This is a genomic window from Paenibacillus sp. FSL R7-0179, assembly GCF_038002265.1.
Lineage (GTDB): Bacteria > Bacillota > Bacilli > Paenibacillales > Paenibacillaceae > Paenibacillus_AQ.
The window spans coordinates 2,901,072-2,958,742 of sequence record NZ_JBBOCC010000002.1; the positions used below are offsets into that span (position 1 = coordinate 2,901,072).

55 protein-coding genes, 2 pseudogenes and 1 other annotated feature (1 of these 58 only partly in view) are annotated in these 57,671 nt (G+C 47.8%); of the genes and pseudogenes, 48 read left to right on the top strand and 9 right to left on the bottom strand.

The window, feature by feature from the left end:
* Nucleotides 1–24 precede the first annotated feature (24 nt).
* From MKX63_RS28825 to MKX63_RS28845, 5 genes are all read left to right on the top strand, one after another.
* Nucleotides 25–1,620, top strand: coding sequence for a hypothetical protein (locus tag MKX63_RS28825; RefSeq protein ID WP_341022029.1), 1,596 nt, complete (start codon nucleotides 25–27; stop codon nucleotides 1,618–1,620).
* Nucleotides 1,621–1,751: 131 nt separating this feature from the next.
* Nucleotides 1,752–3,629 (top strand): beta-L-arabinofuranosidase domain-containing protein, encoded by a 1,878-nt coding sequence (locus tag MKX63_RS28830; RefSeq protein WP_341022030.1) that lies wholly within the window; start codon nucleotides 1,752–1,754, stop codon nucleotides 3,627–3,629.
* Nucleotides 3,630–3,634: 5 nt separating this feature from the next.
* Nucleotides 3,635–4,441: a TetR/AcrR family transcriptional regulator gene (locus tag MKX63_RS28835; RefSeq protein WP_341022031.1), complete on the top strand. Its 807-nt coding sequence runs from the start codon at nucleotides 3,635–3,637 to the stop codon at nucleotides 4,439–4,441.
* 23 nt (nucleotides 4,442–4,464) lie between these two features.
* Nucleotides 4,465–5,217 carry a (S)-benzoin forming benzil reductase gene (locus tag MKX63_RS28840; RefSeq protein WP_341022033.1) on the top strand — a complete coding sequence of 251 codons (753 nt, stop codon included), beginning with the start codon at nucleotides 4,465–4,467 and terminating at the stop codon, nucleotides 5,215–5,217.
* Nucleotides 5,218–5,347: 130 nt separating this feature from the next.
* On the top strand, nucleotides 5,348–6,220 hold the full coding sequence (locus tag MKX63_RS28845) for a hypothetical protein (protein WP_341022035.1): 873 nt from the start codon (nucleotides 5,348–5,350) through the stop codon (nucleotides 6,218–6,220).
* A 91-nt stretch (nucleotides 6,221–6,311) separates the two neighbouring features.
* On the opposite strand, the gene MKX63_RS28850 is transcribed toward MKX63_RS28845, so the two are convergent.
* Complete coding sequence (locus tag MKX63_RS28850) at nucleotides 6,312–6,548, bottom strand: helix-turn-helix transcriptional regulator (RefSeq protein WP_341022036.1); 237 nt, start codon at nucleotides 6,546–6,548, stop codon at nucleotides 6,312–6,314.
* Nucleotides 6,549–6,826: 278 nt separating this feature from the next.
* On the opposite strand from MKX63_RS28850, the gene MKX63_RS28855 reads away from it, so the two are divergent.
* From MKX63_RS28855 to MKX63_RS28885, 7 genes are all read left to right on the top strand, one after another.
* Nucleotides 6,827–8,194 (top strand): helix-turn-helix transcriptional regulator, encoded by a 1,368-nt coding sequence (locus MKX63_RS28855; RefSeq protein WP_341022038.1) that lies wholly within the window; start codon nucleotides 6,827–6,829, stop codon nucleotides 8,192–8,194.
* A 256-nt stretch (nucleotides 8,195–8,450) separates the two neighbouring features.
* Complete coding sequence (locus MKX63_RS28860; protein WP_341022040.1) at nucleotides 8,451–8,651, top strand: aspartyl-phosphate phosphatase Spo0E family protein; 201 nt, start codon at nucleotides 8,451–8,453, stop codon at nucleotides 8,649–8,651.
* A complete protein-coding gene (locus MKX63_RS28865; RefSeq protein ID WP_341022041.1) occupies nucleotides 8,641–9,318 on the top strand; it encodes a response regulator transcription factor in 678 nt (225 codons plus the stop codon). The genes MKX63_RS28860 and MKX63_RS28865 overlap by 11 nt, the downstream gene beginning before the upstream one ends.
* On the top strand, nucleotides 9,315–10,325 hold the full coding sequence (locus MKX63_RS28870; protein WP_341022042.1) for a HAMP domain-containing sensor histidine kinase: 1,011 nt from the start codon (nucleotides 9,315–9,317) through the stop codon (nucleotides 10,323–10,325). Before MKX63_RS28865 ends, MKX63_RS28870 begins: the two co-directional genes overlap by 4 nt.
* Nucleotides 10,326–10,416: 91 nt before the next feature.
* Nucleotides 10,417–11,130, top strand: a complete 714-nt coding sequence (locus tag MKX63_RS28875) for an ABC transporter ATP-binding protein (RefSeq protein WP_341022044.1) — start codon at nucleotides 10,417–10,419, stop codon at nucleotides 11,128–11,130.
* Entirely contained in the window at nucleotides 11,127–11,876 is a 750-nt protein-coding gene (locus tag MKX63_RS28880) for an ABC transporter permease (protein ID WP_341022045.1), read from the top strand. The genes MKX63_RS28875 and MKX63_RS28880 overlap by 4 nt, the downstream gene beginning before the upstream one ends.
* Nucleotides 11,873–12,622, top strand: a complete 750-nt coding sequence (locus MKX63_RS28885) for an ABC transporter permease (protein ID WP_341022046.1) — start codon at nucleotides 11,873–11,875, stop codon at nucleotides 12,620–12,622. The genes MKX63_RS28880 and MKX63_RS28885 overlap by 4 nt, the downstream gene beginning before the upstream one ends.
* Before the next feature lie 9 nt (nucleotides 12,623–12,631).
* Here the strand turns inward: MKX63_RS28885 and MKX63_RS28890 are convergent, their stop codons facing one another.
* Nucleotides 12,632–13,513 (bottom strand): alpha/beta hydrolase, encoded by an 882-nt coding sequence (locus tag MKX63_RS28890; protein ID WP_341022047.1) that lies wholly within the window; start codon nucleotides 13,511–13,513, stop codon nucleotides 12,632–12,634.
* A gap of 99 nt (nucleotides 13,514–13,612) precedes the next feature.
* On the opposite strand from MKX63_RS28890, the gene MKX63_RS28895 reads away from it, so the two are divergent.
* Nucleotides 13,613–14,521: a LysR family transcriptional regulator gene (locus MKX63_RS28895; protein ID WP_341022048.1), complete on the top strand. Its 909-nt coding sequence runs from the start codon at nucleotides 13,613–13,615 to the stop codon at nucleotides 14,519–14,521.
* A gap of 73 nt (nucleotides 14,522–14,594) precedes the next feature.
* On the opposite strand, the gene MKX63_RS28900 is transcribed toward MKX63_RS28895, so the two are convergent.
* On the bottom strand, nucleotides 14,595–15,230 hold the full coding sequence (locus MKX63_RS28900; RefSeq protein ID WP_341022050.1) for an FMN-dependent NADH-azoreductase: 636 nt from the start codon (nucleotides 15,228–15,230) through the stop codon (nucleotides 14,595–14,597).
* Nucleotides 15,231–15,473: 243 nt separating this feature from the next.
* Between MKX63_RS28900 and MKX63_RS28905 the strand changes: the two genes are divergently transcribed.
* The 12 genes from MKX63_RS28905 to MKX63_RS28960 all read left to right on the top strand — a co-directional run bounded on the left by MKX63_RS28905 (nucleotide 15,474) and on the right by MKX63_RS28960 (nucleotide 28,156).
* A complete protein-coding gene (locus MKX63_RS28905) occupies nucleotides 15,474–17,048 on the top strand; it encodes a peptide ABC transporter substrate-binding protein (RefSeq protein WP_341022052.1) in 1,575 nt (524 codons plus the stop codon).
* Nucleotides 17,049–17,494: 446 nt separating this feature from the next.
* A complete protein-coding gene (locus MKX63_RS28910; RefSeq protein ID WP_341022053.1) occupies nucleotides 17,495–19,234 on the top strand; it encodes an ABC transporter ATP-binding protein in 1,740 nt (579 codons plus the stop codon).
* 151 nt (nucleotides 19,235–19,385) lie between these two features.
* Complete coding sequence (locus tag MKX63_RS28915) at nucleotides 19,386–20,132, top strand: SDR family NAD(P)-dependent oxidoreductase (protein WP_341022054.1); 747 nt, start codon at nucleotides 19,386–19,388, stop codon at nucleotides 20,130–20,132.
* Between the two features lie 45 nt (nucleotides 20,133–20,177).
* Nucleotides 20,178–20,525 carry a winged helix-turn-helix transcriptional regulator gene (locus tag MKX63_RS28920; protein ID WP_341022055.1) on the top strand — a complete coding sequence of 116 codons (348 nt, stop codon included), beginning with the start codon at nucleotides 20,178–20,180 and terminating at the stop codon, nucleotides 20,523–20,525.
* A 164-nt stretch (nucleotides 20,526–20,689) separates the two neighbouring features.
* Entirely contained in the window at nucleotides 20,690–22,285 is a 1,596-nt protein-coding gene (locus MKX63_RS28925; RefSeq protein ID WP_341022057.1) for a glycoside hydrolase family 43 protein, read from the top strand.
* 203 nt (nucleotides 22,286–22,488) lie between these two features.
* Nucleotides 22,489–23,325 (top strand): class I SAM-dependent methyltransferase, encoded by an 837-nt coding sequence (locus MKX63_RS28930; RefSeq protein ID WP_341022058.1) that lies wholly within the window; start codon nucleotides 22,489–22,491, stop codon nucleotides 23,323–23,325.
* Between the two features lie 91 nt (nucleotides 23,326–23,416).
* Nucleotides 23,417–24,439 (top strand): hypothetical protein, encoded by a 1,023-nt coding sequence (locus MKX63_RS28935; RefSeq protein WP_341022059.1) that lies wholly within the window; start codon nucleotides 23,417–23,419, stop codon nucleotides 24,437–24,439.
* A 32-nt stretch (nucleotides 24,440–24,471) separates the two neighbouring features.
* Nucleotides 24,472–24,795 (top strand): MazG-like family protein, encoded by a 324-nt coding sequence (locus MKX63_RS28940; RefSeq protein ID WP_341022061.1) that lies wholly within the window; start codon nucleotides 24,472–24,474, stop codon nucleotides 24,793–24,795.
* Nucleotides 24,792–25,376, top strand: coding sequence for a GNAT family N-acetyltransferase (locus tag MKX63_RS28945; RefSeq protein WP_341022063.1), 585 nt, complete (start codon nucleotides 24,792–24,794; stop codon nucleotides 25,374–25,376). Before MKX63_RS28940 ends, MKX63_RS28945 begins: the two co-directional genes overlap by 4 nt.
* A 220-nt stretch (nucleotides 25,377–25,596) precedes the next feature.
* A complete protein-coding gene (locus MKX63_RS28950) occupies nucleotides 25,597–25,788 on the top strand; it encodes a hypothetical protein (protein WP_341022064.1) in 192 nt (63 codons plus the stop codon).
* Between the two features lie 119 nt (nucleotides 25,789–25,907).
* Nucleotides 25,908–27,464: a glycine betaine uptake BCCT transporter gene (locus MKX63_RS28955; protein ID WP_341022066.1), complete on the top strand. Its 1,557-nt coding sequence runs from the start codon at nucleotides 25,908–25,910 to the stop codon at nucleotides 27,462–27,464.
* A 140-nt stretch (nucleotides 27,465–27,604) separates the two neighbouring features.
* Nucleotides 27,605–28,156, top strand: a complete 552-nt coding sequence (locus MKX63_RS28960) for a hypothetical protein (RefSeq protein WP_341022068.1) — start codon at nucleotides 27,605–27,607, stop codon at nucleotides 28,154–28,156.
* A 257-nt stretch (nucleotides 28,157–28,413) separates the two neighbouring features.
* Here the strand turns inward: MKX63_RS28960 and MKX63_RS28965 are convergent, their stop codons facing one another.
* The gene (locus MKX63_RS28965) at nucleotides 28,414–29,313 is read right to left on the bottom strand and encodes an AraC family transcriptional regulator (protein ID WP_341022070.1); all 900 of its coding nucleotides are present in this window, start codon (nucleotides 29,311–29,313) and stop codon (nucleotides 28,414–28,416) included.
* Nucleotides 29,314–29,542: 229 nt separating this feature from the next.
* On the opposite strand from MKX63_RS28965, the gene MKX63_RS28970 reads away from it, so the two are divergent.
* The 5 genes from MKX63_RS28970 (at nucleotide 29,543) to MKX63_RS28990 (ending at nucleotide 34,415) form a co-directional block, all read left to right on the top strand.
* Nucleotides 29,543–30,403: a hypothetical protein gene (locus tag MKX63_RS28970; protein WP_341022071.1), complete on the top strand. Its 861-nt coding sequence runs from the start codon at nucleotides 29,543–29,545 to the stop codon at nucleotides 30,401–30,403.
* Between the two features lie 128 nt (nucleotides 30,404–30,531).
* Entirely contained in the window at nucleotides 30,532–31,725 is a 1,194-nt protein-coding gene (locus MKX63_RS28975; protein ID WP_341014490.1) for a transposase, read from the top strand.
* A 537-nt stretch (nucleotides 31,726–32,262) separates the two neighbouring features.
* Nucleotides 32,263–32,481, top strand: a complete 219-nt coding sequence (locus MKX63_RS28980) for a hypothetical protein (RefSeq protein WP_341022072.1) — start codon at nucleotides 32,263–32,265, stop codon at nucleotides 32,479–32,481.
* A gap of 35 nt (nucleotides 32,482–32,516) precedes the next feature.
* Nucleotides 32,517–33,689 (top strand): FAD-dependent oxidoreductase, encoded by a 1,173-nt coding sequence (locus tag MKX63_RS28985; protein ID WP_341022074.1) that lies wholly within the window; start codon nucleotides 32,517–32,519, stop codon nucleotides 33,687–33,689.
* A gap of 54 nt (nucleotides 33,690–33,743) precedes the next feature.
* Complete coding sequence (locus tag MKX63_RS28990) at nucleotides 33,744–34,415, top strand: TetR/AcrR family transcriptional regulator (RefSeq protein WP_341022075.1); 672 nt, start codon at nucleotides 33,744–33,746, stop codon at nucleotides 34,413–34,415.
* Between the two features lie 52 nt (nucleotides 34,416–34,467).
* Here the strand turns inward: MKX63_RS28990 and MKX63_RS28995 are convergent, their stop codons facing one another.
* Nucleotides 34,468–35,634 (bottom strand): DUF418 domain-containing protein, encoded by a 1,167-nt coding sequence (locus tag MKX63_RS28995; RefSeq protein ID WP_341022077.1) that lies wholly within the window; start codon nucleotides 35,632–35,634, stop codon nucleotides 34,468–34,470.
* Nucleotides 35,635–35,817: 183 nt separating this feature from the next.
* Between MKX63_RS28995 and MKX63_RS29000 the strand changes: the two genes are divergently transcribed.
* Genes MKX63_RS29000 through MKX63_RS29015 form a run of 4 tightly spaced genes read left to right on the top strand, consistent with a single transcriptional unit; the run spans nucleotide 35,818 to nucleotide 38,715 of the window.
* Complete coding sequence (locus tag MKX63_RS29000; RefSeq protein ID WP_341022079.1) at nucleotides 35,818–36,513, top strand: response regulator transcription factor; 696 nt, start codon at nucleotides 35,818–35,820, stop codon at nucleotides 36,511–36,513.
* The gene (locus MKX63_RS29005) at nucleotides 36,500–37,807 is read left to right on the top strand and encodes a HAMP domain-containing sensor histidine kinase (RefSeq protein WP_341022080.1); all 1,308 of its coding nucleotides are present in this window, start codon (nucleotides 36,500–36,502) and stop codon (nucleotides 37,805–37,807) included. The genes MKX63_RS29000 and MKX63_RS29005 overlap by 14 nt, the downstream gene beginning before the upstream one ends.
* 44 nt (nucleotides 37,808–37,851) lie before the next feature.
* Nucleotides 37,852–38,259: a phosphate-starvation-inducible protein PsiE gene (gene psiE / locus MKX63_RS29010; RefSeq protein WP_341022082.1), complete on the top strand. Its 408-nt coding sequence runs from the start codon at nucleotides 37,852–37,854 to the stop codon at nucleotides 38,257–38,259.
* Nucleotides 38,260–38,289: 30 nt separating this feature from the next.
* On the top strand, nucleotides 38,290–38,715 hold the full coding sequence (locus MKX63_RS29015) for an SRPBCC family protein (protein ID WP_341022083.1): 426 nt from the start codon (nucleotides 38,290–38,292) through the stop codon (nucleotides 38,713–38,715).
* A gap of 131 nt (nucleotides 38,716–38,846) precedes the next feature.
* On the opposite strand, the gene MKX63_RS29020 is transcribed toward MKX63_RS29015, so the two are convergent.
* Entirely contained in the window at nucleotides 38,847–39,245 is a 399-nt protein-coding gene (locus tag MKX63_RS29020) for a VOC family protein (protein WP_341022084.1), read from the bottom strand.
* Between the two features lie 160 nt (nucleotides 39,246–39,405).
* On the opposite strand from MKX63_RS29020, the gene MKX63_RS29025 reads away from it, so the two are divergent.
* Both MKX63_RS29025 and MKX63_RS29030 read left to right on the top strand, forming a co-directional pair.
* Nucleotides 39,406–39,972, top strand: a complete 567-nt coding sequence (locus MKX63_RS29025) for a dihydrofolate reductase family protein (RefSeq protein WP_341022086.1) — start codon at nucleotides 39,406–39,408, stop codon at nucleotides 39,970–39,972.
* Nucleotides 39,962–42,217, top strand: coding sequence for an excinuclease ABC subunit UvrA (locus MKX63_RS29030; protein WP_341022087.1), 2,256 nt, complete (start codon nucleotides 39,962–39,964; stop codon nucleotides 42,215–42,217). Before MKX63_RS29025 ends, MKX63_RS29030 begins: the two co-directional genes overlap by 11 nt.
* Here the strand turns inward: MKX63_RS29030 and MKX63_RS29035 are convergent.
* Nucleotides 42,212–43,975 (bottom strand): sensor histidine kinase, encoded by a 1,764-nt coding sequence (locus MKX63_RS29035; RefSeq protein ID WP_341022089.1) that lies wholly within the window; start codon nucleotides 43,973–43,975, stop codon nucleotides 42,212–42,214. The genes MKX63_RS29030 and MKX63_RS29035 overlap by 6 nt on opposite strands.
* Nucleotides 43,972–44,697, bottom strand: a complete 726-nt coding sequence (locus MKX63_RS29040) for a response regulator transcription factor (RefSeq protein ID WP_341022090.1) — start codon at nucleotides 44,695–44,697, stop codon at nucleotides 43,972–43,974. Before MKX63_RS29040 ends, MKX63_RS29035 begins: the two co-directional genes overlap by 4 nt.
* A 207-nt stretch (nucleotides 44,698–44,904) precedes the next feature.
* Here MKX63_RS29040 and MKX63_RS29045 point away from each other — a divergent pair, with 207 nt between their 5' ends.
* Both MKX63_RS29045 and MKX63_RS29050 read left to right on the top strand, forming a co-directional pair.
* Nucleotides 44,905–45,870: a M23 family metallopeptidase gene (locus tag MKX63_RS29045; RefSeq protein WP_341022091.1), complete on the top strand. Its 966-nt coding sequence runs from the start codon at nucleotides 44,905–44,907 to the stop codon at nucleotides 45,868–45,870.
* Nucleotides 45,871–46,034: 164 nt separating this feature from the next.
* Nucleotides 46,035–46,412, top strand: coding sequence for an MBL fold metallo-hydrolase (locus tag MKX63_RS29050; protein WP_341022092.1), 378 nt, complete (start codon nucleotides 46,035–46,037; stop codon nucleotides 46,410–46,412).
* Nucleotides 46,413–46,443: 31 nt separating this feature from the next.
* Here the strand turns inward: MKX63_RS29050 and MKX63_RS29055 are convergent, their stop codons facing one another.
* Nucleotides 46,444–48,048 (bottom strand): M4 family metallopeptidase, encoded by a 1,605-nt coding sequence (locus MKX63_RS29055; protein WP_341022093.1) that lies wholly within the window; start codon nucleotides 48,046–48,048, stop codon nucleotides 46,444–46,446.
* Nucleotides 48,049–48,425: 377 nt separating this feature from the next.
* Nucleotides 48,426–48,669 (top strand) — a binding site (T-box leader).
* Between the two features lie 138 nt (nucleotides 48,670–48,807).
* Between MKX63_RS29055 and MKX63_RS29060 the strand changes: the two are divergent.
* The 10 genes and pseudogenes from MKX63_RS29060 to MKX63_RS29105 form a co-directional block, all read left to right on the top strand.
* Nucleotides 48,808–49,083, top strand: a pseudogene (locus tag MKX63_RS29060) (alanine--tRNA ligase-related protein); the annotation flags it as partial.
* On the top strand, nucleotides 49,066–49,575 hold the full coding sequence (locus MKX63_RS29065; protein ID WP_341023332.1) for a hypothetical protein: 510 nt from the start codon (nucleotides 49,066–49,068) through the stop codon (nucleotides 49,573–49,575). The pseudogene MKX63_RS29060 and the gene MKX63_RS29065, both read left to right, overlap by 18 nt.
* Nucleotides 49,576–49,832: 257 nt before the next feature.
* Entirely contained in the window at nucleotides 49,833–50,135 is a 303-nt protein-coding gene (locus tag MKX63_RS29070; protein WP_341022094.1) for a hypothetical protein, read from the top strand.
* Nucleotides 50,136–50,404: 269 nt separating this feature from the next.
* The gene (locus MKX63_RS29075; RefSeq protein ID WP_341023334.1) at nucleotides 50,405–50,764 is read left to right on the top strand and encodes a carbohydrate kinase family protein; all 360 of its coding nucleotides are present in this window, start codon (nucleotides 50,405–50,407) and stop codon (nucleotides 50,762–50,764) included.
* Between the two features lie 502 nt (nucleotides 50,765–51,266).
* Nucleotides 51,267–51,722, top strand: a complete 456-nt coding sequence (locus tag MKX63_RS29080) for a GNAT family N-acetyltransferase (protein ID WP_341022096.1) — start codon at nucleotides 51,267–51,269, stop codon at nucleotides 51,720–51,722.
* Between the two features lie 197 nt (nucleotides 51,723–51,919).
* Nucleotides 51,920–53,377 carry a 4-hydroxyphenylacetate 3-hydroxylase family protein gene (locus MKX63_RS29085; RefSeq protein WP_341022098.1) on the top strand — a complete coding sequence of 486 codons (1,458 nt, stop codon included), beginning with the start codon at nucleotides 51,920–51,922 and terminating at the stop codon, nucleotides 53,375–53,377.
* 62 nt (nucleotides 53,378–53,439) lie between these two features.
* Complete coding sequence (locus MKX63_RS29090) at nucleotides 53,440–53,718, top strand: NAD-binding protein (protein WP_341022099.1); 279 nt, start codon at nucleotides 53,440–53,442, stop codon at nucleotides 53,716–53,718.
* Nucleotides 53,719–53,844: 126 nt separating this feature from the next.
* Nucleotides 53,845–54,928, top strand: a pseudogene (locus MKX63_RS29095) (glycoside hydrolase family 3 protein); the annotation flags it as partial.
* A gap of 300 nt (nucleotides 54,929–55,228) precedes the next feature.
* Complete coding sequence (locus MKX63_RS29100) at nucleotides 55,229–55,699, top strand: DinB family protein (RefSeq protein WP_341022101.1); 471 nt, start codon at nucleotides 55,229–55,231, stop codon at nucleotides 55,697–55,699.
* A gap of 250 nt (nucleotides 55,700–55,949) precedes the next feature.
* A protein-coding gene (locus MKX63_RS29105) for a helix-turn-helix domain-containing protein (protein WP_341022102.1) crosses the window boundary here: on the top strand, nucleotides 55,950–57,671 show its 5' portion. It continues 591 nt past the right edge of the window; only the first 1,722 of its 2,313 coding nucleotides appear in the window; its start codon is at nucleotides 55,950–55,952; its stop codon lies off the right edge, out of view.

Below are 57,671 nucleotides of genomic sequence, written 5' to 3' on the forward strand. Positions count from 1 at the left end.
CGACACTGAAGGAGGAGACACAGGATGAAAAGGAAACGCACTATCTCGATATTAAATCTTTTTTTTCTGATCCCAGTCATCATTCTAAGCTTCTACACCTGGAAAGACTACAGAAATTATCTAACGAATGTGAAGGACTACTTCCCCGCCATGGAACAGATCTTTCTGCTGGATGGGGGCAAGCAAATGCTAGGCCTGTCCAAGGAAGATACATTTGATGAGAAATACGACGTATATCTATGGGACACCGCAACCGCAGCGCTGATCCGGCAGACCACCATCCCCACCAGCTTCCAGAGCGAGCCGGGACCAGTCACCTATCAGCAGGATGGTATTCTCATCCCGATCTATACCAAGACCTCAGGACTGATGCTGAATCTCATCCGCCCCACAGGTGAGATCGAGGAGTTGTCGCAAGGTACGCTCCATATTCCGTTCTCCTTAAGTTCGAATGCGTTCTCCTGGCGGGGCAGATTGATTGCCGCCGGGAATATCACGGACTCCGAATGGGTGATTGCCCAGGTGAAGGACGGCAAGCTGGAACGGGCGATCCTGGATAAGCAGAAGCTTCTCCCGGCCAGACCGGTCCGGATGTCTGAGTTGATAGGCAGCTTCCAGAATGAACTGTCGGTCCCATTATTCTCGGTCAGCTTAAAGGATAACCGTTCAGCCTTGGTCAGCGGAATTCTGGACAAGGCAGGCAAGCCTGCCGTGCTGGTGGGGCAGGAGGATGAAGCCTCATTCGCTCTGCAGGACCGGGCCAGCGCACAGTTCGCTAAGGTCTTTGGTTTCAATAACGCCAAGCTGGTCCGAGTGCATGACGATTATCCAGGCATAGCTGCCTTCTACAACAGAAATGAGAAGAAATGGGGAGACGCTGTTCCTGTGCCGAAGCCGGTCTACCAAACCCGTGTCTTCCTGCTGAATGACGAAGAGCTGCTGATCGCCGGATCTACGGCAGAGGATGAAGTGGACGGGCAGGTTACAGGATATATTTTCAATGAACGGACCGGACAGTTTCAGGATGCCTCATCACTTCTGAAGCAGTTAGCGTATGACCATATCAAAGACACGGACACCCGGTTCTATAAGCAATTAGGCAGCAGCACGCTATATTATAGCAGCGGCAAACAGGAAGTAGGAGCTGCAGATCTGGAGATCGGGAAGGCCAACGTATACACCAATCAGCAGGTGGAAGGCTGGCTCATAACGGACAACGATACCCGGGTCTCCCTCGTAAGCTTCATGAATTATGCCAAGCAGGGCGGAGGACTTATCATCAACTGGGCCGTATGGGTTGTGATTACCTTGGCCATGCTGCTGGGCTTTGCTATTATTCCACGCATGCTGATGAACGCCAGAAGCAGACAGATCCAGTCAGGCGAGATCGTTCAGGGCCACATTAAGAGTATGAAGGAGACAGGTCTCTATGTTAACGAACAGCCGATGGTCCGCTTCGTGGTGGAGTTCGTGGATGAAGGCCGGCTCAAGGACGTTGAGATTAAGCAAGTCATCTCATTCCTAAGTCCGCTTAAGGCAGGTGATCCTGTGCGCATCAGCTTTAACCGCAGGAAGCATAAAGCCGTGTTCATCACCGAAGAGGATCTGGGGCAGCTATAATTTCCAACCGGAGCTTACGCAATTAAGCCGTATGAATCAACTTTATATACGTATCCATCATTGGAATACGACGCCAGCTTCTTTATAATTTCATTGTGCAATCAATGTCATTCCATTAAGGAGCTGCAGCAATGAGAGAACTGAAGGGCAAACAGGTTATTCTTCAAGACCATGATTTGAAGCGCAGAGAGGATGCCAACCGCCGGTATTTGATGAAGCTGACGAATGATAATCTCCTTTTTAACTATAAGGTGGAAGCTGGAAGATATGACGGCAGGGATATCCCGGAAGATGCCCATGGGGGCTGGGAGACACCGGTCTGCCAGATCCGCGGTCATTTCCTGGGGCACTGGCTGTCTGCCGCAGCGATCCGGTATCATGAGACCGGGGACCAGGAAATCAAGGTGAAGGCTGACCTTATCCTTGACGAGCTGGCTGAATGCCAGAAGGACAACGGAGGACAATGGGCCGCGCCGATTCCCGAGAAATATCTGCACTGGGTGGCACAAGGCAAAGCAATCTGGGCACCGCAATATAATATTCATAAGTTATTTATGGGACTTGTGGACATGCACCAGTTCACCGGCAGCGGCAAGGCGCTTGACATCGCCAATCGTTTTGCCGACTGGTTCGTCGACTGGAGCAGTACCTTCACCAGAGAGAAGTTCGATGACATTCTGGATATGGAGACGGGCGGTATGCTGGAGGCATGGGCGGACCTGCTTCAGATTACCGGAGATGCCAAGTATACGACCCTGCTGGAGCGTTATTACCGCAGCAGACTGTTCCGTCCATTACTGGAAAATAAAGACCCGCTGACCAACATGCACGCCAACACAACCATTCCCGAGGTGCTTGGCTGCGCCCGAGCTTACGAGGTCACCGGTGAGCAGCGCTGGATGGATATCGTCACAGCCTATTGGAAATGTGCTGTAACTGAACGGGGAATGCTGGCCACAGGCGGCAATACGGCCGGTGAGGTGTGGATGCCGAAGATGAAGATCAAGGCCCGCCTTGGAGACAAGAATCAGGAGCACTGTACGGTATATAATATGATCCGTCTGGCAGAATTCCTGTTCCGGCACACCTCAGATCCGGCCTATGCGCAGTATATCGAATACAATATGTACAACGGAATCATGGCCCAGGCCTATTACCAGGAGTATCATCTGACCGGCAATAAGCACAGCGACCCCGCAACCGGACTGCTCACCTACTTCCTGCCAATGAAGGCCGGGCTGCGGAAGGACTGGAGCACGGAGACAGACAGCTTCTTCTGCTGTCACGGAACGATGGTCCAGGCCAACGCCGCGCTGAATAGAGCCATCTATTATCAGGAGCAGAACGACATCTATGTCTGCCAGTATTTCCGTTCGGAGCTGACCACTGAGATCCACGGAGAGAACGTGCGGATTCAGCAATCTCAGGACCATATGAGCGGAAGCATGCTGAACTCCTCGAACACAGCCGGGCAGCAGGAATTGAATGAGATTACAGCGCTGCACGAGAATATGCCGGATTATCGAAAATATGACTTTACCGTTCATACCAGCGCTGACCGTGAATTCGCCATCCACCTGCGGATACCGGACTGGATCATGTCAGAGGCCGTCATCTATGTGAACGGCGAGCTGCACGGCAAGTCTGCAGATCACTCCGCCTTCTACATGATAATGCGGAATTGGCAGGACGGCGACCGGATCAGCATCATTTTGCCGGTGGGCATCCGGTTTATCCCTCTGCCGGACGATGAACAGACTGGTGCGTTCCGCTATGGTCCTGAAGTGCTGGCCGGTATCACGGAGCATGAACGGATTCTATATCCCCCGTTAGCAGGTGCAGCCGATGAGATCATCATGGAGAATGAACGGGAGTGGGGGAGCTGGCGCTACTTCTTCAAGACCACCCGTCAGGACCCGGGCATCCAGCTCAGAAGAATCCGTGATATCGGGTACGAGCCTTATCAGGTGTATTTCCCGGTAAAATCCCCCCACAAAGTGGAGTTTTAGCTTCGATGTATATTCAGGTACTTTGCGGGGACCCCGGAAACATATACATTCTTGTCTATTTAAATAAGCATAGGCGTTATTTAGTAGAACAACCACCTGCATCCTTGCAGGTGGTTATTCTATGCGCAATGTTTTTTGAACGATCGGTCGTTAAATTATTGACAGTTCATTATACTATTCCTTATAATGACACTAATTCAATAGAAGGGAGCCTGAGGGTTATCAAGAAGAAAGAGATTACATCCGGTTACATCATCCAGGCCGCATTTGAGCTTTTTGCTGAGTATGGAATAGAGAAAACGAGTTTGGGCTTGATCGCCAAAAAAGTAGGGATCACCAAATCCTCTATTTATTATCATTTTGCGACCAAAGAAGAGCTGATCAGCCGGACCTTTGAGCATATTTTCCGGGACCATCATTTTACAGCCTACTTTGATACCCAATCCGCCAATATAGACAATTTCGTGGAAATCCTAATCAGCGGCGGTCTAAACATGCTGCCAAGCGGCGAAGAAGAATATCGTTCCACATTAAGGGTGCTCAGTGAGTTTGCGATGCTGGCTGAGCGGGATGAACAATTTAGAGCTCCATTCCTGAGCATCCAACAAGATTTTGTAAAGGGCTTTGAGCAGCTTCTCTCGCTAGGCGCTGAATTCGGGCTTATCGCTCCTCCAACCATCGGGGTTAACGCAGCCATCCTTGCCTTGCTTATCGATAATTTGTCCAGATGTAAGATGATGAAGATGAACCTCGAATATCAGATGATATGGGAAGAGGCTGTCCGAAGAACGTTCATTCGTGAAGACCGCTAATAACTAACAGGGGGCGTATACACTTGAAACATATTATTATTACAGGTACCTCCAGAGGAATCGGTGAATCCCTAGCTAATCAATTCATCGACCCGTCCCACCATCTGATATGCATATCCAGAACGGTTAACCAAGGACTCATGGCACGTGCGAAGGAACTGGATTGTCACATGGATTATTTCAATTATGATTTAACGAATATTGGTGGTCTCGATCAGCTTTGTGAAGAGATTTTTCAACGAATTGCTGTTCATTCCAGCGGGGAAGCCGTCTATCTGATCAATAATGCCGCCATGTTGATTCCTGTGTGCCCGATTGATCAGTTAGAGACGGAGCAAATCGTAGAGAACCTCCATTTGAATCTGTTAGCACCGATGGTGATTACCTCCAACTTTTTACAGCTTACCAGGCATATGAATGTGGATAAAAGAATCCTGAATATATCCTCAGCTTCTGCAAAGTACATACTGCCTTCACAAAGCGCCTACAGTACTGCGAAAGCTGGTTTAGACACTTTTACCAAATGTATAGACATCGAACAAAAGCTGGCTGCCTATCCGGCAAAAGCAGCAGCAGTGTATCCAGGCATGATCGATACAAGCTTGCAATCAGATATACGATCCGTTCCCGCTGAGCTGTTCCCCTATGTTAATGAATTCATTCAGCTATCTGAGGAAGGCAAGCTGCAATCCCCGGAATACACAGCATCTAAATTAATTAAGATTCTTGTAAGTGAAGATTTCGGAAAGACTGCAATTGTCGAAACCATTGATTAATGCTGAGAGAAAGGTGATGAACATCAGTCCCTCCAGAAAAGTAAGCAGCTTTAAGCATCTTGATGACTTCATAACATACGGCGGGTATATGGAAATACCGGAGAATCGCGGACGGACGCTACGGGAGCTTATGCTTGACTGTCAAGCCAGCTACAGGAGTGAGCAGGGTCTCAGCCTGGAATTTGAGTTCCGGCAATGCAGTTTAAGCTTAATCTACACCGTTAAAGGCTACTTCGGTTCGCAGCTTAACTTTAACCGTAGAGGACGGAGAGTTACGGGGGATGACATGCGCCTATGGCAGCAGTTCCCGAATTACCTTGCAGAGCTTGGGCTGACCAACGTAAGCTTCACGCAGACCCGTAAGAGTATTAGAGCACATCTAAGTAACGGACTGCGGGTAATTTTCCAATACTCGGCGGAGCATGGCGATTATCTATTGGATCAGATTAGCAGTCGTTATGGCAACTCGAGAAAAATGAACCGCATCATAGCTGAGCCAATGATCCTGGAGATGGAGAGCATGGGCTGTACAATCAGCAGCTACCTGAAGCACGGCGGATTCTTCAAGCTGCCGGGGCAGCAGAAACTCCAGTTTCCGGAGCTGCTCACGCTGTGCACCACCAAAGAAAGCCACAGCAGCGTCACAGGAACGATACTGGGATTTCAGTTCAAGCATTGGCTGCTGGAGATCTTTTATGATGAGGAAGGGCAGCTCACCGGCGAGAATATGAAGTTCATCCCGGAACACGATGGGGATGCGAATGGTGAAGGGCAGCAGAATAACAAATTCCGTACGTGGGGAGATTTCCAGGGGTTTGCCCGGCATAACGGCATTGAGATCATGGAGCAATGCCGCAGCCTCGATGTCATGATCGTGTTCCTGGATACAGGGGCCAATGTACATTTTAATTATTCCGAAGAGCTCGGGGATTATGTTGTCACTGTGTTAGAAGGAGAAGGAACCAGCTTGCGTGACAGCTACAGGAGGATTTATAAGGATTAATGCGTTGTAAAAATAAAAAACCACCGTTGAAGGTCCATCCCTTAACCGGTGGTTTTTTGCTTATCAACGAACTGATAGGTCAAATGGAAATTCAATTGCCATTTTTTTGCGCATCTGCACGTTGATTTGAGTATTTCCATTCATCTACTTCACGGGGATCAACGCCAAGCAAGTGACTGATTAGAAGCGCCAATGTAACGTTCGGGAGGACCACACCGTACTCAATATTCTGGTAGTTACGCAAGGTGCATTTCATGGTGTCATTGATCTGATGTACGATGGATTCTTGGGTATACCCTGCGGCTTTCCGTGCATCCTTTATCCTCAAAATGCAATATCTCCCTCAACTTTTCGGTATGTTTTTATGATAGGGGAGGAAAGAAGTTAATTTAACGCTTTATAATACACGAAATATATTGCGTAAATTGTTTTTCAGTATATAATAATAGATGTAAACGGGATAAATAGTAAAATATCCCTTTATATTTACCGCCGTTTGATTCAACTTTAGTATCAACTATACGTTTGCTTTTAATCCTATTTTATGGAAGGAGGTGTGTGGGTTTGGGATCGGTAAATTCTATCCGGGAAGACCTGCTCGCGTATATGAACAGCAATCATATGATACATTCCCATTTTGCGGAGTTATCGGGTCTCAATTCAGGTACGCTCAGCCGGATCTTAAAAGGTAAACATCCAATCTCCATGGCACAGCTGGCTGCGATTACTGCTGGAATGGAGCTGCCGGAGGACTATTTTTTTGAACACTACATTGAGGAATGCTTTTCCTTTGTAGTCTCTATGCGGCGTATACGCCCTTTTATTTTCCGGTGTGCAGAACTAGATCGTTTGGATTGTATTGAACAGATTGTGAACCGTTTGCTGGAGGATTTATCTTATGCCTCTTTACTGTTTGAATTCGCTGAGCAATTTTATGCGGACAATAAACGCAGTGCTGCAAGGATATTGTATCAGGGTGTGAGCGAAGCCGAAAAGTATCAGCATTCCGAACAGTTAGCATTATGCCAGTACCGTATATTTCAGATTGAATTAGAAGAACAACAGGATCTGGAGGAGAAGTTACGTGCAGCCACTCAATTTGAGTTATATGTAAGCCGCCTAGATGCAGCCGATCAGCTCGATGCAATGAAACAGCTAATGCATATATATGGTCTGGTACACAAGTGGAAAAGAGTGGATGAACTCGCTAAGGAAATGCACCGGGTTGCATCTGTTCAATATGAGCTGGAAGGCCGCCGGTCTGACATCATAGAAGAAGGTTTGAAGCGTCCTGAGCGTCCCTTCTACTATTATATCCTGTATGCATATTTAGCCAGAGCTACAGCCAGCGAAGCGAGCGGCGATTACGGGCGGGCCTTATCCTTTGTAGATCTGTATGCAAATGCCGAACGCTGGGTACAGGAGAGCGATGAACAATCCAGGCAGATCACTGCACAATTTACAGAATGGGCTGTTGCTAACACCTATCTATACCGGTTAATGTCCGGAGAATTGGATGTAATCCATGAGTACGTCAATTATATAGCGCTTCAAGAGAATGAAATATTTGTAGCATTGCGTTATATCGTTCAAGCGGCGAATGTATTTAAGCTTAATATTGACAGCATCTTAGAGCGGTTCGCGCCATACATACCCTATGAATCGGGCAAGACAGATTGTGGCGATTACAAGCAGGCCATTCTGCAAGAGAGCTATGCGCAATTCCTCATAGAGCTGGCAATCTATCATTTCAATCAGAAAAAGGATACTGAGAGCGCATTAAGTATTCTACTAACAGGTTTGGAAATATCAATTACCATGAATAGCAGCCGAAATATGATTGCTTGTATGACACTTTTTGAGGAATATAGGGATTTCGCAGATCAGGAACTGCAGGGAAGATTCAAAAATCTATCAAGTGAGGTGTATCAGCTCAATGCGAAAAAAGATCTTATTCTTCTTGACGCTCTGTAGTGTTTCGATTGTTATTTCAACGACGTTAACCTTGGTGACTACGATGGGACATGGCTGGGGAACTTAATCATTTTCGCAAAAATACACAAGGGTGCTCCTGACATCTCGGGGGCGCCTTTTTTATGTTTCGGTGGCCTCGCAATGTACCTGATTCTACATCGAAGCCAAGCTCCACTTTGTGGGGTTGTTTTGTGCAATCAAATAGATATCCTATTATCTGTCATAAAACCCTATGATAGCATAAAGGGAGGATTCTATGGTGAACAGAAACATGCTCGTGCAGGTCCGTATTGAACGTGCCCGGAGCCGGCTTCACATTCTGGCGGAGAAACATCATGATCTTCAGCATCCTGCGGTCCTTAAGCAATCCATGGTATTGGATGAATTGATTAACCAGTATAATATGAAGGGAGAGCAGCAGAGATTAATAGAGAGCAGGAAATCACTTGAGAACTAGCATACTTTATATTGAAGATAATGAGCGAATCGGCACCTGGGTCAAAGAGGAGCTGGAGCAGCGGGGATATACGGTACAATGGCTGCTGTCCGGTGAGGGAGCCGAGGCTGAGGCCGCGCAGCATGATGTCGTTATTCTGGATATCATGCTGCCGGGCTTAGATGGATTCACTATAGGCAAAAGGCTGAAAAAGGCGGCACCCGCCGTTCCGGTGCTGCTGTTGACCGCCCGGACCTCTGTCGACGATAAGGTGGAGGGACTGCAATTCGCGGATGACTATGTGACTAAGCCTTTCCATACCGATGAATTGGTGGCCAGGCTGGAGGTATTGATCCGCCGCAGCGGAGGAGTCTCCTCAGATCTTATTACACTGGGTACTCATATTGAAGTGGATATGAAGCTCCAGACTCTGTATGACAAGCGCACAGGAGAAGAGATCATATTGACAGGGAAGCAGCATCAGATACTGATGTATTTCCTGCGCCATCCGAATCAGGTTCTGCCGAAGGAACAGCTCTATGAAGCTGTCTGGGAGGAAGCTTATATTCCTGGCGACAAGACTTTGCTGGTACATCTCCACCGGCTGCGGCAGAAGCTGGAGCGTGACCCGGAGACCCCGGAGATTATTGAGACGCTGAAGGGAATCGGCTACCGGGTGAAGCGATGAAGCAGCCCCGCTCCTTATTCCGGCATTTTTTGAAGCTGCACTTTCTGTTCATCCTTCTTCCGCCCCTCACGCTGATGGTCTTCTCATCATTCTTTGGAACTTCCGGGCCAGAGGCAAGGTTCAATACGCTGAATCTGTTTTACATTACAGTCCTTATATTCACTGGCATTATTGTGGCGTTCATTGTTCTATCCTGGCTGTTCTTCTGGAAACTCCGCAAACGTCTGACCCGGTTACAGGATGCTATGTCCGCTACTCCCGCTGCTACCGATTCGTGGCCTGAGCCTGTCCTGATTCAAAAGGACCGCATGGATGAAATAGACCAGTTAGGCGGTTCCTTCAACCGGATGATTCAGCAGCTGGAAGACAGCCGCAGGGGGGAGCAGGAAGAGGCAGCGCTGCGGCAACGGCTTATTGCCAACATGTCCCACGACCTGCGGACACCTCTGACCATCATGCGGGGACATGTCACCCGGCTGAACAAAGAACCTATGAGTGCTGAAGCTCAGAGCTCCTTAGCCGAGATCAACCAGACCATTACCCGGACCGGAGAACTGATGGATGATTTGCTCTCGTATACCTTGCTTACCTCAGGAAAATACCCCTTCGAGCCTGCAACCACAGACATGGGGCGCCTGGTAAGAGCCTCGGTTGCTGCGTGGTATCCGGTTTTTGAAGAACATGGCATTCAGGTCGATGTTGATCTGCCCGCAGAAGAGAGCTTCCACTGGACGGCAGATCCCAAATGGATGACCCGGGTGCTGGATAATCTGTTTCAGAATATCATCCGCCATGCAGCGGACGGAAAATATGCTTATATCGCTGTCGATGTGCAGGAGGAAAGGATTCTTGTCGCTGACAGAGGCTTAGGCATGGATCATTCCGCATACGGTGGCGGGGCGGGAATAGGGCTGTCGACCGTACATTATATGCTGAATACAATGAGCCTGAAGGCTGAATTCAACTCCAGCGGGCAGGGGACAAGGGTAGTCATTGGGAAAATGTAACCTGAAGTTAACCCGGAAGTAAACGGCCTGCCCACCGGGATGTAACCTTGCATCTGTATACTTAGCACCATAACGAAAGGATGTGTTATGGTTGCTTACCATCAATAATTTAGTCAAACGCCGCGGCAAGGAGGAGATTCTATCCGGGATCACCTTCGAAGCGAGACCCGGAAGAGTTACGGGATTCCTCGGGCCGAACGGGGCCGGCAAAAGCTCTACACTCCGCATTCTGCTCGGACTGGATCATGCCACCTCCGGCAGCGCCTTGATTCATGGCAAGCCCTTTGCTGAATTACAGCATCCGCTGCGAACCGTAGGTGCTGCACTGGACGGATCTGGAGCCCATCCGATGCGGAGCGGACGCGCACACCTGCGCTGGATCGCTTGCGCTGCCGGTCTGCCCCGCTCACGTGTCGAAGAGGTGCTGGATATTGTAGGTCTTACCAAGGCGGCAGGCACTAGAGTGACGCGATATTCTCTCGGCATGGGGAGAAGACTGGGGATCGCTGCAGCGCTGCTTGCAGACCCGGAGATTCTGATCCTGGATGAACCCGTGAACGGGCTCGACCCGGAAGGCATCCGCTGGATCCGGACCTTTCTGCGGCAACGTGCAGAGGCCGGGAATACGGTGCTGCTCTCCAGTCATCTTATGGGCGAGCTGGCTGAGACAGTAGACGATGTGGTGATCATTAAGCAGGGGAGAATCGTTGCGGACGGCACACTTGGCGAGGTGACCGGCAGCCACTCCACGCTGGAGCAGGCATTCTTCGCCCTGACCTCGGGACAAGGTGGTGAGCTGCGATGAGGGCCGTTCATGCGGAATGGTCCAAGCTGTTCTCCCTGCCGGGCATATGGCTGGCCTTCCTAATAGGAGTATTGGGACCTGCGGCATTTACCGCTTTGGACTGTATCGCTGAGAAGGAGGATATTCTGGCTGGTATTAGCAACCGGCTGCCGGAAGTGGGGTATCTTGGCTTAGGCTTCGGGGTACAGGGCGTCATTCTTCTGGGGGTGCTGGCGGTCAGCAGTGAGTATGCGGCAGAGAGCAGCGGGGCCGGACACGGGCAGCAGATCAACACAAGCTTAACGGCGGTATCCTCCCGGCTTCAAGTGCTCTTGGCAAAAGCAGCAGCGGTGAGCGTAGTCACCCTTCTGATGTGCATCATGGCTATAGCGGCTATTGTGCCGGTAACACGCCTGATTCTCGGAGAATTCGCCCCGGCCATGGAGTGGACGAGACTGGCCGGAGCCATCGGTTACTGGATATTTACTGCGCTGATCGCCTTCAGCTTCACCGTTCTGACGAAGAACGGCATGATCCCGCTTACAGTGCTTATAATCAATTCATCGCTGGTATCCTTCAGTGTCCTGCTCGCTAAGGTGACGAAGCTGGCCTATTACTTACCGGACAGGGCCGGCATTGATATGTTCATGTCTATGAGCGACGCCTATCACACCCCGCTCGCAGGCGGTCTGGTTATGCTGGCCTGGGCAGCTAGCCTTCTGGCCATCGCAGCGATTGTCTTCCGCAGAAGGGATGTTGGGGTATGAAAATCCCGGCTGGAAGGAAGTTCACAAGAATCCTTGGTGCAGAATGGGTGAAGTTAGTGACCCTGCCTGCGGTATGGCTCATTCTGGCAGGGACATTCGTCGCTCAGTGCGTAGTGACTGCGGCTTATACTTCTGTGGCTCTGCAGGAGGGAGCAGGAACGTATACAATCCTGAATGCAGGACTGGCCTCGCTGCGGTATCTCCAAGCTGGCTTCATGATGCTTGGAATCACAGCCACAGCTTCAGAGTATACAGGAGGACAGATAAGGACAACGCTCACTGCAATCCCCTGGCGCGGGCTGCAATTGTCCGTGAAGCATCTGGCATTGGCTATGATCGCGGTGCCTGCGGCGTTTCTTATGGCCGGATCTGGTGTAATGTATTCCTTAACGATGCTCAGAGACACTTCCGCAGACATTGACCCATACCTGATGGCCGCTAGCCTGGCAGGGGCCACAGGCTATTTAACCTTAACCGCGCTGCTGGGTGCAGCGGCAGGCGCTATTTTGAGAAACACCGCTCCCGCCCTGGTCATCTTACTTGGTTATTATTTCATTGTCAGTCCATTGGCCGGAGCTTATCTGCCCGACTATCTTCCAGATGCCGCAGGTTATCACATGTATGCGCCGCCTTCCGCTGATCCCCATAATACTCTTACACGTGTGCAAGGAACAGGAATATCCATATTATGGACAATATTGTTCCTAACAGCAGCGATAATGTTGCACCGTAAGCGGGAAGCTTAGGATCAGAATTCATCTTTGGATGATGTCGATGATTTGCTTCAAGGCCTTCTTGGCTTCAGGAATAGGGAACACTGGAAACACATGATTCATCTTTGGATACTCATAATAATGGATGTTCACGGAATTCCGGGAGGCGAGCTCTCTGAATTTCCGGGCATCCGGCAGGAAGAATTCATGGGTTCCGATGAACAGCGTAAGGGTTCCCAGATTCGTAAGTTTTCCATAGATCGGACTAACCAGATAGTGCGTCCCCGGAAGATCACCTGCGTATCTTTTCCCCGCTTCCACTAACGTTTCCCAGTCAAGCATCGGTTCTTTATCCAGCATCATTGCGATTTCAGGGTTGCTTAAGGTAATGTCAAGCCATGGAGACAACAGAATGATGTTACCCGGCTGCGGCAAGCCTGCTTCGGACAGATACTGAGCGAAGGCCAGGGACAGCCCGCCGCCGGCTGAATCGCCCATAATCACGATATTCTCAGGCTTCCCGTTCTCCAGCAGATGCTTATAGACACTCAGAACACTCTGGACCGCATCCATCACCTGATAGTTCGGAGCCTTCGGGTATACGGGCACATAGACTGTACTATTTAAATGCTGAGTGAGCTTGTGCACAAAATGCCAGTGCCACACCAAGGGCTGCTCTATATACCCTCCGCCATGGATAAAGAGAATCTGCTTGGCGTCCGCCTGGGAAGCGGATTTCAGGACATAGGTGTCTACCGGAAAGCGGTGGTCCTGAAAGATCTTATATTTGGACTGGAGTTTCACAGGCAATACATAGGGTTGACTGTTTATCGCTCTGCGCTGCTCCATATACTCGCGGGCATTGATTTTCTTTTTATTCAGGAACAGCAGCCGTTCTACCAAGAAGCTTCGTATACTGCGCATGTTATCGACCTCCTGCCCTTAAGATACCCGATTTGTATCATAAAAGATATTTAATTATAATTAAGTGCTATAAACTAAAATTTAAGGATGGCGCGGGCTATGAACATTTCACAGCTACAATATTTGATGTCTGCAGCAAGTCTGGGCTCATTCACTAAGGCAGCAAGCGTGCATCACCTGACAGTACCGACCATTAGCCAATCCATTAAGCAGCTTGAGGATGAGATGGATACCGTTATTTTTCAACGTACCAAAAAAGGAGTTGTCCCCACCAAAGAAGGTGTGCTCATCCTGCAGCATGCGGCAGCTATCCTTAAAAATATTGAATCGATGTACACTGAATTATCCGGCCTTAAAGAAGAACATGTAGAGAGCATCACCATATCAACCATTCCCGGCCTCGTTCACCAGGTGGTTCAGGCCACGCTGGAGCTGATGGTCAAATCCCCGTTTCTGAAGGTGCAGATGATCGAAGGGGATACTGAAAGCGTCATGAAGCATGTGCAGGAGGGGGAGGCGAATATGGGGATACTCTCATACAGCCATGCCCAGCGGAATGCTGTTTTTGAATGGCTGCCACTTGCAGAAGGTACTGCTGTACTAATCGTGAATACCGCTTCTCCCTTGCGCTACTATACAACCATCACCCCGGAGGATTTGAAGAATGAAGTGTTTGTACTCTATAAGGATGAGCATATCGGAAAAATTGCCGGCTATCTGATGTCTGCACATGCGTCGAACCGCATTGCGCTGGTGACCAACAATACGGATGCCTTATGCCAAATGGTTGTCAAAGCCAACGCGATTACCATCGCCCCGGACTTTATAGTGAATGCACTATCCTCAGTTTACCGCGAACACCTGGTTACTATTCCGTTACAGCAGCTTACGCTGGATCAGGCCATTCTGGGAAGAATTACTCTGGCCGGGGAACCGGTTCCAGCGAGGGTTAAAGAATTCACAGCTAAGCTAATAGGTTATGTGGACCCTGGTTCGCCTGCCCCTTAACATCCTGCATTGCAAAAAAACTCTGACTGCATACATGCAGATCAGAGTTTTTGTTTGTTCTCCATTCATATCCTTAGAAGGTTTGGGCAAGATCTTGGGCACGGCGGATGGCAGCTTCTTTAATCTCCTGCGCCTCAGCCGGAACTTGATTATGACCTTCAACGAACAAGCCTTCGAAGGAAGGAACGCCGAAGAAATTCATTATGATTTCAAGATGGCGGTGGCCCATTTCAAGCTCTGCTGTTGGAGATTCAGAGTAGAACCCGCCGCGTGCCTGGATGTGTAGTGCTTTTTTGTCAGTCAACAGCCCTACAGGCCCTTGTTCCGTATATTGGAATGATTTCCCGGCCACCGAAACTGCATCAATATAAGCTTTCATGACAGGCGGGTAAGAGAAGTTCCAGAAAGGCGTTACAAATACATATTTATCAGCCTGGATAAATTGATCCGACAATTCAGCGAGGCGTGTAACCTTAGCCTGCTCCTCAGTGGACAATTCGCTGAAATCTGTGCCTGAACGGAGTTTTCCCCATCCGCTGAATATGTCTGCATCGATATGAGGAATATGCTCTTTATACAAATCTACAGCCACGACTTCGTCCTGCGGATGTGCTTGCTTGTAGGCTTCAATGAACGAGTTGCCGACAGCCATGCTGTAGGACTGTGTTTCATCATGCGGGTGAGCGGTGATGTATAATACTTTTGCCATAATTAGTACCATCCTTTGTATTGTAATTTCATCTTGTAACCATCTTTGTTACATGTCATTATATTAGTTACACGTCGCATATTTGTCAATACGCAATTTTATTTTTACCTTAATGCAGCACATTCATGCGAAGGAACACATTCCGCTTATTAGCAGCTGCTGACCGATAATGTTCACATAGTAAAATTTACCGGATATGCTAAGATGGGAGGGTGTGACATTACATAGCTAAGGGGAGTTCAGATGAGAAAAATTTGGTTGGCCGCACTCGTCATTCTGCTAATGGTGCTGGGGAGTGTGCCAGACAGCGGTGCAGCCGCGGCGGCAGAGAAGCAGGTGCTGCGCATTGGTATGGATGAATTGCCGGTCCTGCTGGACCCGGCCAGTATTGAGGGCCTAGACCGGGACAAAACAACCGTCATAAAGGCACTCTACGAGGGTCTGGTCCGGCTGGACAAGAACGGCAAGTCCGTTCCTGGGATAGCCCAGTCCTGGACAATAGGAACGGACGGCAAGACTTACACCTTCAAGCTGCGTTCGAATGCCAAATGGAGCAATGGCAAGAAGCTGACGGCTGCCGACTTTGTATGGGCCTGGAAGAAGGCGCTCACACCGGGGCTGAAGTCCGGGAATATATTCAGAATGTACTATGTAGCCGGGGCAGAGAGCTATCATACCGGCAAGCTGAAGGATTTTGCCAAGGTTGGGGTAAAAGCCATCAACGACAATACCCTCCAGGTTACACTCAAGGGCAAATATGCTTATTTCCCTACACTCCTGGCAGAGCCGGAATATTATCCGGTATCGCAGGAGGCAAAGGAAGCGGCAAGCATCTCGAATGGACCTTTTCAACTGCAAGCACGGACCAATACAGAGATTAAGCTGGTTATGAATCCTCATTACTACGACACTGCGTCCATCCGTCTGAGCGAGGTTGATCTGCTGTCTCCCCTGGGACTGAATTCGGAGAATGCGACAGCGGCCTTCGTCAACGGACAGGTGGATTGGGCGGGCGGCGGCAATACCCTGCTGGATTATAAATACAAGGATACAGTAGCAGCCAGTTACTTCTTGCAAGCCCCTTATGCCTCCACCTACTATTATCAGTTCAATGTGGGGCAGAAGCCCTTCAGCAACATCAATATCCGCAAGGCGCTATCCCTGGCCGTGGACCGGAAAGCTTTGAAAATGGCCATACCCGCTTACGGATTCGTACCCTCGCCTATCTTCGGCTCCAGAGCACAGTATCGTACAGAGGTTAGCGATGCAGCCTACTATAGGGAGAATCTGAGCAAAGCCAAGGAGCTGCTGGACAAAGGACTGGGGCAAGAGGGGCTGAGTGAGCTGCCGCCATTCACGGTCCTTGTCAATGAGGGGGACGACCATGCTGCCTTGGTGAAAAGGCTCGTCAAGCAATGGAATGATAAGCTCGGCGTAACCGCCACCATTAAGGTGCAGAGCTGGCAGACTGTCCTGGCCAACCGGCAAAGCGGCAGCTTCCAGGTAGCCCGCGCTGGCTGGTCCGCGGATTACAACGATCCTTCCACGTTCCTGAATTACTTCCGTTCGGACAGCGCTGATAATGACTCCGGCTGGTCAAATAAGCGGTATGATGATTACGTTAAGCAGGCTGAGCAGACCTTCGACTCCGCGAAGCGGGTCCAGCTCTACGCCAAGGCAGAGCAGCTGCTGATGAGCGAAGCGGTCATGCTTCCGGTGTATAACTATGTAGCCGATATTCTCCGCAATCCCCGGATTGCCGGTGTGTACATCGATTATGACGGCTCCATTGCCTTCAGCCGGGGATATTGGAAGTAATTCTGTAATCATTCATATTGTTAGTCAGAAGCCAGCGATTCCTAGCGGACGCTGGCCTATTTGGTTGTTTGGGAAATCCTGCAAAAAGTGCAACAATCCTGCCCCGTAGAAGCGGTCTATGCTGAAATCCTGCACAAAATGCAACAAATCCAGCGCTAACTTGCTCTAAATACTGAAATTCGTGCAAATAATGCAACAATGTAGCGTAGCCCGTAACCTTTTCGGTAGGAAATCTGCCAAAAGTGCAACAATCCTGCTCATTACATGCGGCCGGTGAGAGAAGGCACCCGCATCCTTCACCCGTCGGGTGAATTTGTTCCGTATTAATCCTAACAAGAATTCTATAATCTGACAGGTGATTATCTATTATTAGACAGGTTAACTTCATTTTTCCTGTCCGGTATGATTACATAAGCTGCGCTCTCTGAAGGAGGTTCTGCGGGCTTATGAATCCGACCCGTACGTTGATTAAGGAGATATTGTCTAATAGTAAGGGAATTCTTGTTATGATTCTATTCTTCAATATAGTAGCCGCATTTGTCTCGACGCTTCAGCCCCGCTTGTTCAAAGATCTGTTCGACGACATCCTGCCAGACAAACAGATCGGTACGGCAGCATTCTACATGCTTTTGCTAATTCTAATTCCCGTAATTTACGCAGCCTTGAACAGCGTCACCTCTTATTACAATAATGAGCTGGGCAACCATTTATCCAAGAATCTGCGCCTGCGGTTGTTCTCTGATGTACTCCAGACCCGGCCAAGAAATGTGGACAGTATCGGCAAGGGGGAAATCATTAACCGGATCACCCTGCAGGTGGGGATGCTGTGTGAAATATTCGTGGTAGATACCCTGATGTCCATGGTCTCGAATGCTATTCTGCTGATCGCAACCCTGTGGATCATGTTCTCCATGAGTGCAGAGCTTGCGCTCGTGGCTATCATTTCTTTTCCTCTGTGTATGTACGGCTTCAGGCGCTTCAGGAGCAAGACGGAGCGGCTGGATAAGCAATATCATGGCATTTTAGATAAGGGCCTCAATTATTTGAATGATTTCTTCACGAATCTGAAGGCGGTCCACAGGTGTAACGGACATCAGGCCGAGCAGAAGCGCTGGAGGGAGTGGAATGACGAGGCGTGGAGGATATCCAGGCAGTCCAGGCTATTTCATCATGTGGTGTTGAACCTGGTCGCAGATACGGTCATTTCCATCATCACGGGCATCATTTACGGCTATAGTCTGTTCCTGATTCTGAAAGGGCGCATCTCACCAGGCACATTGCTGGCCTTCATTATAATCCTTCCAAGGCTGTATAGCATTTTCAAGTCGCTGTTTACGCTGAACATTGATAGGAGCCGCATGAAGGTTATTATTAATAACCTGAATGACATCCTTGAACTGGAGAAAATCTCATCAGGAGCTACAACTCCCGACTATCACCGTGTCCCCCTCCTGCAAATGAGGAATATCTCGTACCGTTACGCCTCGTCAGATTCTTTAGGGATCACCGGCATTAATCTGGACATTCAGCCTGGAACCTTCGTGGGGATCGTTGGATTAAGCGGCTCAGGGAAATCTACGATATTCGAGCTGCTCCACAGGTTCATAGAGCCGGATGAAGGGGAGATCTGTCTGGACGGGGTTCCGATCCAAGAACTGGACATACATGAACTAAGACGATATGTCGGCTATTCCCCCCAGAAGGGAGTGTTATGGAACAAGTCCATTCTTGACAACATCATTTATCCTCTACAAAAGGAAGAAATGAATGAAGCAGCCTGGATCAAATTCAATGCTGCTGTTAACCTTGCCCATGTGAATTCATTGGTACAAGCTATGCCTGAAGGGTATGACAAGCAGGTGGAGAACCATGGAGACAATCTCTCCGGCGGCGAGGTCCAGCGGATTCTATTAGCACGGGCATTCATGGGTGAACCCCGGATTCTCATGCTGGATGAATACACCTCGGCCCTGGACGCCTTGACGGAGAGTGACCTGAACGATACCTTGCTGAGCCTGAAGGGAAAGCAGACAATTCTGGTAATTGCACACCGGCTGTCCACCGTGAAGAATGCAGATGTCATCCTGGTCATGGATCAGGGCCGCATTGTTGAGCAGGGCAGTCCAGCCGAATTACTGGCCCAACAGGGAATGTATTATAGGATGGTGGAGAAGCAGAGAATTTAGCGCTTCAGCAGAATAACCCAGCCTTAGGCCGCCCTCAATTATCACCTTTTGGTGACTATATCACAAAAAAGTGGGTACTGTTTTTCTTGTAACTTTTCCCCCATACTAGCGTTCATAGGAACTACAAACCATAAAAGGAGTGTATAATAGTATGGGTAGATTTGACGGGAAGGTAGCAGTTGTAACCGGAGGAACAAGCGGCATCGGGCTTGCGGCGGCACGACAGTTTGTGCAAGAAGGGGCTTATGTTTTTATCACAGGACGCAGACAACGGGAGTTGGATGAAGCCGTACAGCAGATCGGTAAGAATGTTACAGGCGTTCAGGGTGACGTCTCAAAGCTGGAGGATCTGGATAACTTATTCGACACTGTACAGCGGGAAAAGGGGCACCTGGACATTCTTTTTGCCAATGCCGGACTAGGGTCATTCCTGCCGTTAGGCGAAATTACGGAAGCCCACTACTACAAGACTTTTGATGTTAACGTCAAAGGAACGATTTTCACCGTACAAAAGGCATTATCCTTATTCCCTAACCAAAAAGGTTCCATTATCCTGACAGGCTCAACTGCCGGTTCAACAGGGATACCCGCATTCAGTATCTATGGCGCCTCCAAAGCAGCGATCCGTCAGCTCGTCCGCAACTGGATTCTGGATACGAAAGGGACAGAAATTCGGATGAATGTCCTTAGTCCGGGTTCAGTCGTCACACCGGCGTACGATGAACTGTTTGGCTCCGAACTTGACAATTACCTGGAACAGGCCAAAACAGATATCCCGCTCGGCAGAGTTGGACAGGTAGAAGAGATCGCAAATGCGGTCATGTTCCTGGCCTCTAATGAGAGCAGTTATTTGAACGGCATTGAATTATTCGCAGACGGCGGAGTGGCTCAAATCTAAATCAGCTTAACGTTTGTGCATCAACTCGGGAGATGATGGATTGTTATGAAAATCTTTCACTGTGAACTGGAAGTTACACTAGAGGTGATCGGAGGGAAGTGGAAGGGGCTTGTTCTGTACTATTTAATCAAAGGACCGAAGCGGACAGGGGAGCTTAAGCGGCTTGTTCATAATATCTCGCAAAAAATGCTGATCCAAACGCTCCGGGAACTGGAAACAGACGGATTAATCCGCAGAACCATGTACAATCAAGTACCGCCTAAGGTGGTATACTCAACGACAGAGCTGGGCCAGTCCCTCGAACCGGTTTTGAAACTGCTTTGTAACTGGGGAGAGAATTACGCAGAACAATCCTACGCTCCTGGGGAGATTGAGATTTTAAATTTAGATTGATGCGGTAAAAATTATAGTTCCAACCCGGGGAGCCTGCTGCCAGCAGGCTTCTTCTGCGTATCCGCCGCTATGTTGACCTTCGGTAGATTTGTAGTACAATGTCTGCAACCCTGTTAACTTAGAGGTAACTTCATTCAGTCGCATACATCAGAGGAGGAGACATAATGACAGCAATAGACTACGCTAACCTATCCAAAGAAGGACAATGGGGTGACCAGGGAGACGGTACCTATGTCAATCCCGTCATGCCCGGAGATTATTGTGATCCGGATGTGATACGAGTTGGCGAAGACTACTACTGTATCTCTTCCACACTACACTGCTCTCCGGGGATGGCGGTATTGCACTCCAAAGATTTGGTGAATTGGAACGTAATCAGTCATGTGGTAGATGATTTGACGGTGATCGGGCCGGAATACCGGCATGACCGGATGAACCGCTATGGCAGAGGGGTGTGGGCAGGGGCAATCCGCTTCCATCTCAATAAGTACTGGGTGTATTTCTTCACACCGGACGAAGGCTTATTCCTGAGTACAGCTGAGCATCCGGCCGGACCCTGGGAGCCGCTTCACTGCATGTGGGAGGTTGAGGGCTGGGATGACTGCTGCCCCTTCTGGGATGATGACGGCCAAGGGTATATGGTAGCCACGAATTTTGCAGACAACTATCAGATCTATCTGTTCAAGCTTAGTAACGACGGAAGAAGTCTGCTACAGGACAGCGGCGTAGTGGTGCATCAGTTCAATGGAAGCGAGGCCAGTAAACTCTACAAGATCAACGGATTGTACTTCCTGTTCCACAGTGAGGTCCGGCGGGAGAAGGGGCAGGACGTGCGGGTAGTGATGATGCTGCGGTCTGAACACCTGTACGGACCCTATGAGGAAAAAGAACTCATTCATACCCACGGAGTGGAACTTGACCGGGAACCGAATCAAGGCGGACTGGTAGAAACCCCGGCGGGCGAGTGGTATTTCATCAGTCATCAAGGGGCGGGCGGCTATTTCGAAGGCAGAACCCTGCATCTGCTTCCGGTGTCCTGGGTGGATGGCTGGCCAATCATCGGTGAAGATACAGACGGTGACGGGATCGGAGAGATGGTGTGGGGCGGAATGAAGCCTGTTAACGGCTATCCCGCAGCTGCCTTGACCATGAATGATGATTTCGATCACCCCGCACTTCAGCCATACTGGGAATGGAATCATCAGCCCAAGGCGGATAAGTGGTCCTTGACGGAGAGAGCCGGATATTTGCGCTTGTATGCCTGTCTGCCCTCCGCGAAGAACGATTTCTTCAAGGTCAGTAATACCCTTTCCCAGCGCGCCTATCGGGTGAAACATAATGTAGTCACAGCTAAGTTTGATTTGAGCGGATTGGCAGACGACCAGGAAGCGGGATTATGCCATTTTGGGCAGACCTATTGTACGATTGGTATTCATCAGCAGCAGGGAACCCGTGTCCTAAGATATAACAACTCCGGCGTTATCCAGTTAGGGCCATCTATCGATACACGGGAAATATGGTTCAGATCCGTTTGGAACTTGAAGGGTGAGAGCACCTGCGCATACAGTCTGGATGGGGAGCAATTCATAAGCTTCGGGGATACGTACCGACTGGGGTGGGGCCACTATCGGGGCGACCGGGTGGGCGTATACAGCTTCAACCATGAGCGCGAAGAAGGTTATATGGATGTAGCATACTTTAATTACGAGTCTGGGGACAACAGCGGCCGGAAGCCCAAAACTTCTCTGGAGTCACGGTAATCCCATACTGAGGAATTTTTCTATGGGAGCTTTTGTTTTTGAACTTTAGTTTGGAAAATTCAGGATGTCAAATGGGCAGAGGACTAGTATAATAGATGCATACGGATTCCAAGGAGGAGGTGGTTGTATGAGTGCAGGCGATATTAGCGACATTAGCGGCATTACTCCGATGTTCCAATTGAATATGAAAAGGAGAGGCTTTCATGAGCTACAACCCCGAAATCCCAAGAACCCGTTATGACAACTATGGTGACCGTGAATGGACACGGCTTACGAAGGATGGTCCAGGCGAGCTTTTGTATCAGGTGCATTTGGACATTCTACAGCGTTACATCAAGCCTGGGGACCAAGTGTTGGAGATTGGCGCAGGTTCAGGCAGGTACACCAAAGATCTGGCTACCATGTGTGCTGAATTAACTGTTGCTGATCTGTCCAGCCATCAGATTGACTTCAATAAGTCCAAAATGCTGGAGCTGTCTCTATACGACAGAATCAAGGCTTACCATGTGTTAGATGTACTGGACATGAGTGTGTTTGCAGATGCTTCGTTCGACGTTGTGGTATGTATTGGCGGTGTCATCAATTATCTCTTGGACAGAGAGGCGGATGGTATCCGGGAGCTGCTGAGAGTACTTAAGCCGGGCGGCCTACTGATTGTCGGGTCGATGAGCTTCATCGGCGCTTCCATGTATTATCTGGACGGCATCCGCTATGAGAAAGACCAGTTCGGGATCGAGGCGACAAGATGGATCATGAATACGGGGATTCAAGATGAAGAGCATTACCCCGTGCCCAGTAAGCATTACGTCCACATGATGAGGAGCTCTGAATTGGATGCTTTATTTGCCGGATTTCCGGTTAATGTTCTGGAAAGGAGCTCTGCCGGACTATATACGCAAGCCGGAGACGCTGCCTTGGAGAATGCCCGGGCTGACCAGGAATTCTGGAAGCTGCTTGTCGAACATGAAATCGCGTTCACCAAACTGCCGGGCACGCTGGATTGTGGAATGAATCTTATTTATGTGGTGCGTAAGCTATAAGCCTATGGCTTCATAATTATGCCTAATCAAAATCCCGTCTGCCACAAACAGGCGGGACTTTTTATATCCGAAGGAACGGGGGATTACGGGAATGGGAGTATGGACTAGCTCAATGAATGGTGCACCTTGGACAAAAGGTAAAATGGATCAAGCGGTGAAGCAACTGCGCGAGCGTGCGCTTATTTCGTATGTCTTCGATGTGGACAAGCCTCAGGATCTGCTGGACTTAGATCAGCATGTATTTGCGGAACGCCCGGATCTGGTCTTGTCAATTAGCCAAGCGGACACGAAAGGACGATATACCAAGGAATTACTGCAGACCATTGCGGAGTTAAAACATATCACAGCCCTGCAGCTCAACCTGTATCATAGTGTGGATCTGAACGTGCTTGGCAAGCTGGAGCGGCTGCAGTTTCTATCCATTATGGCCAAAAAGCCGGTAGACCTCAGCTTCATCTCCAGCTTCAAGCAGCTGCAATATCTCTCCCTCCATGGACAATTTAAGGACTTAACACCGATAGGCGATGCTTCCAGCCTGGATACCTTAATCTTGCGGACTACGATTCATGAGTTGGAATTTATCCGCCGGTTGCCGAAGCTGCTGTGCATCTTCATTCACGACTCCATTTTGAAAGGGTCACTGGATGCGCTTGCAGACTCTAGAGTCCCCATGCTGAGTCTGGCGGCTATCCGTAACTTAACTGAGCTAGATGTCCTGGAGTCTATGAGCAATCTTGCATACCTACACTTATCCTTGGCGAAGGTGGAGGGTTTGTGTGACTTCTCTAATATGCCGGGGCTTATACAGCTTGAACTCGATAACATGAAATCCCTGGAAGTTATATCCCCTTTATGGACCGCAACACAGCTGGAAATGCTGGGGCTCCGGGAGATTTCTGCTGCCGTGACAGCGAAGGAGTTAGAGCCTTTAACCGCGATGGAGCACCTGAAACAGGTGGACTTCCAGTTCCTTGATTTCAAAAAAGGAAGGATCGCAGCCTTACGTGAAACGTTTGCCCAGGCAGGCAAGAGCCACCTATTGTATGAGAATATCGCCGAAGCCCAACGGATCAAGCCCATGTCGTTAGTGCATCTGCGCAAGCATATAGGATAAGTTCAATAATACAAAAGATCGGAGTGATCACGGTGATTGATTTAGTACAACTCCAGAAGCGAGTGTACCAGAATAAGATCGAGAAGGGGTTCAATGTTACTGATATTTATCAGGAATTCTGCCTGACTCACGGCGAATTATCTGAAGCCTGCGATGCTTACCGGAAGAAGAAGGGCGATCTCGGTGAAGAATTAGCGGACGTTGCCATCTACCTGATTGGACTGGCGGAGATTCTGGGGGTTAATCTGGAAGAAGAGATCATGAACAAAATGGTCAAAAATGAAAACAGAGTCTATGAGAATAGGGATGGAGTGCTTGTGAAGGTCGAGGATAATCTAAAAGGAGTGCATTTATGAAGTACTATAAGAAATTAACCGGAAAGAAGTGTTACTTAAGCACAGTGGCTACTGACGATGCAGAAGCTTGGACACGCTGGTTCAATGATCTGGAGGTAACCGCCCCGCTTGGAAATGAAGCCTATCTGCTAACATCTCTGGACAAGGAGCGTGAAGGAATAGAGCATGTACTCAAGTCTGGAACGCATATGTTCAGCATTGTGGATCTGGAGAGCGACATGGCCATTGGACGCTGCCTGCTGTTTGATGTTAATCTTGTCGACCGGAATGCCATGGCAGGTATTTTTATCGGCGATAAGGCATTTTGGGGAAAAGGCTTCGGCTCAGACGCTATGAGGCTGCTGGTCGATTACGGATTCAATCTGCTGAATTTGAATAACATTATGCTGGGGACGTTCGCCTTCAATCAAAGAGCAATTCAGTGCTATAAGAAGGTCGGATTCAAAGAGATTGGAAGAAGAAGACAGGCCCGTATTATCGGAGGCGTAAAATATGATGCGATTCTGATGGATATGCTGGCCGAGGAGTTCGAATCGGTATTCGTGAAGCCGATTGTCACAGGCTCGCAGGTTAGTCAATAGGGTAGCTGGACAAGACAAAACACACCGCTGAGACACCTGGCGGTGTGTTTTGTCTTGTACCGGCATCCAAAGCTGATTCAGTCTTCTTGATTTATCTATTACCCAATAAGGTTAATGAATGACATCCTTTCGGTGAACTTAGTGCATAAGCACCCCGATAGTATGGAAAAACTTATATGGTGCAGATAAACAGCATGATTAGATTTCTCAGGAGGTTAGTATGATGACAACTCAGGACCCGAAGGAGCTTTTGAAGCTGAAGCATGAGCAGGATGATGAGAAGAGACAGTTCACTAACTTTGCCCGGGCTGTATCCGAAGACGGGGAAGTAGAAGCAGGTCAGGAATTCAGTCACGACCGGCTGCCTGACGACCAGAACCGGATGAAATCGGTGGAGAATAGACAGAACTGAGCAGAACCCTGACGGACAAGAACAATGGATGGACCCTCAGGAAGCCTTTGATGCGTTTCCTGAGGTTTTTTGGTTTGTTGCTTGAAATACTACATACATTACACATGGAGGTTCATTTAATGGTTTTTATCATCTCAATTACTATCGTAGCGATTTTTGCAATCTGGGGAGCAGTGGCGCCTGACCAGATGGCCAGTACTGCAAATGCCGCGTACTCTTTCTCCATTCATAATTTCGGCTGGTTTTATTTACTGGCGACTCTGTTTTTCCTGATCTTCACCTTCTATTTAGCCTTTAGCCGGTTTGGCAGCATCCGTCTGGGAGACGATGATGATGAACCCGAATATTCCACGGTCTCCTGGCTGTCGATGTTATTCAGTGCAGGGATGGGGATCGGGCTTGTCTACTGGGGAGTCGCTGAACCGCTGTCCCATTACTTATCTCCGCCGGAGGGCGTAGCGGGAGGGACGACAGAAGCCGCACGGATCTCCATGCGGTATTCTTTTTTCCATTGGGGACTGCATCCATGGGCGATCTATGCTGTCATCGGCTTGACGCTTGCTTATTTCCAGTTCCGCAAAGGTTACAAAGGCTTGATCAGCTCAGCTTTTATCCCTTTACTGGGAGAGAAGCTCGTTTCCGGCTGGCTGGGCAAGACCATCGATATTTTGGCAGTGATTGCCACGATATTTGGAGTAGCGACTTCGCTGGGTCTCGGAGCTCTGCAGATTAACGGAGGGCTGCATTATTTATTCGGGCTTCCGAACACCGTAGCAGCTCAGATTGTTATTATCGCAATAGTGACCGTGCTGTTCCTCATTTCTGCTACCAGCGGTCTGGACAAGGGGATCAAAATCCTCAGCAACACCAATCTGGTAATCGCCGTTCTGCTGATGCTGTTCGTATGGATAACGGGTCCGACCTCGTTTATCTTCGAGACCTTTACCACCACATTAGGCAGCTATCTGCAAAACATCGTCAATATGAGCTTGAGATTAACGCCTTTTTCCAAGGGAACCTGGGTAGGGGCCTGGACCTTGTTCTATTGGGCCTGGTGGATTGCCTGGGCGCCCTTTGTCGGAACGTTCATTGCCAGGGTATCGAAAGGAAGAACCATTAAGGAGTTTGTCATTTGCGTCCTGATTATACCGAGCCTGTTTGGTTTTGTCTGGTTCTCCGTATTTGGCGGGACAGGCCTGCAACTGGAATTGTTCGATGCTGCCGAGCTGGCCACAGCCGTTAAACAAGATACGACGACCGCTCTGTTTGTCATGCTGGAGCATCTGCCGTTAGGCACCATAGTATCGTTTATAGCTACCATCCTGATTATGATCTTCTTCATTACTTCAGCCGATTCGGCTACTTTTGTACTAGGGATGCTAACCACAGACGGCAAACTCAATCCCAGTGCAAGAGTCAAGCTAACCTGGGGCATTCTGCAGTCCTCCATCGCTGTAGTGCTGCTGATTAGCGGCGGATTAAGCGGCCTGCAGACCGCTTCCATTGCAGCAGCTTTACCTTTTGCCATTGTGCTGATCGGTATGTGCTTTTCCTTGCTCAAGGCACTTCGGGAAGAGGATAGGGAGCGCCGTCAACGGGAAAAGCGCCAACGCCAAAAGCTGAAGCGGCTGCTGGAGGAGCATGAAGCGGCTCAGCCTAATGTGGATTCCATTTGATCATTCTTTTGTGAAACATTAGTTAAAAAAGTTCTCTACCCTCCATCCTCCATGAGCCGGTGTTATTCTTAACTTCTAAAATTATATAAAGGTGTGTGTTAAAGATCACAGAAGATAGCCTGAAGCTGGAACATAAGAGGATGAGGCTAACACAGCTTGAACGCTATATACCATTTATCATTCTGGCCATGTTTCAATTGACGATGGGCAATCAGCTGTGCAGAGCGCTGTTTCGCCACTGCGACCTGCCGCTGATGCGGTATTCCTTCTACCGGAAGGATGCGCTGCAGCATTTCCGCTTGCGCCTCCGCTGGCTGCTAGGGCGAAATATACTGATCGGAGCAGGCTTGGCGGCTGTTCTGAGTGTGTTTATCCTGATTGTCGCAGAAGGGAGCTTCCATCCGAACCTGCTTCCGGTATGGCTGTTAACGCTGGCGTTAGCAGTGATTTTCTCGGTACATCATTTGCTGCTGTATTACCTCCTCCAGCCTTATACCCCGGATATGACTACCAGTAACCCATGGTTTACTTTGCTGAATAGCCTGGGTTCGATAGGTTTCCTTGCAGCATTCCTGCTGCGTCCGGCCCCTTGGGGCTTAACTATAACCATCTTCTTGCTCGCTTTAGTGTATTTCATTAGTGCAATTCCGCTTGTCTCAAGGTACTCAGGCAGCCGGTTTAGCGTGAAATAATATACGATTTTGATATAATTACAAACGATTTCGGGAGCAGCCCCCCCTTCTTTATACTATTCTGAGAATAGAAATAAGAAGGGGGGGCTGCTTATGATGCTTCAGGTTGCGAGCGGGATTCTGTTGCTTCTATTCCTGTTTTTCGGTATACGGGCTATAGTGCATTCTAAATGGTGTGACAAACTAGCTAGACAACAGGACAAACGGTTCACTCATTATATCAGTCAAAAATACGTTGACGATGAGAAAGACACCTATTAAAAATCGTGGCTGGGAGCAGAAGCTTGCTTGCGGAAGTCCTGTGGAATTTGTCCTAATTGTTTACCGAACACATGCGAAAAATAACTTGCCGTTTGAAATCCGCAGGCCATGGCGATCTCTCCCACAGGCATCGTTGTCTCTTTCAGCATCTCACAGCTTTTTTGAAGACGATAGCGGGTTAAATAATTATTGGGTGACCAGCCAACATGCTTTTTGAATAGCTCATAACATCTGCTTCTGCATACTGAACCGGCGGCGGCAATCTCATCAATGGTTAGTTTAGCGTCATATTGCTGGTGAATATACCCGGTCATTTTACGGATCGTCATCCATACCTGTTCATCATTCGGATTGCCCGGTGCTTGCTGTATATGATCGGCTATACCCGCACATATGGACACAGCCAGAGATACTAACCGGAGCAGGTTCCCTTCATGGCTCTGCACTTCATTATACAACTCAGTTAGTGCGAGCAGTATCTCATGCTGCCAAGACGTTTGAGAAGATAACAGTAAAAAATCATCGGTGCCGGAACCGAATTTTTCTTCCAGATATGCTTTTCCTGCAAGCGTGTTTTCGCCCAGAAGTGCAGGATGAATGACGATGACCAGAAAAGTACAATCGCTCTCCTTAGCAGAGAAGCCATAGTGAAGGCGTTTACTGTTAACAAAAATTCCGTTCCCTTTACCAAACTGGACCGTTTGTCCGTTCACATAATAATCCATTATCCCGTCCAGCACCAAAATAAACTCCAGATCCGGATGCCAATGATAAGCGGCCGCGAACCGGTCGAATTGATGCAGTGCTCCTTTTTTAGCATACAGCGGAAAACCCGGCAGATTATAATTCAGCCTTTCGGATAAATCAGAGAATACCTCAAGAGCGAATTTTTCCATCGCTACACCTCATTCATGAATTATACGATTTTGATATAATAATAACTGATTGAAGAGGGGGAAACAAAAAAATGTCTTAAGGATGGGATTTCCAAAGCAGAGGATAGTTGTATAATAAAGCTTGGAAAGAACTTCTCTGTTTTTGCTACATGCAACCTAATGATGGAACTATGCTAGCAAGATTGGTTGAGGCCTTTACTATGGATATACAAGCGGGGAGAAAACATCTATGAAGCGAAAGAGTTTGATTTATTCACTAATGTTAGCAATTATATTATCAGTCGTATCAGGGGCGGGTAATATAAGTGCGGCTGCACGAAGCATCACCGACATTGTCAAGGTGACCAAACCAACGGAAATTAAAATGGGGGAGTGGAAGTCATACCAAATAGCCATCACGGACTGGACGGATGGAGACGTGGAAAACTATGATTTTACTCCAATTTCCTCAGATGAGAATATTGTAAAGGTTGTCCGGAAAACGAAATGGGTTTCTGAACTTCATGCCTTAAATAAAGGGACTGCAACCTTAACAGTCAATATTGGAGAAAAGTTTGAACCTTATGTGTTCACTGTTCAAGTGGTCGATGATTATACAGTTATACCTGAAACAACTCCTACACCAACTCCTGAACCAACAAGTCCAGTAGTCATAAAGGAACCTACCCATGAAGAAATTATGGTTAAGGACATACAGGATTATATCAGACAGTTGGAACCGCTAATAACCTATGAAGAAAAAGCTATAAATGCACATAATCAGAACAAAGGTCCAAACGATACGACAAGAAAAACATTCTTTCTGTCTTTAAATAATACTGTAGTACCGAACTATACTAAGTTTGTATCCGGGTTGAAGAATTTAAAGCCCAATACTGCAAATGCAGAGTTGAAAGAAATACATAATTACTATGTAGCAGGGGCAAAACTTCAACTTGAGGGATTCACTATAATGCGAGACAGTCTGAAGACAACTAAAATAGATTATTCTAAATTCTATGCAGGTAATAAGAAGGTTAAAGAAGGATCTATCAAATTGGATAAATTGGAAATCCTGATGGACAACTATAAAATGAAATACTTTAAATAAATGAGCATTTTGCATTAATCTAAGCCCTTATTACACAAAGGTTTTTCGAGCATGAAAAAGGACTTCACCCCAACTTGGAGAAGTTTTTTGGTAACGACACCAAAACACTCAAGAGGAGGAAGCCCCCTTTGTATATTCTCCAAGAAAGTCTATTTTCCTTTGAGGAGCTTCAAAAAATTGAATCGAAAGAACGACTGCCCCTCTTTTTCAGTGCACTGGATCTACGGCCGTATGCGAGACAATTAAGAAATCCTTCACCCCGAGGAGCGGACGGGCACTGCCGTCAAGGCATTCTTCGCGCATTACTCGCGGCTCCCTTAGAAAACATCGATACGTTCACCGGCCTAGCACGCAGACTGGAATTTGACCTTCGTTTCCGTTACCAATGTGGACTTCGGCTGGACATTCCCGCCCCTTCGATTTCTACGTTAAGTCGGGTTTTTGCCGAACTGACATGCAAAAACCTTGCCCAGCAGTTGTTTGAGGATCTTGTTGCTCAGTGTCAGGAAGCCGGAATCCTAGGCGGCACGCATGTCGCCATCGACAGCGCAGCCATTCACGCCTACGAGAAAAAAGAACCCAAGCGAAAAAGCGAACTCACCGGCAATGCCAATTGGGGAGTTAAACTCGATACGTTTGGCAACAAAGTCAAGTGGTTTGGCTATAAGCTGCACCTGGCCGTCGATACGGAGAGTGAACTTCCGATTGCCCTAAAGGTTACACCTGCTCATGTAAATGATGGCGATGAGGGACCTACACTCATGAAGCGAACCGCCGAACGATTCAAGCCTCGTTTTTTCATGCTGGATGCAGGATATGACCAAATGAAAAACTACGAAATGGCTCGCAGCGTCAAGGCCCAGGCCATTATTCCAATGAACCCGCGAAACGAAAAGGAACCTCCTGCAGGGATGACAAGCAAAGGGACGCCATGCTGTTCGATGGGGTTTCCAATGACGTATTGGGGACAGGAAAAGGAACGTTTGAAGTTTCGTTGTCCACACGCTACGGGGAAAGTGGATTGTCCTTTAGGTATGACGGCCTGTTCGTCTTCCAATTACGGAATGGTCGTTAAGGTCAGTAGCAGAGACGATTTACGTCGCTATGCGTTACCACACCGAGAAAGCCGAAATTGGAAAGAACTCTACAACAAGCGAACAAGTGTAGAACGATGCAATTCTCGAATGAAGACCTACCTAACCGCAGACCAATTACATGTTTGGGGCATTCAGAAAGTCACGACTCACCAATATTTGAATGCCATTATTTTGCTTGCTTCTGCGCTAGCTATCTCGAGACAACGAGGCACAAACGCCGCTTAAAATTTCAATCCTCTGAAAATTCTGCCCGTCTGTCCATTTTCATCTTTTTCACTCAAAATCTCAATTCAGCTTGAGATATAACCTTCTTTTTTTTCTTGAAAATGAATTATGCAAAATGCTCAAATAAAAAACAAAACCCTTATAACCCTATAAGGGTTCTATTTTTTATTCTAAGAAAAACGCACAAACAACGACGAACACTATTCTTGACGAACACTGTTCGTTATGTTATAAATGTATCATCTAATTAATTCATACGCTTGTCTTAAAACAAATATTGCCCATACTTCTAGCTGTTGCTTCAGGAATGTTCCTGGTGATCTTAGACAGCATCATCATGAATGTGGCCGTACCGAAATTAGTGAATGCCTTCGATACCAATCTTAGACCGTTTCTCACCCCAAACGGATGTTTATGATTAGCATTGTCTTATTTGTGCTCGCATCTGTACTGTGTGCAATGGCCCCCCCCTAGTCACCTTATTATTTTCCGCATCATTCAAGCTTTGGGCGGATCGGCATTAATGCCGGCGGCCGGTTGACCCCCATCACCACTTCAGCCCAGCAGATCATGTCCTCCTTCGGCGTTACCATCACGATGGCTTTTCTGGCCAACCAAATCAGGGGACTTCCCGCACAGCATTCACCTGATCAATTAGGTCATGCCTTCGGCTCAACCTTCTGGATTACTTTGAGCTTTGCAATAGGTGCATTGGTTTTAACTTTGTTTTTTACTGGCAAGAAGCAGGTTTCTTGAGAAAATAACTTTCAACCCAAAGGAGATGTCTACACATGACAACTGTTCATTCTACGGAACAACGCCGGATCGCTATTATTGGAGGTGGACCAGGGGGGCTAACGATTGCCCTGATTCTGCAGCAGCATGGTATTTCCTCAACAGTCTACGAACGTGAGCATGCGGACCTGAGCCATGAACGCGGAGGCTCCTTAGATATCCATGAAGAATCCGGGCAGCTCGCCTTGAAGGAAGCCGGATTATATGAAGCTTTTCTGAAGGCAGCACGTTTTGAGGGCGAAGACTTCCGGCTCATGGATAAGACGGGAACCCTATACCTGGATGAAGTGGCCGACGAAGAGAGCCCGGAAGGGCAGAGACGCCCGGAGATTGACCGTGGTGTGCTGTGTGACTTGCTTTTAAACAAACTAGATCCATCTACCATACAGTATGGCTATAAACTGGAGAAGGCTGTGTCTTTGGGGGAGGGGAAGACGGAGCTTCATTTTGAAAATGGTCATACTACTGTGGCTGATCTTGTAATTGGTGCGGACGGTGCCTTTTCCCGCGTTCGTCCTCTGCTTACGGATACAAATGTAGCATATTCAGGTCTGACTATGCTGGAGCTTAACGTGATCGCCGCCGATCACCCGGATCTGGCAGCATTCAATGCACGTGGCAAGATGTTTGCACTGGATGATCACAAAGGGATTCTGGGCCAGTTGAACGGCAACGGACGGATCAAAGTATATGCAAGCTTCAAGGTTGAGCGGGACTGGTTAGACGAAATCCGCAATGATAGCCCGCGGGAGATAAAGGCAAAGCTGCTTGAGCTGTTTCACGATTGGAGCGAACCGCTCAAGAATTATATCCGGTATGCGGAGGATGCGGTTGTGCCCAGACGGATCTACATGCTGCCCGTCGGGTTCCGCTGGGAACGCAGCGCTGGAGTGACGTTGATTGGAGATGCAGCACATGTCATGTCCCCTTTTGCCGGAGAAGGAGTGAATCTTGCCATGCTGGATGCGTTGGAGCTGGCCATTGCTATAGTAAGGAACAAGCAGACACCAGCAGCCATTGAAGAATATGAGGAGAAAATGTTCCAGTATGCCTCAGAGAAAGCACATATGTCTAACGAAAATCTCATCCTGAGCTTCTCAGAGAATGCGGCTCCCAAGTTTGCAGCACTCATGCAATCTTATCAAGACCTGTATGAGCAGCAAGGATGAGGTTATCTTCGGCGATGTATTTACTATTGGCTTCCGGCATGTTATAAGAAAAGTATGATGAAACCTAAACGTGAAATTGTGAGCCGCCGTAACCGGCCAGCCAAAGAACCCCTTAGTCATGAAATCATTGTCAAGACCGCATATGAGCTGCTGAAGCAGGAAGGAGCCTCCGGCATGAGCATGAGGAAGGTAGCCAAACAACTGGACACCGGACCTTCCTCCCTATATGTATACGTTAAAAATCTGCAGGAATTGAGCTCATATGTGCTTGACCTTGGTCTCGGTGAGTTGAATCTGCCGGAGCTCACGGACGACAATTGGAAGGAACAGTTATTTCAAGCGCTGCATGCCTATGCAGAGCTGCTTATCGGGCAACCTGGATTAGCGGAGCTGTCTCTACAGACGATTCCTATTGGAAATCATGCCTTTCGTCTGAATGAGTATTTACTTACCGTCCTCCAGAAGGGCGGAATCACCTCTACGGCCGCTGCTTGGGGAACGGACCTGTTGCTCTTGTACGTGTCTTCCATTGCCTTGGAGAAGGCTAAGAGAGAGAGCGGATTGATGGCAACTGCCCAGAGTTACTATAACGAAGCAGATCCGGTACGTTTTCCGTTGATGAACAGTCTGAAGACTGATTTATTCTCTGGGGATACCGCCTCCAAGGAGAGGTTCTTCTGGGCCATTGAAGTGATACTCCAGGGGATAATGCACAAACCTGTATAGCGCGCAGAAAAACGCCGGGGAAAGAGCCTGGCGTTTTTCTGTGTTAATCATTTTACTTACCATATGTCAGCTTGCGCCATATAAATTCCATCGGGCCGTACTTGAATCTCTTTAACCACAATGTACTGAAAATCGTGAGACCCGCATACACAGCCAGAGCAACCATCATCGTTCCAGTGGACTCGATGTGATCCGCAAGTCCGAAGCCGTACCCGAGTAACAGGATGGTGCCAATGATGGAGTGGAGCAGATAACAGGTTAATGACATCCGTCCGACTTTGCTGAAAATCATCAGGGGGCTTCGCAGCATAGGAACGAACAAATACAGCATGGCAAGCGTGCTCATATAGAACATGCTTCCGGTTACCCCCCCGCTTTGACCAAGTGCAGAGAGAATTTCTATCGAAGCCATATTCTTAGAAGGAATAAGCATGTCCAGCATCGTACTGCTCTGCGTGATTAGAAAAGCGGATGTACTAATGATCCAGATTCGTTTCCATAGTTGCTTTTTCATTTCCATGTCTCTGAAGTAACCCGTTTTAACAAAGTATGCACCCATCAGAAACATGAGAAACATGGAGAATACTGTTGAGAAGGAGCTGGCAGCCATCGGAATCATATCTGCCCACCGGGCTCCTATAGAATCCAGGTAAGTAAGTGTGCTATTGTGACTATTCAGAGTGAAATCTGCAAAATACGGTGTCTCTGGTACTGCAGTATTCATAACATTGTACAGAATCGTGAAAATAGGGATGAGGAATTGAATCATGATTAGTGCGATAATCCAGCGCAGCAATGTTTTGGGTGTACGCTTGTAGAAGGCCAATAGCAGGAAGCCGGTTACAGCGTAGAAGGCCAATATATCGCCGACCCAAACAAAGGTGATGTGTAGAACACCAAATCCCAACAGGAAGGTTAGCCTGCGTGCGAACAGTTTGTTGGGACTCTCAACCCGCTCAGCTGCCCGATCCATAAAAATCATAAATCCAACGCCGAACAGGAAGGAGAAGAGGGTAACAAATTTCCCTTCGCCAAACCAGGAGACCAGATTGTGTAATACATCATCTGAGGACATTTCGAATCCCTTAACGGAATCTACGATCAGAAAATAATTGACAATGATAATGCCCAGCATAGCGAATCCACGGACGATGTCCAGAAAATGAACTCTCTCCCGAAGACTCATCGGTTGCCCGTGTCCTTCTTTTTTAGCATTCATCTCCATGCTCCTTTCCATTACAAAGGTTAAATATAAAGCTCAAATCTTAACCATTTATGAAGGGCCATCAACTTTTTTGGAGTTGTGACAATTTTGTGTCTGATTTAAGTTTTAATAAACTGTTAAGATTTATGCCGTATCTTATAAATTACTAAGCATCAAGAATTATGAGGTGAGAGAGGAATGACCCATCGTATATTAGTGGTAGAGGATGATCAGGATATTGGCGTCCTTCTAAAAGAGTCCCTTATGCGCGCAGGATATGAAGTGTTCACGGCCCAAGATGGGCAGCGGGCTTTAGAACTGGTGAACGATTCTCTGGACTTGGTTATTTTGGACATTATGATGCCGGGGATTTCAGGAATCCAGACCTGTAAGCAGATCAGGGAATCCTCCAATGTACCGATTCTATTCTTAACGGCCAGATCGAGCACACTCGACAAAACTGAGGGGTTACTCGCTGGTGGAGATGACTATATGACCAAACCCTTCTCGGAAGATGAACTTCACGCAAGAGTGATTGCCCAATTACGCAGATATACAATTTATAAGGAAAAACGGGAACCTGAAGAAATGTTCCTGGTTGGGGGCAAGCTAAGAGTTAACGAGGAATTTAATGAAGTCTGGAAGGAAGGGCAGCAAATCATGCTGTCCGATCTGGAATATCGTATTCTGAAGCTGCTGATGAGTAAACGGAATAAAATTTTTTCTGCCCAAAATATATATGAAAGTGTGTGGAGTCAGCCCTACTTTTATTGTTCCAACAATACCGTTATGGTGCATATCCGGAAGCTGCGGGCCAAAATTGAGGAAGACCCGGCACATCCAGCTTACATTCAAACGGAATGGGGAAGAGGATATCGATTTGTTGCATCGTAAATTTACGCTAACTAATAAACTAGCTATGCTGATCATGGCTGCTGCAGTTGTGAGTGGTGTGTTCTTTGTGACTGCACAAAAAATCACCAATGAGCTGATCGACAGATATTTGAGCTCGGATGAGTATTACCAGGAGCAGTCAGCCAAATACATTCACAAATTCAGCAAGTATGTTTCAGCCCATGAGCTGACCACATCGGATCGGAAGGCTTTTGATGATTGGGTCAAAAAAGAAAATTATATTACCGTCACCATTTTTAAAGACCAGGTGCTGCAATATAATTCCAATTACACTTTTGAAGACGAATCGGCTTATGGAAGGGAAAGAGTGACTCAATACGAACAGAATCATTCTTATCCGGTCAAGTTTCGTAATGGTGAAGGAGAGGTTAGTATCGACGGCTTCTACTCCTCCAGATATGATGACCTGGCTTTTACTCTGGAGCTTCTAGCTGCAACGCTAATCTTTCTGATCATTGTTCTCTTCGGCATCCGCCGCAGTCTCCGCTATCTGCGGACCATTCATCAGGAAATCCATATTCTTGAGGGCGGTGAATTGGACTACGAGATGACAGTAAGAGGGCAGGATGAGTTAGCAATGATTGCTGAGAGTGTTGAGGAGCTGCGGAAAGCTTTTCTGGACAAACTTAAAGCGATTGAGGAATTACAAGCTGAGAGCCGAAGCCTGGTCACCGAAATGTCGCATGATATGCGCACACCTCTGACCTCGCTCATCATGTATCTGGAGTTTGCCCAAAAGGAGCAGGATGAGGAGGTCACCCCCAAAGACCGTTATGTGACCAATGCTTATGGCAAAGCCATGAAACTAAAAAACTTGACGGACAATTTGTTTGCTTACTTCCTGCTGGACAAAGAAAACGAGGCCGATCTGGAGAGCGTCGCTGTAAAAGAAGTGATCTACGACCTGATGTCAGATCAGATCGCTATTCTCCATCAGGAGCATTTCCGGGTCCACATCTCGGGAGAACTGCCGGAGACGTATATTAATGTAAATATAGAGGAGCTCGGCCGTGTATTTGATAATGTGATGTCCAACTTATTGAAATACACAGATCCGGAAGAAGAAATCAGCATTACGTTTGTATCAGACCAAGAGATATTCGAGATTCATTTTGTTAATATGATTAAACAACTGGATGTGCAGCCTGAGAGCAACGGTCTTGGGGAAAGAAGCATTGCGCGGATGATGTCCCGGATGCAGGGGCAGTTTCACTGGACACAAGAAAATTCCAAGTATCATACTGTGTTAAGATTTTGGAATACTAAGATGTAGACGATATACGTATCTCACGAATATAATGAAATAGGAGAAATTTAATGGAATATTTAAAAAAGTTGCCTTATCTGTTACAATCACTGCTTAATATTTGCCTGTTTTTACTGGCGTTAGCTCTAAGCGTGCTCCTTATCAGTGAGACCTGGTACATTATGCAGGTTGTATATAAATCACTCTTCACTAGAGTAGATAGCTATTATGAAATGTTGGGGGAATTGCTGATATTCTTCATGTATTTCGAGTTCATTGCCTTGATTATCAAATATTTCAAAGCAGAATTTCATTTTCCGCTTCGCTACTTCATTTATATTGGCATCACGGCGATTACTCGTTTGATTATCATCGACCATGATCAGGCAATTTCAACCTTCTGGTGGTCGGTGTCCATACTTATCATGATCTGTGCATTATTTATCGCCAATAGGAAAAAATCTATGGAAGAACATTAATCATCACAGTTGAAAGAGGTGTCTATTGCAATGAAAGAGAATCAACCGACGAAAGTAACCGTACAAACCGTAGTACAAGCCCCTGTCGAGAAGGTATGGCGCTACTGGACCGAGCCGGAGCACATCACCAAGTGGAATCAGGCCTCCGGGGACTGGCATGCGCCGAGAGCCGAGAATAATCTGCGGGTCGGCGGTACCTTTCTGACACGGATGGAAGCGAAGGATGGCAGCATGGGCTTTGATTTTGGCGGCGTATACGATGTCGTGAATCAGCATGAGGTGATCAGCTACACCATAGAAGACGGAAGAAGAGTGGAGATTACGTTCGCCCGTCAAGGGAATGAGACGAAGGTCATTGAAACGTTCGATGCGGAAAACGCCAATCCCGTTGAGCTCCAGCAAGCGGGCTGGCAGGCAATCATGGACAACTTTAAAGCCTATACTGAAAAAAACTAATCAGAACAAAATCACCTTAATGGATGAACAAGATTACCTGCTTGCGAGCACCAAAGAAGACGCCGGGGAAGATACCTGGCGTCTTTCTTTTGCAGCCTTATTCGTCGTTAGCCTTGACCCAATGCTTCATCCTAGCTCATACAGTTAATCGCCCACAAATGGCCGTCCAAATCCACGAAGCCCCAATGATACATGAACCCATGATCCTCAGGTTCCGCGTGCAATTTCCCGCCTAAGGAGAGTGCGGTATTCACGATTTCATCAACCTTGTCCCGGCTTTCGAATTCCAAAGCAATCGTCAACTGTGCATACTTGCCCGTATCAACGGTTTCCTTCTCCGTAAGTGTAATAAAAAAGGCTTGATGGATCAGCATAACCTGCAGGTTGTCGCCGATCAAGAGGGCTACCGAAGTCTCATTATCTGGGTATTGCGGGTTACGCTCAAATCCAAGACCGGTGAAAAACGCTTTCGATTGTGCTACGTTTTTTACGGGCAGGTTCAGGCTCGTGAATGCGGACGTTAATGCCATTAGCAATACACCCCTTTGTCAACTATTTTCAAATGTTTCTTATGATTATATCACATCAAAGTTTAACTAAAAGAAGAAGAACAGCCATATTAAAATATGTCATTAGATGTCATGATTAAGCTTTATAATGATAGTAAATCAACGAAAGGAGCAATAAATCATGAGCAGAAGAATTTTATTAGACTTGGCAGTTACTTTGGATGGTTACATTGAAGGGAAGAATGGGGAAGTGGACTGGTGCATTATGGACCCGGAGCTGGAGTTCGCTCAATTTTTGAATCAAGTAGATACCATATTTTATGGAAGAAAAAGCTATGACCAATGGAGAGAACATGCGACAAATCATGAAAATTCGGATAATGACAAAGAATTACGGGCAATGATTCATAGTAAAAAGAAATATGTTTTCTCCAGATCGCAGCAGGGGACGGGTCATGAGGCTATTTTCATAAACGACCATATTCTCGAAGAAGTAAACAAAATTAAGCAGAGACCTGGTAAGGACATCTGGTTATTTGGTGGAGCAAACCTGATTACAACGTTTATTCAATTAGGACTTGTGGATGAATTCAGATTATCCGTTCACCCTGTGGTTCTTGGAGAAGGAAAGCCGTTGTTTGCGGATATCAAAGAACGGTTAAATCTGAAATTGGTTCATACCAGAAGCTTCTCCTCCGGTCTTGTTCAGCTCATATACCATGGGGATGGTGAGCTAGGTGAACGCTAATGATATCGTCATCAAAGGCGCGAGAGAGAATAACCTGAAAAACGTGAATGTCCGTATCCCGAAACGAAAAATCACGATCTTCACTGGCGTCTCAGGTTCGGGCAAATCTTCGCTTGTCTTCGACACCATCAGTGTCGAAGCTCAGCGGCAGCTTAATGAGACGTTCTCCGCATACATCCGCAACCGGATGCCCCGGTATAGTCAGCCAGACGCCGATCTCATTGAGAACTTGTCTGCGGCCGCTGTCATTGATCAGAAAAGACTCGGCGGCAACTCCCGTTCAACGGTTGGCACGATCACAGATATCAATGCCATGCTGCGGCTGATGTTCTCCAGAATCGGCAAACCGTTCATTGGCAATTCGCATGTATTCTCCTTTAACGACCCGGCCGGTATGTGCCCGGAGTGCTCCGGAGTGGGACAAGTGGTGCAGTTCGATGTAGAAAAGCTGCTTGACAGGTCCAGGACGCTGAATGATGGCGCGATCCTGTTCCCCGCTTTCAAAGTGGGGGGCTGGTTATGGAATTCATATGCCCATTCCGGACTATTCAGCAACGATAAGCAGCTCGCTGACTACACTCAGGAAGAGATGGATGTCCTCCTGCATGGGAAAGAGAGCAAGATTGTGTACAACACCAAGGGCGGAGCCATAGAATCGGATTATGAAGGTCTGCTGCCCAAGCTCACACGCCTATATCTGAAGCGGGACAGCAGCGAGCTGTCCGAAGCCAAACGCGAATCCATTAACCGGTTCTTGTCCTACAGCGAATGCAGCCTGTGTAAGGGAAGCCGGCTTAATCAGGAAGCCTTAGGCTGCCGGATTAACGGATACAACATCGCAGAGTGTGCGGCTATGGAGATTGGCGGGCTTATCCGTATCATCGAAGCCATTCAGGACCCCGTTGCCGGGCCTATGAAGGAAGGAATCCTAATCCGGCTGAATCACCTGGTCTCGATCGGGCTGGAGTACCTCAGTCTGGACCGGCAGACCTCAACATTGTCGGGAGGGGAGTCGCAGCGCATTAAGATGGTACGTCATCTAAGCAGCAGTCTTACCGACATGATCTATATTTTTGACGAGCCAAGCGTCGGGCTGCACCCGCGGGATGTTCATCGTCTGAACGGCATGCTGCGCCAGCTCCGGGACAAAGGGAATACGGTACTTGTTGTTGAACATGACCGCGAGGTGATGGAAATCGCCGATTATATTATTGATGTAGGGCCTCATGCAGGTGCCCGGGGGGGTACAATCGTCTATAATGGCGATTTTGCAGGCTTACTCCGTGCGGATACGTTAACAGGACGGTACTTGAAGCAAAGTCTGCCCTTGAAGAGATATGTCAGAGTGCCAAAGGGAATAATGAGCATAGCCTGCACCAGCCTGCACAATCTGAAAGAGGTGAGCGTTGATATCCCTGTTGGAGTACTGACTGTGGTAACGGGAGTTGCCGGCTCAGGTAAAAGTACGCTGATAAACGGAGCCTTCCTGCCCTCACATCCGGAAGCCATCGTCATTGATCAGTCGGCTGCGGGCACATCCATCCGCTCTAATCCGGCTACCTACACGGGAATAATGGACGACATCCGCCGGCTGTTCGCAGCCGTCAACAAGGTAAGCGCTTCCCTGTTCAGCTTCAATTCCAAGGGAGCCTGTGCCCATTGTCAGGGTCTAGGCATGATCTACACAGATCTGGCGTTTCTCGAGCCCATACGGACGACTTGCGAAGTCTGTGCAGGCAGACGGTTCAGCGATGAAGTACTGGCATACAAACTGAATGGACAATCCATCAGCGACGTCCTTGCTATGACGGTGCGGGAAGCTTCGGAGTTCTTCAGTAAGAAAGAGCTGCTCCGCAAGCTGCAGACACTGGAGGATGTGGGACTCGGATACGTAACGCTGGGCCAGCCTTTGAGCACCTTGTCGGGTGGTGAATGCCAACGTATCAAGCTGGCTGAGGAGCTTCACAAGGAGGGCAGCCTCTACGTTATGGATGAGCCGACAACCGGATTGCATATGTCCGATATCTCTGGTCTGATGGACATCATGAACCTCCTGGTCGACGGGGGCAACTCAGTGGTAGTCATCGAACATAATCTGGATGTGATCAAGAGTGCAGACTGGATTATTGACATGGGTCCCGAGGGCGGACACCGGGGCGGCCAAATCGTATTCGAGGGCACACCTGCCCTGCTTGCTGCAGCTACACATTCTACAACGGGAACGTACTTGCGCAAGACCTTATAGCAATCTTGAACGGGCATCCCATATCAAACGTATTTCCGTTCCCTCTTCGGGACTGGAGCGAACCTCAATCCGCCCTTGCATGGCCTCGATCAGCCCTTTGGTAACCGCCATGCCTAGGCCTGAGCCGACATCAGGCGCACCTGTATCTGTGCCGCGATAGTATCGTTCGAACAGCTTCCATTCCGTCTCCTGATCCATGCCGCGTCCATTATCGGAAAATTGAACGATGAAATCGCCTGCCTCTTTACCTGGCTGCACACTTACAATCAGCTGCGCGTCCGGCGGATTATGGAGCAGGGCGTTGGCGGTCAAATTATCAACGATTCTTTCAAAGGAGGGAATGTGTACTTGTCCAAGTACCTCCGCCGGGGCAGGCTGGAACGTAATGCGGCCCTCTCCATAAGCCGGGTTACGTTCAGCACGATGCACCAACTCCTGAAGCAGAGCATTGATATCCGTTTGCTCAACAGGGGGCTGGTATCCGCCACTGCGCAGACGATAAGTCATGGCCAGGTCGCTTACCAGCCTGTCCATGTACATCGACTTATCTAACATGATGCCCGCAAATTCGCGTACTTCATTAGAAGCCCACTCGTATTTCTCTGCTTCCAGCATGTGTGCATAACCCTGGAGCGAGGATAGGGGTGTCTTTAAATCATGGGTAATTCCAGCAATCCATTCCTCCCGCAGAGAGTCGGTCTGTTTGCGGAGTTCCTTATCCTGCTTCAGGGTATCGGATAACGTTTGGATAGAATGCAACACTTCCGTATATACCCGATAGTTCCGCCGCCATTTCCCGTTCTTCTTCTGGCTAAGCGGCCTGCCGCGGGGTCCGGCCGGCTCCTCATATTGTCCGCGTTCAAGCCGCTGCAGCCATTGGAGCATATGGAGCATCGGATAACCGAATAGGTTGGCATACCAGACAGCAAGCAGGATCAGCAAGCCGATAATGGATACCAGAAGTGCAATCAGAGCAGGTCCAAAAATAAACCCGAAGGGGTTCACGTTGCTCCCTGCCGGATTGCCTGCAAGAGGAACACTCAGCTTCCAGGTGGAATGGTTCTGCTCATCATAGCTGGTCACTGTAGTCATTCCATACCGGGTGGGGTAGCGTGTACGAAGAATCAGATCCTGGATGCTGTAGCTGTCCGGGATGCCTGCTGCGGGCTTGTTGAAAGAAGCCATCTCCTGTCCCTGTTCATCCAAAATCTGAAGATAGGCATCCGCCGTGCGGATGATGTCCTGCTGCCTGGATGCCAGTTCAAGCTTGTTATTGGCATAACGGCCCCCGTTATATGCTTGATCCAGCATGGTTACGGCCTGGTTGTTCTCTCCATACAGCAGGGTGAAATTGATCCCTTGTCGTTCCCGGATAAGCAGATATAGCTCGTAGGGAAAGGGCTTTTGTCCTTGCCAATAAGATATGAGCTCTCCAGGTTTATAGTGATCCGGCACATCGGAAGGGGTATGAAAAGCATCCAGCACACGACCCTGCTCATCGAGAATCTGAAGCCAGCCGTTGTTCTCTTCGATTCGCTTCAGCAGCCCGGGATCATACTTAACACTGCCGTCCGGCAAAATATCGGCTGTACTGATTAGCTGGTCGAGCCCAACAGTGGCAAAATCTTCAACAAGGCTGGCCTCGTGTAGCTGCTGAATGACCCAGTAAGCTATACCTCCGCCGATAACCAGGATCAGGACCACCGTACCCGCAAGCAAGCCAATGAACCGCGTCATCAATCTGCGTCTTACACTCATCGCCCAGGCCCCATGCCGGACTGAATGAGCTTATACCCTAGCCCGCGAACGTTCACCAACAGCTCAGGCGCGGAGGGATCAGCCTCAATACGCTCACGAATCCGGTGAATATGTACCATGACGGTGTTGTCATCCGAAATGGCCTCCGATCCCCATACCCGCTCATATAATTCTGACTTGCTAAAGATACGATTCGGATGTTTGCAAAAGAACAGCAGCAGCTGGTATACCAGCGCAGGACAGTTCACCAGTTGACCCTCTACTCTGAGCTCACCGGCTGGCTCCATGATCTGAAAGCGTCCAAAATCATAGATGCCTTCCTGTGGCAGTTTTTCTGCTTCCGTCTGCCTGGGCAAATACCTTCTAAGCAGGGATTTGATCCGTGCGACTATTTCCAGCGGGTTAAAGGGTTTAACGACATAATCGTCTCCGCCAACCGCGAAGCCGGTCAGCTTGTCGTAATCGGTTGTTTTTGCAGTTAGAAAGAGAATGGGGGCATCTGTAATTTGACGCAGAAACGGGCAGATTTCCAGCCCGCTCCGGCCTGGAAGCATCACGTCCAGCACGATGCAGTGATAGGTTTTCTTTTTACATGCAGCAATCGCATCTTCACCGCTAGTGACCGTATCGATATCCAGGAATTGCTCTTTGAGCAATACCGTTCGGAGCATATGCAGAATCGCCTGTTCATCATCAACAAGCAGGATTGAAACTTCATCCATGACGAAATAGAGCCTCCCAGCTTTTTTATAAGTATCATACCATTCTGAAACGCTGACAGCGTACCGGCAACCTTAACGGATGCTTAATTTTGGAGATAGAACAGGCCGTAAAGTTAAGATATACGTAAGAGTAGGTTAGACGGCAGGTAAGATTGATTTCGTACACTGAACTAGAAAAATACCGTTCTAACAAAGGAGTGCAGGGAAATGACTAGAGTATATACGAAAAGCTGGAAGGGGCTTGCCGCAGTGCTTGGTACGTGTGTGCTGTTGTCTGCCTGCGGCACTTCGGAAGCATCTGAACCGCAAAGGATTACACCTGACAATTTCATGGATACCTTAATGAAGGGATCGAAGGAGGACATCTACAAGCAGATGAGTCCGGAGCTACAGAAAATCATAACGCTGGACGAATTCAAGACGACTGCCGATAGCTTTATGGAAGGCGTTACTTCATGGAACAAGGTTACGGAAGTTAAACTGAACAAACTGGTTGATCGTTCGTGGAAGGATCAGACGGGGACTAAGGGGATACAGGCCTCTTTTGCCGAAGATCACAAGATTGTGGGGCTGCTTATTCAGCCGCTTGAAACACATGAAGCAACGGATAAGGCGTTGACCAAAACTGAATTCCAGTTTCCGCTGAAGGGCGAATGGTTTGTGTTCTGGGGCGGGAACGATGTGTTATCCAACTATCATTATGCTCATGAATCCCAGCGTTACGCACTCGACATTATCCGCACTCAGAATGATGCAAGCTATCAAGGAGAGGGAAAGGACAACGAGGACTACTATGCTTTTGGTGAACCGCTCCATGCAGCAGCAGATGGCAAGGTGGTTGAAGTCAAAAATGACATCCCGGATAACACTCCGGGCGTGATGAACGCTGAAGATCCGGAAGGGAATGTTGTGGTCATTGATCATGGAAATGGGGAGCATAGCATCACAGCACATCTCAAGAAAGGCAGTGTAGCTGTCAAAAAAGGGGATAACGTCCAGCAGGGAGATCTCATTGGACATCTTGGTAATTCAGGGAACTCTAGTGAAGCACACTTGCATTTTCAGGTATCGGACGGGCCCGACATCTTCACTTCCCGTTCGGTTCAGATCCGTTGGTCCGATCAGAGTCAGAGCCTGACTCGCGGGAATTCTTTTCAGGGACTTCCCAATTAATTGCGTCAGTTTTTATACACGGCATACTTTCCAAAGGACTCTTGCACCCGCAAGAGTTTTTGCCGTTCCAAGTAACGTGCATGTGCTTCGGCCTTCCCAAGCGCAAACCACGTGCTGTCGTGGTCAAAGTAAATAGGTGACTGCTGCGCCGAGGGATGGGTCCCATGCTTCACGCCAGTACATTTATAAAAAATCCTGCAAAATGTGCAACATTGCACATTCATACGGCACTTAAGGATCGAGACATTCTGCCCCTGGCCGGTGGCATTCAAGTCGTTTTCACCTCAGGACACACGCCAGATCATATGTCGCTCTATCATATCCCAACGCAAACGTTAATTGCCGGCGATGCATTAAACTCAAAGGATGATAAGCTCCTGCCCTTCGACAACTATTACACGTTGGATCATTCTACTGCGCTGAAGTCGATTGCCAAGCTGCTAGAACTGGATATTAAAAAAGTGATCACCTATCATGGTAACGAAGCTACTCATCGAATTAAGGAAAGTCTCCAGAAAATAGTAAATACAACAGGCCAATGATCCTCAAGATCATTGGCCTGTTATGCTGTTCTTAGTAGACGCCTACCGCATTGTAAGCTTTAGTTACAGCAGTTACTTGAGCCGAGCCTGCGCCAAACAACTCGGTTGCCGATTGAATGACTGCTGTACGTGCAGCAGAGAAGTTGGATGAGGTTGTGAGGTAATATACAAGTGCATTGTAATAGATTTGAACGGCATCCTCACGGCCGATACCAGTGACCGTTACACCGTTAAACGTACCGCCTTGAGCAGCGAGATAGAAAGCTTTGTTATTGATACCGCTGTTCGTATGCACACCGCCTTCGTCAGCGGTACCGGTGTAACGGTCGCTATATTTGTCAGGCTGGCCGTACAATGGCGGATTAGCCAGTGAGCGGAGTGCGTCACCCGCTACGCCCGGTGTATATATTTTATCACCGATCAGCCAGTTCGCACCTTCAATTGAATTTCCGATGATGTCGGAGAAGGACTCATTGAGTGCCCCAGATTCTCCGTAGTATTCGAGATTGGAAGTTTTCTCCGTCACACCATGCGTCAGCTCGTGGCCTACCACGTCCAAATCACCGGACAACAGTGTAAAGGTAGATCCATCCCCATCCCCGAAAACAATCTGTGCACCATTCCAAAAGGCGTTGTTATAAGCAGTGTAGTAATGAACGGTCGATCGGATTTGCAGTCCTTTGTTGTCCAGGCTGTTGCGGCCGAAATGCTGGAGATAATAATCATAGGTTCTCTCCGCATAGGTGTGGGCATCAACCGCGGCTTTGTCTGTCCAGACATTATTAGTGCTGGTCAAGAGCGTCCCCGGAAGAGAGGTCCTGTTCTTCGCGGTATAGGTCACAATGCCCTTGCCGCGGGTGCTGTCATACAGCTGGTAGGTTGAACCCGAGAGGCGTGTCTCGAATGTTTTGGTATCTCCAAAGACTCCAGTGCCCGTGCCCGTCAGGTTCTCTAAGATATTATATTTGAACAGCACGCTGCCATTCTCCGCAGAAATGAAGTACCGTATCCGCAAAGGCTCGGGTTCCAGCACATTCACTTCCGTTTTATAGACTAATTGAGGTTCTCCATCTACGATAAAATAATACAAATCTGCTGTAGGAGTAACTTGGGGCTCACCAAGCGGTCCATGTTCCAGCGTGGCATCCTGACCGGCTGCCAGGATGGCATCTGCTCCGGATATGGTTTGGAGTTGAATCAGCGGCTGCGGAATGGTCTGGTATACATCTTCAACTACACTTCCCAGCAGGGAGGTAACATTCCCGGCTTTGTCGAAATGCAGGGTCTGATCAGCTCCATATACCGGTATCCCCGAGATATACTGGCTTAACCGGTAATGCTGGCTGCCGGTTTTGCTGTTTGTTTCTTGCTCTGTGATTTTAAATTTCCCCCGAATGTCCCCCTTAGCCGAAAGATGCAGGTTCCCTTTAACACTTTCAAGATATCCCCATACCTTGTCCTCGGAAGTGGGGTCTGCAGGGGATTTCCAGGCTTGGTCCGTAATTGAAATAGGGGAAGAGCCTGAGAAGAGCTCTACAGGATTGTTACTCTCATTGTTTTCAGCGGCACTGCCCACCGAGGCCAAGGACCCAAGTGCTACAATACCTGCAAGAAGTGAAGCTACAGTCTTTTTCATAATCATTACTCCTCCGATCAAATTGGTTGGTTTAAAGTTGTGCCTGTGTACTTACTCAAGCTGCGATCTGGGGTGCAAGGACTACGGCGGCTAACAACCTCAATGTACGGAGGGAGAGTGTGGAGACGGCAGGACCCCTTTCGTGAAATTTACAACTACATCCTTGTTCAAAGGCGCTCAAAATGGATATTTATGTTAAGAATGTAATTATAGTGTTTTCAGTATATTCAGGTTTTTGCATATCAACTATGATCAGAATCACAATTAATGCAATAAAATTAGTAAACAATAATTGCGCAACATCGAAATTGGAGTCTATATCTTATAATAAATTGACGAAGTAAATTAATTGTGCTAGCATTGCTTTAACTTAAAATGAAAAGGCTATGATGAGAAATAGTAACTATTAAGGATCTCACAGAGAGAAGATGGTTGGTGCGAATCTTCATTGATCTAATAGTGAAGCAGTCTCGGAGCTGTGGACCGAACAGAGGAATCTTAGTAGGCTTCAACGGAGTTCCACCGTTATTCAGGAAACAGTATCGGAGGAATCCCGTACTGATAGAGCGCAGAGCAATCTGAAGTTAGGTGGTAACACGGACATAATCGTTCGCCCTAAGTTGACAAGAAACATGTCAGCTTAGGGCTTTTTTGTTTTAAGCATAAATAATATTTGATGGAGGGACACAGCATGGTGAGAATGACACCAGATGAGTTAAGACAATCCTATATTAATTTTATGAAGCTACAGCTTATGAAGATTTAATCCGCAATAAAAAGAAAGTAATCGAAATAGTAGATAAGGAAGAGAATCTTTTCTCCAGAACGTTACAGCAAGGAGAATTTGAAATACAAAAGCATCTGAAAAATAAGGGGAAAGTTACAGGTGCAGATGCCTTTTATTTTTATGAAACCTATGGCTTTCCCTTGGAGTTGACAGAAGAGTATCTAAGTGAAAGCGGATATAGCATGGAGGACAAGGCTTCTTATACAGAGTCAGCAGAAAAACACGCTGAAATGAGCAGAACTGCTTCTGCAGGTAAATTTAAAGGTGGTTTGGCTGAACATTCCGCAGAAACAACGGCGCTGCACACGGTATCTCATTTGTTACTTGCCGGGTTAAGGGAAGTGCTAGGGGATCATGTTCACCAGCAAGGAAGTAATATTACTTCCGAACGATTACGGTTTGACTTCAACCATGATAACAAACTTACCCCCGGGCAAATAGCTGAGGTGGAGAAGTATGTGAATGATGCGATCTCTTCCAAAGCAGTTACCTCTATTTCAGAGCTGCCTAAGCTTGAAGCGAAAGAAAGTAATGCGGAAGGTAATTTCTGGGATAAATATCCGGATATCGTTAAGGTATATACCATCCAAGATCACGAAGGGAAGGTGTGGAGCCGGGAAGTCTGTGGAGGACCTCATGTTGGAGATACCACGAACTTAGGGACGTTCAGTATTATCAAAGAACAATCCTCGGCTGCTGGAATTAGAAGGATTAAAGGAGTCATTTCCGGTAGACACTAACCTAGTCCCAAACCTGCGCAAATTGCAGGTTTTTTTTCGGTTGACAGGAGGGAATGGCAATTTAAGAGCCAAGAAATTAATTGACCATAGGATAGAAAAGACTTAATAATGTTTTAAATTGGTTTGTAAGGAGTGAAATAGGAGTTGTTGGAACTTGATGGTATGGATGCCGACTCGTTAATAGCTATGCTAAAAGCTTCATTCTTAGTCTTTGTGCGAAGTCCGCATTAAGATACAACTACCAGGTGGACTGGGCATTGGAAGAATTGCAAAGTGACGTCAAGAAAATTAATGATACATCACCAGCTGTATACGTTAGGTACTACATAGAATATATTCATCTATTATCAATTTATTGGTTTAAACGGGTAAGTGGTAAACTATTCGATAGGGCAGGCTTTAGAAAAGCTATTGCTTTTTATGAGCTTGTTAGAGCTGAGGCCAATGTTTCACAGCTACAAGAGTATCATGCAATCATGCGAAATATTTTAGAAGGGGAGTTCAATGATGAAAATTATGAAAAAGAAGCTTTTATTATTGACAACCGTATTGCTGATTAGCTCATTAAGCATTTTGACAGCCGCAAGCGCCGAGGAAATTACTACACTGCAGACCACAAGAGTGACAACCAATAGCCACGGCATGGGCCACTGATTTGTCTGGGTATTGTCCACAAAAGAACTTACTTATACTCCCAGATATCCCAAATCCATATTCAATGCAAAGAAACCCAGGTCTTTTACAGACTCTGGGTTTCTTTATTTCTTTGAAGTGAATCAACATTGGTATGCCAAAAAAATGAATACAGTGGTACTTAAACCATTAATTCCTGACAGGATGCAGTGACCCTGCAGAGATCGCAGACCGGTTGCTGAAATCCGGGGCTGGTGCTGCCGTAATCAAGCTTGGCGCGGACTGGGCTTATTACAGTAACGGACGGATCTCTGGAACTGAGCCAGGGTTTCCCGTGAAGAGGTTCATAGATCCGATGGGTGCCGGAGACGGTTTTGCCGCAGGCTTTATCAGCGGTTTGCTACAGGGGGAGGATCTGCCTTCTGCCGTGCGGCGCGGCAACGCTGTCGGTTCCATTGTTGTCGGGGTAAGCGGCGATGTGGAAGGCCTCCCGTCCCGGCAGGATGTGGATCTTCTCTTGGCAGGGGGAAGCGGCATGGAGGATATTATCCGGTAAGTGAGTGCATTCCCAAGGAGGATGACAAACATGGACAAAGATTGCACCTGTCCTTGGAAGCATTCAACATGACCTTGGCCTAAGCGGTGCTGTGTCCAGCTTGCTCGTTTCGATTCCGGTGTTATGCATGGGAGTCTGCGATGATGGGCCCTTTATTATCCGGCTTTATTAAAAAGCATCTGGCTGACCGGGCATCCTCCATGATTGCAATCTACTCCATGGCTTTAGCCTTGGGGGCAGCTCTAGGAGCGTGCGGGCCACTGTTAACGGGGGTTCTGCATGACCGCACGGGCCATTTCAATGAAGGAATACAGCAAAGCCAAAACCGAGTGTGGCTGGGAGCTTGAGTATCCTTCCTGGAGAACAGCATTTTCTAAAGCTTTAAGTTAAGCTCATGTGCAGTCATAATAGGCTTGTCAGAAAACCTGCCATGGGAGTAATATAATATACAGACGTTTAACAGCTATAATTCATACTTAACATCAACTTAGGAGTGGTTACAGTGAAGATTCTTGAAGATGATTTGAGCGGGACACAAGTGATTGGATTAATTGCAGAACATCTGCAAGGCATGGCAGAGGATTCTCCGCCAGAAAGCATTCATGCCCTTAATCTGGATGGGCTGAAGCAACCGGAAATTACCTTCTGGTGTGCTTGGGAGGATGAAGAGCTTCTGGGCTGCGGGGCGATCAAGGAACTAAACAAAGAGCATGCAGAACTCAAATCGATGCGGACCGCTAAGAAGCATTTGCGCAAGGGTGTGGCCCGAAATATTCTTACTCATATTATTGAAGTAGCCATAAGCCGCGGATACAAACGGATCAGCCTGGAGACGGGCTCCATGGATTCATTCATCCCTGCCCACAAGCTGTATGAGGATTTCGGCTTTACGTATTGTGAGCCATTCGCTGATTATATCCCGGATCCGAATAGCAAATTTATGACGAAGGAACTGTAGTTTAATTTATAACACTTGAAGAACAGCATTCTGCAGCTGCAGAGGATGCTGTTTTTTTGCGTGAACACGCTATTATCTGCAAAGTAAATGTTTGAACATGGACAATGTACTGCTTTTAACGGTACTACGTATTTTAGAGAAACTGGATTAGTCAAATAGGCTGAGCCGTTGGATGTTCATGAATGGGGTGGCGGGCTATGGCAGTTAAGAACGGCAAAGAATATATCGAGCGTATCGACCGCCGGCAGATCAAAATATGGTATCAGGGTAAAACCATCGAAAGGCCTTTATCCAGCCATCCTGCCTTCAACGGATTAATGAAGACCCAAGCGGAAATGTATGATATGCAGCATCAGAAGGAAACCATCGAACAAATGACCTTTCAAAGCGTTACGGATGGTAAGCGTTACGGACTTTCCTTCCTGGCACCAAGAAGCAAGGAGGACCTGGTCCGCAGGAGAATCATGATGGAATTATGGGCAGAGAAGCATCAAGGATTTTTAGGGAGATCCCCGGATTATATGAACACGACGCTGATGTCTTTATATACCGCGGCTCATCTGTTACGAGAATACAATCCCGAATATGAAGATAATCTCATAAAATACTATGAATACTGCCGCAGTCAGGACATCACCTTATCCCATGCATTCATTCAACCATTTGCCGGCCGGTTGTCCGAGCTGGTAGACGAGGTGGAGGATTCCATTACAGCTAAAGTAATCGAGCGCAACGAGAACGGAATGGTGGTAAACGGTTCGTTTATGATGGCTACACAGGCAGCTACCTGTGATGAAATCCTGGTGTTCCCTTCAAGTCTCCCTTCCATGCTGGAACCGGATAATCCATATGCCTTCGCCTTTGCCGTGCCCAATGATCTGGAAGGGATGACCTTCATTTGCCGTGAGAGTTATTCAGACTCATCTGTTTATGATCATCCGCTAAGCAGCAGATTTGAAGAAATGGACGCCATGGTGATCTTCGATCATGTGTTCATCCCGCGCAACCGGATCTTTTTCTTAGGGAATGAAGAGATTGGAGAGAGGCTGTTCAGCGAAGGGAATTTCCACAGCCATGCCGGTCATCAGGTGCTTACCCGTTACATTGCCAAGACGGAATTTCTGCTCGGCCTGACCGCTAAATTGTCAGATGAACAGAATATCGCTCTCGAAGCGGTGACGATGGAGCGGATATCCCGGATTCTGACCATGCTTGAGAATTTGAAATCCCTTCGCCTGGCTTCGGAAATGATGGCGGAACCGGATGCCAGGGGCTATTATGTGCCTGCCCCAAAGCCGCTGATTGCTGCTACGATGCAGTATTCCTCCTTTTATCAGGAGATGCTGGGGATGCTTCAGGACATCAGCTCCAGCAGCCTTGTGATGCTTCCTTCCGAGACAGACCTGGCATCAGATGCCGGCGATTTTCTCCGTCTTTATCTTAAAGGACAGGATACCTCAGCCCGCGACCGGATTGCTCTTTTCCGTCTGGCCTGGGAGCTGGCGGTTGGTCCCTTCGGCGGCAGACAGAAACAGTTTGAGCGCTTTTTCTTCGGAAATACCCGTACGCTTACTTCCCGGATGTATAGCGTGTACAATCTGGACAAATACAAAGCGATGATTGATGAATTTCTGCAGCGCGGGGAAGCCCGATAGAATGGCAACTTTTGTAGTTCCTGTTTTGATAACATATTGATCATCATTCCAAGTCCCGTGCCATGGTAGCAACGGTTTCTGGGGAAGTCGTTATTGTCGGCGGGGGCCTTGTTGGTCTTGAGGTTGCCGAATACCTGCATGGTAAAGCCTCCAAGATCACTGTAGTATCTGCGTACCCATGTGATTCCGTTGTTGTCGCCATCGGGGCGAAGTCACGGAACTATGAGGGGCTCCAGCATTTTTGCATTGAGCATGATATTCCTGTTCATGTGATCGGTGATGCTTTACGTGCCCGCAGGGCCTTAAACGTCGTCAGCAAAGCGCATGAAGTGCGAGAATGATCTAACCAGCAACACCATACTATGCTCCCAAAAAAGATATCAAATTACCATATTAGTTGGTGAAATTGCCCTATTCTAATAAAGTAAGCGATCTCATTATATTTGATTATCATTGGAGGAGAGCACGTGGAGCGTAATATCAAAGAAATTATCAGTCAAATGACCTTGGAAGAAAAAGCGGTAATCTGCTCTGGACAAGATTTCTGGAACACTATACCCATCGAGCGTCTTGGAATACCTTCAATTATGATGACAGATGGCCCCCATGGACTTCGGAAGCAGGAAGGGGAGGTTGACCACCTTGGCTTGAACCAAAGTATTCCTGCCACCTGCTATCCCACCGGAAGCGGCCTTGCCTCCTCTTGGAATACCGGGCTCGCGGAGAAAATGGGCTCTATGATTGGACTTGAAGCGTCAGCAGCGGATATATCGATTGTTCTTGGACCGGGAGTGAACATCAAGCGCTCCCCATTATGCGGCCGGAACTTTGAATATTTATCAGAGGACCCGTATTTATCAGGAACACTGGCAGCGAGTTATATACAAGGTGTACAGAGTCAGGGCGTCGGAACCTCCATTAAGCATTTTGCCGTAAACAATCAGGAATTTAAAAGAATGTCAGTCGACGCCCGGGTGGACGAACGAACCTTGCGGGAGATTTATCTCGCCAGCTTTGAGTACGCCATTAAACAAGGACAGCCCTGGACGATCAGCAAGGGCATATTACCGTTGATCCTGAGGTTCAACATCTTAAGGCCCGTGAAATTGCCGGAGAATGTATGGTTCTGCTCAAGAACGAAGAGGACATCCTTCCTATCGGAACTAAGGATTCAGTTGCTGTAATCGGTGCTTTTGCCCGGAAGCCACGTTACCAGGGTGGGGGAAGCTCCCACATTCTTCCTACCAAACTTGATACGGTATATGAAGAAATGCTTAAGATTGCCGGAAGTGATTCCAGTATAAGGTATGCGGCAGGCTATCCGCTGGATACGGACACGACGCCAATGTTGTAGTTGTACTCAGCAACGGAGGACCGCTAGAAATGCCTTGGCTGGATAACGTCAAAGCTGTGTTAGAGGCATATTTAGGCGGCCAGGCATCCGGAGGAGCCATAGCCGATCTGCTCTATGGGCTTGTCAATCCGAGCGGCAAACTGGCTGAGACCTTCCCTAAAAAGCTAATTCACAACCCGTCCTTTAGCGCCAGCCCCAAGCTGGTTCTGGAGGGAGGACATTTCTGCCCGCAATGTGAGCGCGAAACCTGGAATTACAAAGAGCGTGCCAAACGCGAGCCATTTTTCGCCCAGGTATGGAACCCGCTTCATGGTAAAAATGATGGCCGGGTGTATAAAAAAATTGTTTCTGATTGCAAGAGTGAAGAGTGAGGCTTACTACTGATAAGGGGACAAGCTGATTCCTTGACGTAATGAAATATAATAGTTATTATAGATATCTAAAGTCTTTATTTTGATATTTAGCCGTGTGACTAGAAACAAAAGGAGAGCGAGAAGATGGATGTATTCAAAGGTCAATATGAAATGATCCAACGCACAAGGGAATCATTATTTCGTTATTGCGAATCCATGTCCCCTACAGATTATGTGAAAGAAATAGAAAGCTTTGGCGGAGTTTCTATTCGTAGTCTACATGCACATGTAGCAGATTGTTATCGGATCTGGTTAGGAATTCGCGCCCTTGGTAAATCACTTCCCAAATTAAACGTGGAATCCGTTGACAATATAGAGAAAATGCGTGAAATGTTTAAGAACACGGATGAACTGGTTTATGAATTTCTAGATGATTTTAAAATCAAATGGGACCCTACCGTTCAAGCATCCTGGCAGAGTGACAGTGTAGAGTTAACCGAATTATGGTTATTTACGCACACCATCACCCACGAATTTCATCATAGAGGTCAAATTGTTAAAATGGGCAGGCAGCTCGGGTATATTCCGCCGAAAATGAACCTCGCTAAGCTTTAATGGTCTCATAGAGTAAGATTCCGCGCCCAGCGCGGTTTTTTTGATAGAATTTATATGTTTTGGGGTCCCCGCAAAGTACCTGAGTCAACACCTACGCTAAAGCCCCACTTTGTGGGGTTATTTTGTTTTACTCTTACAGTTAACTGCCTTATCTTACTCCATGACAGAGCATACAAGAAAATGGAGGTTTAATTTTGAGACGTTCTACTATACGTTTATTGTAAGCGATTGCAAAAAAAGGGGGCACATCATGGTTACCAAGTTCATAAATAGACATACGTCCTGGTTGATTTTCGGCAAACGCTTTATAAAATACGGTCTGATATTGGCCATTCTCGTGCTAATGATCATTCCGCTGTATTTCAAATCCTATACGCTCGCCAAGCAAATGACAATGGATAAAAGCGAATCCAAGCTGCTGGACGGCGTGGAATCCATGGAGCAGCAGGTGCTGCGGGCCCAAACGATTACTAACTTGCTGCTCCAGGAGGAATCGTTCATGCATCTGTTTTTTCTAAAGGGTGTTCCTTCCAGCGGGTACTACATGGACATCAAAGTGTTACAAAGCAAATTAAAAAGCCTGGCGCTGACCCAGGATATGTATTCCAACGTATATATCCGCTTCAAGGACAATCCGGTATTTATCTCCAACTATATTTCATCGGACGACTATGAAGATGTCTATGCCCGGTACTACCGGTACGGAAACCTCTCTGCGGAAGAGTGGCAGGACCGGCTGTTCGGCGAGAACTACACCATGAAGCTGTTTCCGGCTAAGGAGGTATTCTCTTCTTATTATAGCCGCAAGCCGTTCGACGGCATTACGGCCGTCATTAACAATTCCTATTTCAACGCCATTAAGCAGAAAAGTATCCTGGCCATCGACATGGACCGTGAGGACCTGGTGGGCAAATTGCTGTATGAGGATCAGACGGATGATCATTTCGTCTACATTGTGGACAGTGAGGACCGTATTTTATTCTCCCATAATTACGAAAACGGTGAGCCGCTGGAAACAGCGGAGACGCTTGCCGAAATTGAGCTTTCGGGCGGCAAGTATATCTTGCTTACGCGTTCAAGCGAACGGCTGGGACTTCAGGTTGTAGTCGGCATCCCGGCGGGAGCCTTCGAGGAGAACGTTAATTCCTTGCTCGAACTTGTAGTACTCTACGTCGTGGCGGGTATGGCACTTACCGTGGTGCTGGCTTTCCTGTTTTCGATGAGGGAGACGAACGCTTTGAAGAAGCTGGTAGAGACGGCGGCAAGGTCGACCCAACAGGGCTTTACGCTGCGCAACGAATTCGAGTACCTGGACAACGCCTTTACCGAGATTCATACGCGGAGCGAACAGCAGCAAGGGCGGATCGAAGCATTGAATGATTCCATTAAATATTCCATTGCCAAGCATATGCTTATTCTGGGTGCCTTTACGGAGCGGGAAAAGGAAGAAGCGGAAAGCTATTTCGGCTCCGCCTTCGAGCGGTTTGGTGTGGTGAAAGCTATCTACAAGGTGGACAGCCCCCAGGCAAGACTCAAGGACGTGCAGCACAATATCGGACTGGAGCTGGAGGAACGGTTTAACGCCGTCATGCGCCATCGTCCGCTTGCGCTCAATTTTCATGCGGGCGAAACGGTCTTTATCCTGTTTTTCGATCCAGACGAAGATGCGGTAGGGCGTGCGGAGATTAAAGTCCGGTTGTCAGAGTTGATCCGGTCGCTAAATACCGAATCGCCGCTGGCGGTGACCGTAAGCATCGGAGTCAGTGAAATCATGTCCGGCCCGGAGCAGGCCAAGGCAGCTTATCAACAAGCAAAATACGCCTTGGGTATTAATGAGAACGAGGTAGCCAGCGGAGTATATCTGTTTGAACTTCCTACTGATGAGTCCGATACTCGTCCGTCTTTTGACAATGCTGTGCTGCTGAAGCTGTACGATGCCCTGATCGCTGGCGAGACAAGCCTGGTAGCGCAA

Bases quoted from the DNA above. Each gene is read 5' to 3' on its own strand.
- MKX63_RS28825 (WP_341022029.1), top strand. From the start codon at position 25: ATGAAAAGGAAACGCACTATCTCGATATTAAATCTTTTTTTTCTGATC.
- MKX63_RS28830 (WP_341022030.1), top strand. From the start codon at position 1,752: ATGAGAGAACTGAAGGGCAAACAGGTTATTCTTCAAGACCATGATTTG.
- MKX63_RS28835 (WP_341022031.1), top strand. From the start codon at position 3,635: ATGTATATTCAGGTACTTTGCGGGGACCCCGGAAACATATACATTCTT.
- MKX63_RS28845 (WP_341022035.1), top strand. From the start codon at position 5,348: ATGCTTGACTGTCAAGCCAGCTACAGGAGTGAGCAGGGTCTCAGCCTG.
- MKX63_RS28855 (WP_341022038.1), top strand. From the start codon at position 6,827: ATGAACAGCAATCATATGATACATTCCCATTTTGCGGAGTTATCGGGT.
- MKX63_RS28860 (WP_341022040.1), top strand. From the start codon at position 8,451: ATGGTGAACAGAAACATGCTCGTGCAGGTCCGTATTGAACGTGCCCGG.
- MKX63_RS28870 (WP_341022042.1), top strand. From the start codon at position 9,315: ATGAAGCAGCCCCGCTCCTTATTCCGGCATTTTTTGAAGCTGCACTTT.
- MKX63_RS28880 (WP_341022045.1), top strand. From the start codon at position 11,127: ATGAGGGCCGTTCATGCGGAATGGTCCAAGCTGTTCTCCCTGCCGGGC.
- MKX63_RS28885 (WP_341022046.1), top strand. From the start codon at position 11,873: ATGAAAATCCCGGCTGGAAGGAAGTTCACAAGAATCCTTGGTGCAGAA.
- MKX63_RS28890 (WP_341022047.1), bottom strand. From the start codon at position 13,513: ATGCGCAGTATACGAAGCTTCTTGGTAGAACGGCTGCTGTTCCTGAAT.
- MKX63_RS28895 (WP_341022048.1), top strand. From the start codon at position 13,613: ATGAACATTTCACAGCTACAATATTTGATGTCTGCAGCAAGTCTGGGC.
- MKX63_RS28900 (WP_341022050.1), bottom strand. From the start codon at position 15,230: ATGGCAAAAGTATTATACATCACCGCTCACCCGCATGATGAAACACAG.
- MKX63_RS28905 (WP_341022052.1), top strand. From the start codon at position 15,474: ATGAGAAAAATTTGGTTGGCCGCACTCGTCATTCTGCTAATGGTGCTG.
- MKX63_RS28910 (WP_341022053.1), top strand. From the start codon at position 17,495: ATGAATCCGACCCGTACGTTGATTAAGGAGATATTGTCTAATAGTAAG.
- MKX63_RS28915 (WP_341022054.1), top strand. From the start codon at position 19,386: ATGGGTAGATTTGACGGGAAGGTAGCAGTTGTAACCGGAGGAACAAGC.
- MKX63_RS28920 (WP_341022055.1), top strand. From the start codon at position 20,178: ATGAAAATCTTTCACTGTGAACTGGAAGTTACACTAGAGGTGATCGGA.
- MKX63_RS28925 (WP_341022057.1), top strand. From the start codon at position 20,690: ATGACAGCAATAGACTACGCTAACCTATCCAAAGAAGGACAATGGGGT.
- MKX63_RS28930 (WP_341022058.1), top strand. From the start codon at position 22,489: ATGAGCTACAACCCCGAAATCCCAAGAACCCGTTATGACAACTATGGT.
- MKX63_RS28935 (WP_341022059.1), top strand. From the start codon at position 23,417: ATGGGAGTATGGACTAGCTCAATGAATGGTGCACCTTGGACAAAAGGT.
- MKX63_RS28945 (WP_341022063.1), top strand. From the start codon at position 24,792: ATGAAGTACTATAAGAAATTAACCGGAAAGAAGTGTTACTTAAGCACA.
- MKX63_RS28950 (WP_341022064.1), top strand. From the start codon at position 25,597: ATGATGACAACTCAGGACCCGAAGGAGCTTTTGAAGCTGAAGCATGAG.
- MKX63_RS28955 (WP_341022066.1), top strand. From the start codon at position 25,908: ATGGTTTTTATCATCTCAATTACTATCGTAGCGATTTTTGCAATCTGG.
- MKX63_RS28960 (WP_341022068.1), top strand. From the start codon at position 27,605: ATGAGGCTAACACAGCTTGAACGCTATATACCATTTATCATTCTGGCC.
- MKX63_RS28965 (WP_341022070.1), bottom strand. From the start codon at position 29,313: ATGGAAAAATTCGCTCTTGAGGTATTCTCTGATTTATCCGAAAGGCTG.
- MKX63_RS28970 (WP_341022071.1), top strand. From the start codon at position 29,543: ATGAAGCGAAAGAGTTTGATTTATTCACTAATGTTAGCAATTATATTA.
- MKX63_RS28985 (WP_341022074.1), top strand. From the start codon at position 32,517: ATGACAACTGTTCATTCTACGGAACAACGCCGGATCGCTATTATTGGA.
- MKX63_RS28990 (WP_341022075.1), top strand. From the start codon at position 33,744: ATGATGAAACCTAAACGTGAAATTGTGAGCCGCCGTAACCGGCCAGCC.
- MKX63_RS28995 (WP_341022077.1), bottom strand. From the start codon at position 35,634: ATGAATGCTAAAAAAGAAGGACACGGGCAACCGATGAGTCTTCGGGAG.
- MKX63_RS29000 (WP_341022079.1), top strand. From the start codon at position 35,818: ATGACCCATCGTATATTAGTGGTAGAGGATGATCAGGATATTGGCGTC.
- psiE (WP_341022082.1), top strand. From the start codon at position 37,852: ATGGAATATTTAAAAAAGTTGCCTTATCTGTTACAATCACTGCTTAAT.
- MKX63_RS29015 (WP_341022083.1), top strand. From the start codon at position 38,290: ATGAAAGAGAATCAACCGACGAAAGTAACCGTACAAACCGTAGTACAA.
- MKX63_RS29020 (WP_341022084.1), bottom strand. From the start codon at position 39,245: ATGGCATTAACGTCCGCATTCACGAGCCTGAACCTGCCCGTAAAAAAC.
- MKX63_RS29025 (WP_341022086.1), top strand. From the start codon at position 39,406: ATGAGCAGAAGAATTTTATTAGACTTGGCAGTTACTTTGGATGGTTAC.
- MKX63_RS29035 (WP_341022089.1), bottom strand. From the start codon at position 43,975: ATGAGTGTAAGACGCAGATTGATGACGCGGTTCATTGGCTTGCTTGCG.
- MKX63_RS29040 (WP_341022090.1), bottom strand. From the start codon at position 44,697: ATGGATGAAGTTTCAATCCTGCTTGTTGATGATGAACAGGCGATTCTG.
- MKX63_RS29045 (WP_341022091.1), top strand. From the start codon at position 44,905: ATGACTAGAGTATATACGAAAAGCTGGAAGGGGCTTGCCGCAGTGCTT.
- MKX63_RS29050 (WP_341022092.1), top strand. From the start codon at position 46,035: ATGCTTCACGCCAGTACATTTATAAAAAATCCTGCAAAATGTGCAACA.
- MKX63_RS29055 (WP_341022093.1), bottom strand. From the start codon at position 48,048: ATGAAAAAGACTGTAGCTTCACTTCTTGCAGGTATTGTAGCACTTGGG.
- MKX63_RS29065 (WP_341023332.1), top strand. From the start codon at position 49,066: ATGAGCAGAACTGCTTCTGCAGGTAAATTTAAAGGTGGTTTGGCTGAA.
- MKX63_RS29085 (WP_341022098.1), top strand. From the start codon at position 51,920: ATGGCAGTTAAGAACGGCAAAGAATATATCGAGCGTATCGACCGCCGG.
- MKX63_RS29090 (WP_341022099.1), top strand. From the start codon at position 53,440: ATGGTAGCAACGGTTTCTGGGGAAGTCGTTATTGTCGGCGGGGGCCTT.
- MKX63_RS29100 (WP_341022101.1), top strand. From the start codon at position 55,229: ATGGATGTATTCAAAGGTCAATATGAAATGATCCAACGCACAAGGGAA.